Origin of the sequence: Streptomyces sp. HB132, from assembly GCF_016909575.1 — a bacterium.
Lineage (GTDB): Bacteria > Actinomycetota > Actinomycetes > Streptomycetales > Streptomycetaceae > Streptomyces.
In genome coordinates, this window is the sequence record NZ_JAFBGA010000001.1 from 220584 (window position 1) to 277373 (window position 56790).

Annotated in this window: 54 protein-coding genes (2 of these 54 running past the window's edge); 27 read left to right on the forward strand and 27 right to left on the reverse strand. The window is 71.5% G+C overall.

What is annotated here, in order from left to right:
• The 3 genes from pip to JOC24_RS01145 form a co-directional block, all read right to left on the reverse strand.
• Positions 1-871, reverse strand: the 5' portion of a protein-coding gene (gene pip / locus JOC24_RS01135; protein WP_205018186.1) for a prolyl aminopeptidase. The gene continues 104 nt to the left of window position 1, outside the view; only the first 871 of its 975 coding nucleotides appear in the window; it begins with the start codon at positions 869-871; its stop codon lies beyond the left edge, outside the window.
• Positions 872-995: 124 nt separating this feature from the next.
• Positions 996-1826: an ammonia-dependent NAD(+) synthetase gene (nadE, locus tag JOC24_RS01140; protein ID WP_205018187.1), complete on the reverse strand. Its 831-nt coding sequence runs from the start codon at positions 1824-1826 to the stop codon at positions 996-998.
• Between the two features lie 131 nt (positions 1827-1957).
• Positions 1958-2533: a hypothetical protein gene (locus JOC24_RS01145; protein ID WP_239579334.1), complete on the reverse strand. Its 576-nt coding sequence runs from the start codon at positions 2531-2533 to the stop codon at positions 1958-1960.
• A gap of 239 nt (positions 2534-2772) precedes the next feature.
• Here JOC24_RS01145 and JOC24_RS01150 point away from each other — a divergent pair, with 239 nt between their 5' ends.
• On the forward strand, positions 2773-3261 hold the full coding sequence (locus JOC24_RS01150) for a hypothetical protein (RefSeq protein WP_205018189.1): 489 nt from the start codon (positions 2773-2775) through the stop codon (positions 3259-3261).
• A gap of 33 nt (positions 3262-3294) precedes the next feature.
• Here the strand turns inward: JOC24_RS01150 and JOC24_RS01155 are convergent, their stop codons facing one another.
• Both JOC24_RS01155 and JOC24_RS01160 read right to left on the reverse strand, forming a co-directional pair.
• Positions 3295-3948: a response regulator transcription factor gene (locus JOC24_RS01155; protein ID WP_205018190.1), complete on the reverse strand. Its 654-nt coding sequence runs from the start codon at positions 3946-3948 to the stop codon at positions 3295-3297.
• A gap of 94 nt (positions 3949-4042) precedes the next feature.
• A complete protein-coding gene (locus JOC24_RS01160) occupies positions 4043-5830 on the reverse strand; it encodes a sensor histidine kinase (protein ID WP_205018191.1) in 1788 nt (595 codons plus the stop codon).
• Positions 5831-6080: 250 nt separating this feature from the next.
• Between JOC24_RS01160 and JOC24_RS01165 the strand changes: the two genes are divergently transcribed.
• Complete coding sequence (locus JOC24_RS01165; protein WP_205018735.1) at positions 6081-6890, forward strand: ABC transporter ATP-binding protein; 810 nt, start codon at positions 6081-6083, stop codon at positions 6888-6890.
• Between the two features lie 3 nt (positions 6891-6893).
• Positions 6894-8234 carry an FtsX-like permease family protein gene (locus JOC24_RS01170; RefSeq protein ID WP_205018192.1) on the forward strand — a complete coding sequence of 447 codons (1341 nt, stop codon included), beginning with the start codon at positions 6894-6896 and terminating at the stop codon, positions 8232-8234.
• 19 nt (positions 8235-8253) lie between these two features.
• On the opposite strand, the gene JOC24_RS01175 is transcribed toward JOC24_RS01170, so the two are convergent.
• From JOC24_RS01175 to JOC24_RS01190, 4 genes are read right to left on the reverse strand one after another with little or no spacing between them, the layout of a single operon-like run.
• A complete protein-coding gene (locus JOC24_RS01175; RefSeq protein ID WP_307792612.1) occupies positions 8254-8727 on the reverse strand; it encodes a HEAT repeat domain-containing protein in 474 nt (157 codons plus the stop codon).
• The gene (locus JOC24_RS01180) at positions 8724-9467 is read right to left on the reverse strand and encodes a class I SAM-dependent DNA methyltransferase (RefSeq protein ID WP_205018193.1); all 744 of its coding nucleotides are present in this window, start codon (positions 9465-9467) and stop codon (positions 8724-8726) included. The genes JOC24_RS01175 and JOC24_RS01180 overlap by 4 nt, the downstream gene beginning before the upstream one ends.
• A gap of 57 nt (positions 9468-9524) precedes the next feature.
• Positions 9525-9710, reverse strand: a complete 186-nt coding sequence (locus JOC24_RS01185) for a DUF397 domain-containing protein (protein WP_205018194.1) — start codon at positions 9708-9710, stop codon at positions 9525-9527.
• Positions 9710-10480, reverse strand: a complete 771-nt coding sequence (locus JOC24_RS01190) for a helix-turn-helix domain-containing protein (RefSeq protein ID WP_205018195.1) — start codon at positions 10478-10480, stop codon at positions 9710-9712. Before JOC24_RS01190 ends, JOC24_RS01185 begins: the two co-directional genes overlap by 1 nt.
• A 118-nt stretch (positions 10481-10598) precedes the next feature.
• Here JOC24_RS01190 and JOC24_RS01195 point away from each other — a divergent pair, with 118 nt between their 5' ends.
• Positions 10599-11024: a hypothetical protein gene (locus JOC24_RS01195; protein ID WP_205018196.1), complete on the forward strand. Its 426-nt coding sequence runs from the start codon at positions 10599-10601 to the stop codon at positions 11022-11024.
• 159 nt (positions 11025-11183) lie between these two features.
• A complete protein-coding gene (locus JOC24_RS01200; protein ID WP_205018197.1) occupies positions 11184-12161 on the forward strand; it encodes a hypothetical protein in 978 nt (325 codons plus the stop codon).
• A 14-nt stretch (positions 12162-12175) separates the two neighbouring features.
• On the opposite strand, the gene JOC24_RS01205 is transcribed toward JOC24_RS01200, so the two are convergent.
• On the reverse strand, positions 12176-12787 hold the full coding sequence (locus JOC24_RS01205; protein ID WP_307792613.1) for a TetR/AcrR family transcriptional regulator: 612 nt from the start codon (positions 12785-12787) through the stop codon (positions 12176-12178).
• Positions 12788-12896: 109 nt separating this feature from the next.
• Between JOC24_RS01205 and JOC24_RS01210 the strand changes: the two genes are divergently transcribed.
• From JOC24_RS01210 to JOC24_RS01225, 4 genes are all read left to right on the forward strand, one after another.
• Positions 12897-13925, forward strand: a complete 1029-nt coding sequence (locus tag JOC24_RS01210; RefSeq protein WP_205018199.1) for an aldo/keto reductase — start codon at positions 12897-12899, stop codon at positions 13923-13925.
• Positions 13926-13994: 69 nt separating this feature from the next.
• Positions 13995-14873, forward strand: a complete 879-nt coding sequence (locus JOC24_RS01215) for a DUF4429 domain-containing protein (RefSeq protein WP_205018200.1) — start codon at positions 13995-13997, stop codon at positions 14871-14873.
• Positions 14874-15048: 175 nt separating this feature from the next.
• The gene (locus tag JOC24_RS01220; protein ID WP_205018201.1) at positions 15049-15714 is read left to right on the forward strand and encodes a hypothetical protein; all 666 of its coding nucleotides are present in this window, start codon (positions 15049-15051) and stop codon (positions 15712-15714) included.
• Positions 15715-15916: 202 nt separating this feature from the next.
• Positions 15917-16558 carry a TetR/AcrR family transcriptional regulator gene (locus JOC24_RS01225; RefSeq protein ID WP_205018202.1) on the forward strand — a complete coding sequence of 214 codons (642 nt, stop codon included), beginning with the start codon at positions 15917-15919 and terminating at the stop codon, positions 16556-16558.
• Positions 16559-16592: 34 nt separating this feature from the next.
• Here JOC24_RS01225 and JOC24_RS01230 read toward each other — a convergent pair whose 3' ends face one another.
• Complete coding sequence (locus JOC24_RS01230; RefSeq protein WP_205018203.1) at positions 16593-17564, reverse strand: endonuclease/exonuclease/phosphatase family protein; 972 nt, start codon at positions 17562-17564, stop codon at positions 16593-16595.
• A 169-nt stretch (positions 17565-17733) separates the two neighbouring features.
• On the opposite strand from JOC24_RS01230, the gene JOC24_RS01235 reads away from it, so the two are divergent.
• The gene (locus tag JOC24_RS01235) at positions 17734-18948 is read left to right on the forward strand and encodes an SUKH-4 family immunity protein (protein ID WP_205018204.1); all 1215 of its coding nucleotides are present in this window, start codon (positions 17734-17736) and stop codon (positions 18946-18948) included.
• A gap of 19 nt (positions 18949-18967) precedes the next feature.
• Here JOC24_RS01235 and JOC24_RS01240 read toward each other — a convergent pair whose 3' ends face one another.
• On the reverse strand, positions 18968-19726 hold the full coding sequence (locus JOC24_RS01240; RefSeq protein ID WP_239579336.1) for a GDSL-type esterase/lipase family protein: 759 nt from the start codon (positions 19724-19726) through the stop codon (positions 18968-18970).
• Here JOC24_RS01240 and JOC24_RS01245 point away from each other — a divergent pair.
• Positions 19725-20717 carry a WD40 repeat domain-containing protein gene (locus tag JOC24_RS01245; RefSeq protein WP_205018205.1) on the forward strand — a complete coding sequence of 331 codons (993 nt, stop codon included), beginning with the start codon at positions 19725-19727 and terminating at the stop codon, positions 20715-20717. The genes JOC24_RS01240 and JOC24_RS01245 overlap by 2 nt on opposite strands.
• 150 nt (positions 20718-20867) lie before the next feature.
• Here JOC24_RS01245 and JOC24_RS01250 read toward each other — a convergent pair whose 3' ends face one another.
• A complete protein-coding gene (locus JOC24_RS01250; RefSeq protein ID WP_205018206.1) occupies positions 20868-22169 on the reverse strand; it encodes a peptidase in 1302 nt (433 codons plus the stop codon).
• Positions 22170-22310: 141 nt separating this feature from the next.
• Positions 22311-22712 carry a PPOX class F420-dependent oxidoreductase gene (locus JOC24_RS01255; protein ID WP_205018207.1) on the reverse strand — a complete coding sequence of 134 codons (402 nt, stop codon included), beginning with the start codon at positions 22710-22712 and terminating at the stop codon, positions 22311-22313.
• Positions 22713-22920: 208 nt separating this feature from the next.
• Between JOC24_RS01255 and JOC24_RS01260 the strand changes: the two genes are divergently transcribed.
• The gene (locus JOC24_RS01260; protein WP_205018208.1) at positions 22921-23475 is read left to right on the forward strand and encodes a GNAT family N-acetyltransferase; all 555 of its coding nucleotides are present in this window, start codon (positions 22921-22923) and stop codon (positions 23473-23475) included.
• Between the two features lie 90 nt (positions 23476-23565).
• Complete coding sequence (locus tag JOC24_RS01265) at positions 23566-25302, forward strand: GAF domain-containing SpoIIE family protein phosphatase (protein WP_205018209.1); 1737 nt, start codon at positions 23566-23568, stop codon at positions 25300-25302.
• A 315-nt stretch (positions 25303-25617) separates the two neighbouring features.
• Here the strand turns inward: JOC24_RS01265 and serC are convergent, their stop codons facing one another.
• From serC to JOC24_RS01300, 7 genes are all read right to left on the reverse strand, one after another.
• Positions 25618-26736, reverse strand: coding sequence for a phosphoserine transaminase (serC, locus tag JOC24_RS01270; protein ID WP_205018210.1), 1119 nt, complete (start codon positions 26734-26736; stop codon positions 25618-25620).
• A gap of 108 nt (positions 26737-26844) precedes the next feature.
• Positions 26845-28053, reverse strand: coding sequence for a cytochrome P450 family protein (locus JOC24_RS01275; RefSeq protein WP_205018211.1), 1209 nt, complete (start codon positions 28051-28053; stop codon positions 26845-26847).
• Positions 28050-29285 (reverse strand): cytochrome P450, encoded by a 1236-nt coding sequence (locus JOC24_RS01280; RefSeq protein WP_205018212.1) that lies wholly within the window; start codon positions 29283-29285, stop codon positions 28050-28052. Before JOC24_RS01280 ends, JOC24_RS01275 begins: the two co-directional genes overlap by 4 nt.
• On the reverse strand, positions 29282-29941 hold the full coding sequence (locus JOC24_RS01285; protein WP_205018213.1) for a GTP-binding protein: 660 nt from the start codon (positions 29939-29941) through the stop codon (positions 29282-29284). Before JOC24_RS01285 ends, JOC24_RS01280 begins: the two co-directional genes overlap by 4 nt.
• Positions 29922-30293 (reverse strand): DUF742 domain-containing protein, encoded by a 372-nt coding sequence (locus JOC24_RS01290; protein ID WP_205018214.1) that lies wholly within the window; start codon positions 30291-30293, stop codon positions 29922-29924. The genes JOC24_RS01285 and JOC24_RS01290 overlap by 20 nt, the downstream gene beginning before the upstream one ends.
• Entirely contained in the window at positions 30290-30721 is a 432-nt protein-coding gene (locus JOC24_RS01295) for a roadblock/LC7 domain-containing protein (RefSeq protein ID WP_205018215.1), read from the reverse strand. The genes JOC24_RS01290 and JOC24_RS01295 overlap by 4 nt, the downstream gene beginning before the upstream one ends.
• The gene (locus JOC24_RS01300) at positions 30718-32277 is read right to left on the reverse strand and encodes a sensor histidine kinase (RefSeq protein ID WP_205018216.1); all 1560 of its coding nucleotides are present in this window, start codon (positions 32275-32277) and stop codon (positions 30718-30720) included. The genes JOC24_RS01295 and JOC24_RS01300 overlap by 4 nt, the downstream gene beginning before the upstream one ends.
• A gap of 448 nt (positions 32278-32725) precedes the next feature.
• Between JOC24_RS01300 and JOC24_RS01305 the strand changes: the two genes are divergently transcribed.
• Together JOC24_RS01305 and JOC24_RS01310 are read left to right on the forward strand one after the other, a co-directional pair.
• Positions 32726-34486: an LCP family protein gene (locus JOC24_RS01305; RefSeq protein WP_205018217.1), complete on the forward strand. Its 1761-nt coding sequence runs from the start codon at positions 32726-32728 to the stop codon at positions 34484-34486.
• A 200-nt stretch (positions 34487-34686) separates the two neighbouring features.
• On the forward strand, positions 34687-37458 hold the full coding sequence (locus tag JOC24_RS01310) for an FAD-binding and (Fe-S)-binding domain-containing protein (protein WP_205018218.1): 2772 nt from the start codon (positions 34687-34689) through the stop codon (positions 37456-37458).
• A 14-nt stretch (positions 37459-37472) separates the two neighbouring features.
• On the opposite strand, the gene JOC24_RS01315 is transcribed toward JOC24_RS01310, so the two are convergent.
• Positions 37473-37607: a hypothetical protein gene (locus JOC24_RS01315; protein ID WP_374104466.1), complete on the reverse strand. Its 135-nt coding sequence runs from the start codon at positions 37605-37607 to the stop codon at positions 37473-37475.
• Between the two features lie 18 nt (positions 37608-37625).
• Positions 37626-38555, reverse strand: coding sequence for a LysR family transcriptional regulator (locus JOC24_RS01320; RefSeq protein ID WP_205018219.1), 930 nt, complete (start codon positions 38553-38555; stop codon positions 37626-37628).
• A 141-nt stretch (positions 38556-38696) separates the two neighbouring features.
• Between JOC24_RS01320 and JOC24_RS01325 the strand changes: the two genes are divergently transcribed.
• The 4 genes from JOC24_RS01325 to JOC24_RS01345 all read left to right on the forward strand — a co-directional run bounded on the left by JOC24_RS01325 (position 38697) and on the right by JOC24_RS01345 (position 41366).
• Positions 38697-39656, forward strand: coding sequence for an EamA family transporter (locus JOC24_RS01325; protein ID WP_205018220.1), 960 nt, complete (start codon positions 38697-38699; stop codon positions 39654-39656).
• Between the two features lie 88 nt (positions 39657-39744).
• Positions 39745-40263 carry a DinB family protein gene (locus tag JOC24_RS01330; RefSeq protein ID WP_205018738.1) on the forward strand — a complete coding sequence of 173 codons (519 nt, stop codon included), beginning with the start codon at positions 39745-39747 and terminating at the stop codon, positions 40261-40263.
• A 121-nt stretch (positions 40264-40384) separates the two neighbouring features.
• The gene (locus tag JOC24_RS01335; protein WP_205018221.1) at positions 40385-40555 is read left to right on the forward strand and encodes a hypothetical protein; all 171 of its coding nucleotides are present in this window, start codon (positions 40385-40387) and stop codon (positions 40553-40555) included.
• A 445-nt stretch (positions 40556-41000) separates the two neighbouring features.
• A complete protein-coding gene (locus tag JOC24_RS01345) occupies positions 41001-41366 on the forward strand; it encodes a cupin domain-containing protein (protein ID WP_205018222.1) in 366 nt (121 codons plus the stop codon).
• A gap of 21 nt (positions 41367-41387) precedes the next feature.
• On the opposite strand, the gene JOC24_RS01350 is transcribed toward JOC24_RS01345, so the two are convergent.
• Positions 41388-42560, reverse strand: a complete 1173-nt coding sequence (locus tag JOC24_RS01350) for an epoxide hydrolase family protein (RefSeq protein ID WP_205018223.1) — start codon at positions 42558-42560, stop codon at positions 41388-41390.
• Between the two features lie 82 nt (positions 42561-42642).
• On the opposite strand from JOC24_RS01350, the gene JOC24_RS01355 reads away from it, so the two are divergent.
• Positions 42643-43206 carry a CGNR zinc finger domain-containing protein gene (locus JOC24_RS01355; protein WP_205018224.1) on the forward strand — a complete coding sequence of 188 codons (564 nt, stop codon included), beginning with the start codon at positions 42643-42645 and terminating at the stop codon, positions 43204-43206.
• A 309-nt stretch (positions 43207-43515) separates the two neighbouring features.
• On the forward strand, positions 43516-44730 hold the full coding sequence (locus JOC24_RS33755) for a restriction endonuclease (protein WP_205018225.1): 1215 nt from the start codon (positions 43516-43518) through the stop codon (positions 44728-44730).
• 236 nt (positions 44731-44966) lie between these two features.
• On the opposite strand, the gene JOC24_RS01365 is transcribed toward JOC24_RS33755, so the two are convergent.
• The 3 genes from JOC24_RS01365 to JOC24_RS01375 are packed head-to-tail and all read right to left on the reverse strand — an operon-like array spanning position 44967 to position 47707.
• The gene (locus tag JOC24_RS01365) at positions 44967-45446 is read right to left on the reverse strand and encodes a hypothetical protein (RefSeq protein ID WP_239579342.1); all 480 of its coding nucleotides are present in this window, start codon (positions 45444-45446) and stop codon (positions 44967-44969) included.
• Between the two features lie 58 nt (positions 45447-45504).
• Entirely contained in the window at positions 45505-47298 is a 1794-nt protein-coding gene (locus JOC24_RS01370) for an alpha/beta hydrolase (RefSeq protein ID WP_205018227.1), read from the reverse strand.
• A 7-nt stretch (positions 47299-47305) separates the two neighbouring features.
• On the reverse strand, positions 47306-47707 hold the full coding sequence (locus tag JOC24_RS01375; RefSeq protein WP_239579343.1) for a hypothetical protein: 402 nt from the start codon (positions 47705-47707) through the stop codon (positions 47306-47308).
• Between the two features lie 318 nt (positions 47708-48025).
• Here JOC24_RS01375 and JOC24_RS01380 point away from each other — a divergent pair, with 318 nt between their 5' ends.
• The 6 genes from JOC24_RS01380 to JOC24_RS01405 form a co-directional block, all read left to right on the forward strand.
• Positions 48026-48832, forward strand: coding sequence for a TIGR03084 family metal-binding protein (locus JOC24_RS01380; RefSeq protein WP_307792614.1), 807 nt, complete (start codon positions 48026-48028; stop codon positions 48830-48832).
• Positions 48829-50532 carry an acyclic terpene utilization AtuA family protein gene (locus JOC24_RS01385; protein ID WP_205018230.1) on the forward strand — a complete coding sequence of 568 codons (1704 nt, stop codon included), beginning with the start codon at positions 48829-48831 and terminating at the stop codon, positions 50530-50532. The genes JOC24_RS01380 and JOC24_RS01385 overlap by 4 nt, the downstream gene beginning before the upstream one ends.
• On the forward strand, positions 50529-52124 hold the full coding sequence (locus tag JOC24_RS01390; protein ID WP_205018231.1) for an acyl-CoA carboxylase subunit beta: 1596 nt from the start codon (positions 50529-50531) through the stop codon (positions 52122-52124). The genes JOC24_RS01385 and JOC24_RS01390 overlap by 4 nt, the downstream gene beginning before the upstream one ends.
• 8 nt (positions 52125-52132) lie before the next feature.
• Positions 52133-54097 carry an acetyl/propionyl/methylcrotonyl-CoA carboxylase subunit alpha gene (locus JOC24_RS01395; protein ID WP_205018232.1) on the forward strand — a complete coding sequence of 655 codons (1965 nt, stop codon included), beginning with the start codon at positions 52133-52135 and terminating at the stop codon, positions 54095-54097.
• Positions 54098-54261: 164 nt separating this feature from the next.
• The gene (locus JOC24_RS01400; RefSeq protein WP_205018233.1) at positions 54262-55428 is read left to right on the forward strand and encodes an acyl-CoA dehydrogenase family protein; all 1167 of its coding nucleotides are present in this window, start codon (positions 54262-54264) and stop codon (positions 55426-55428) included.
• Positions 55429-55512: 84 nt separating this feature from the next.
• Positions 55513-56790: the 5' portion of a 4-coumarate--CoA ligase family protein gene (locus tag JOC24_RS01405; protein WP_205018234.1), read on the forward strand. Its footprint extends 300 nt past the window's final position; only the first 1278 of its 1578 coding nucleotides appear in the window; it begins with the start codon at positions 55513-55515; its stop codon lies beyond the right edge, outside the window.

Here is a 56790-nt window from a genome sequence, read left to right on the forward strand (position 1 = left end):
GCCAGGCCCTGGCCAGCTCCCACGCGGTGATCAGCGGGCTGTCCAGGTCGAAGCGGCCGTGCACCAGGACGCCGGGGATGCCCGCGAGGCGGCCGGCGTCACGGATCAGCTGCCCCTCCTCCAGCCAGGCGGCGTGCGCGAAGTAGTGCGCGCAGATCCGTACGAACGCCTGCTGGTCGCGGTTGGGCCGTCCGCCGTACGGAGACGGGCCGGTGTACGCCTCCATGGACACCACCACGTCCTCCCAGGCACACCAGTCGGCGGTCGCCCTCGCCCGTACGTCGGGGTCGGGGCTCTCCATCCGCCGGGCGTAGGCGGCGATGACGCCCCCGGGCCCCTCGGCCTCGGGAACTCCGGCCCGGAACAGGTCCCAGGCCTCGGGGAAGAGCTGCCCGGCGCCCCGGTACAGCCAGTCGATCTCGCTGCGCCGGGTCGTCGTGACGGCCTGGATCACGATCTCCGAGACGCGCTCCGGGTGCTGTTCGGCGTACGCGAGGATCAGTGTGGAGCCCCACGAGCCTCCGTGCAGCAGCCAGGTGCCGATGCCGAGGTGGGCGCGCAGGAGCTCCATGTCGGCGATCAGGTGCGCCGTCGTGTTGTGCCGCATGTCGGCGGCGGGGTCGCTCGCGTGCGGGGTGGAGCGGCCGCAGTTGCGCTGGTCGAACTGCACGACGCGGTAGAGGTCCGGGTCGAAGTACTGCCGGCCCCGGTCGTTGCACCCCGAGCCCGGTCCGCCGTGGACGACGACGGCGGGCTTCCCGTCGGGGTTGCCGCAGACCTCCCAGTACACGAGGTTGCCGTCGCCGACGTCCAGCATCCCCTGGTCGTACGGCTCGATGGGCGGGTACTTCTCGTCGGGCTTCCGGTCCACTGCGGCACTCCTCACGGTTCGGGCGGTCCACGGGTGGCCGGCCCCGGGCGCGCACCACCCCCAGGACTACCGGTGCCTCGCTCGTGCAGGGCTCAGCGGGAACCGGGGGCCGGATTCCGGCGATTCAGGGGGCGATCGGCAGCCGGCGCTTGTGATCGGTGAGGCGGTAGCGGCCGACGATCGTGTCGAAGGTCCGCTCGTCCACCGGCTTGCCCTCGAGGAAGTCGTCGATGGCGTCGTAGGTGACCCCGAGCGCGTGCTCGTCCGCCTTGCCCGGGGCGAGCGTCTCGAGGTCGGCCGTCGGCACCTTCCGGACCAGCTCGGTGGGTGCGCCCAGCGCCTCCGCGACGGCGCGCACCCGGCGCTTGGTCAGACCGGTCAGCGGGACGAGGTCGGCGGCGCCGTCACCGAACTTGGTGAAGAAGCCGGAGACCGCCTCGGCCGCGTGGTCCGTGCCGACGACGAGGCCGTTGTGCGCCCCGGCCACCGCGTACTGCGCGATCATGCGCTGGCGGGCCTTGACGTTGCCGAGCACGAAGTCCTGGTGGTGGGGGTCGCGGAAGGTCACGTCGCCGGTGAGCAGGGACCCCTGCGTGGCGTCGCTCGCGGGCTTGATGTCCACGGTGAGCACGTGGTCGGCCCGGATGAAGGAGAGCGCGAGCTGGGCGTCGTGCTCGTCGGCCTGGACGCCGTAGGGGAGCCGCATCGCGTAGAACCGCGCCTCGTGGCCCCCTTCCCTTGCGCGCTCGACGGCGAGCTGGCACAGCCGGCCGGCGGCGGTGGAGTCCACGCCGCCGCTGATGCCGAGCACCAGGGAGCGCAGGCCCGTCGATGTCAGCCGCTCGGCGAGGAAGGCCACGCGGCGCTCGATCTCCTGCGTGGCGGCGAAGGTCTCCGAGACCTCCAGCTCCCGGGCGATCTCCTGCTGCAGGGCGATGTTCGCCGGCTCGCTCACGTGTGCTCCTGGGTCCGGTTCACGATGGTGTGTCGCGCTCAGCCTACTCAGGGCCCCCGACACCTCGGAGGCCGGTGACACCCCGGTGGAACCGGGCCGCCGGACGCCCGGGAAACCGGCGTCCGTGCCCGTCAGCCCTTGACGGCCACGTGGTACGCGGACGCCCACAGGGTGGCCGCGGAGGCCAGTCCGACGACGGCCCGCACGCCCTCGTCCGAGACGCCGGCCGCGATCAGCGCGAGACCGAGGACCGCGGCGGCGCTCAGCAGTGCGGCCGTTCCCTTGTACTGCCACTGGTCGTAGAGGCGCGCGAGCGGAATGAAGTGCAGGCCCACGACCAGTGCGATGGCCGGAGGGATGAACGCGGGGTGGCCCGAGGCGTTGGACGCCGCGATCACCGCGAAGATCGCCGCGAGTTCGATGACGTTGACGACGCCGACCGAACGCGCCCAGTTCTCCGGCAGGTTCACCGCGCGGGGCGAGGGAGCGGCACCCTTGCGGTAGGCGAGGACGATCGCCGCGGCGGTGACCGGTACGGCGAGGATCTCGACGGCCAGGGCCGCACCCGAGGACGCCAGTCCGGACGCCCCGGCGAAGGCCCAGACGAGCGCGAACACCGACAGGACGACGGTGCCCCGGCGGCGCAGCGTCCGCGTGAGCACGGCGCATTCGGCGTCCGTGGGTGTCGAGGTCGTCGGCTGGATCATGGGGCGAGAGTACAGCGGCCGTTTGGGCTGTCCGGGGGTTTTCGGCAGGGAGGGGAATGCCTCCACTTACGGAGGGGTGCCGTCCGGCCCGTGCCGTGCTGACCTGAGGATTTCGCGGCACGGGGACGAAGCCGGGTGCGGTCCGCGCGGCCTCCGGGACGCCGTGGAAAACTGGGGGAGCCTCATCCTGACCGGGTCCGTGAGGCAGAGCGAACAGCGATGCGACAGGAGGCCGCGGCGTGAACGCCACCCCACAGGTGCTGGCGGTGCTGGACGAGGTCCTCGCCGCCGCCGACCCCGGTGAGCGCGGCGCGCTCTGGCGTCTCGCCGAGCAGGGGCGGGAGTTGGACGCCAACGTGATCCGGCTGCCGCCGGGCGAAGGGGTGGGCGTGCATCAGGAGGACGTCCTGGACGTGCTCCTCGTGGTCCTCGCGGGCACGGGCAGCCTGCGCACGGGAGCCGACGGCACCCTGGGCCTCGGCCCGACGACGGTCGTCTGGCTGCCGCGCACCTCGCGCCGCGCTCTGGAGGCGGGGCCGGAGGGGCTGACGTATCTGACGGTGCACCGACGGCGCCCGGGACTCGCGGTCAAGCCGGCCGTGCGCGCTCCCGCGTACGAGGGCGGCGAGGCGCCCTGCATGCTGGACCTGGTGTGCCCGGAGTGCGGGCGGCTGTCGGCGGACCGGGCGCCGAGGTTCTGCAGCGCGTGCGGGGAGCCGTTCCCGTAACGCTGAGGGCGGATGCGGTGCGGTCCGCCGCCGTCAGGTCCCGAGGCCGGCGTCCCGTGCCAGCAGTGCCGCCTGAACCCGGTTCTCGCACTCCAGCTTGGCGAGGATGCGGCTGACGTAGGTCTTGACCGTCGCCTCGCTCATGTGGATCCGCTGACCGGCGTCCGCGTTGGACAGGCCCTCACCCAGCAGGGTCAGGACCTCCCGTTCGCGGGCCGTGAGCTTCTCCAGCATGCGGCGTGCCCGTTCGGCACGGTCCGCCGTCCCCCCGGACGCCAGGGAGTCCACGACGTGGCGGGTGGCGCCGGGCGACAGATACGCGTCCCCCGCCGCTGCCGCCCGTACCGCCCGCATGAGTTCCGCGGGTGCCGAGTCCTTCAGCAGGAAGCCCGCGCTTCCCGTGCCGAGAGCCCGCAGGACGTTGTGCCGTTCGCCGAACGTCGTCAGGATCAGCACCCGCACCTCGGGGACGGACCGGCGCAGTTCGGCCAGGGCCGTCAGGCCGTCCATGACCGGCATCTGGATGTCGAGCAGCGCGACGTCCACGCGCTGCGACCGGGCGATGTCGACCGCCTTGCGGCCGTTGGCCGCCTCTGCGACGACCTCCATGTCGTCGGCCGAGGAGAGGATCATCCTGATGCCCGCCCGGATCAGCGGCTCGTCATCCGTCACTAGAACCCTGATCACGACTCTCCTGCGCGGTGCTGAGCGGTCATACCTGCGGGCATCCGGTCATCATCCCCGATCCGGCCGGTGTTCCGGAGGCCGAAGGGCGGGTCCCTCAGCTCTCGATCTCGAAGGACTTCTTCTCGATCAGTTTGCCGTCCTTGAAGCAGAACCGGAAAACCGGTTCGGTGTCCAGGCTGCTCCCGAACTCCGTGGAGAGGAGGACGAGGCAGGTCGAGCCCTCGGGTTCGGCCGGCGCGTTCGCGAGTGACCCGGGGCGCATCAGGGAGTCCCCGCTCGGGAGTTGTGCGCGGACCTCCGCCTCGGACTGGCCCACCTTCACCGCGTCGTACTGCTTCGGCTCGATCATGCCCTTGTCCGCCTCACGCATGAGGAAGATCCCTCCGACGACCACCGCGGCCACCACCACCACGCCGGCCACGGCCGCGATCCCGCAGCCGATCGCTATGCCGTTGCCCCTCTTGGTCCTGCTCATTGCTCTGGCCAACTCCTTCGGTAGACCGTTCCGGTCGGTGACCGGATCACTCTCACCCGGAGGGCCTGCCGGATTCTGCGCCCGAAAGTCGTCCGTGGCAGCGACGAACGTCGTCATGGCGTCGTCGTGCGGAGGGCTCACCGGGTCGCCGCCCTGCGCGGTGTACGGCAGCACGGCCGCCAGCCGGAAACCGCCGTCCGGCGTGGGTCCCACGTGCACCATGCCGCCCACGAGCCGGGCCCGTTCCTCGAGCCCGGTGAGTCCCTGGCGCCCGCTCGGCACGCCGCTCACGGGCTCCGCCGCCGGGCCGTTGGCGACCTCGACGACGAGCGAGTCCGGTTCGTAGCGCAGCCCGACGACGATCGACCCGCCGGGGGCGTGCTTGTGCGCGTTGGTCAGGCCCTCCTGGACCACGCGGTACGCGGCCTGGCCGGTGGTCGGGGCGAGCTGACGGACGTCCCCCGACCGCCGCAGCTCGACGGCGGCCCCCGCCTTCCGGGACGCGTCCACCAGGCTGTCGACGCCGGCCACCCCGCGTGCCGGGTTGCCGGGGTCCTCGCCGTACGAGGACGGGTCCCGGGGGCCGGCCGGGCCGGGGGCCCCGACGCCGTCCCTCAGCACGCCCACCACGTCACGCAGTTCGTGCATGGCCGCCACCGACGCCTCGCGCAGCACTCCGACGGCCTCCCGCTGCGCCGCCGTCAGTGTGCGGTCCACCTCCAGCGCCCCCGTGTGGACCGCGATCAGCGCGAGTTGGTGCCCCAGACTGTCGTGCATGTCCTGGGCGATGCGCTGGCGTTCCCGGATGCGGGCGTGCCCGGCGATCATCACGCGCTCGCGCAGGAGTTGGGCGTTGTACTCGCCGAGGGTGTCGGTCAGTGTCCGGCGCTGCGACCAGTAGCGGCCCGCGAGTCCCGGCAGCAGGACCGGAATCAGCAGCAGCAGTCCGGCGAAGGCGGCGAGCGACAGCGAGAACTGCGGCATGTCCCACAGGAGCGACAGGCTCAGGACGAGGCCGTAGGCGAGGGTGAAGACGCCGGCCGCCCTCCCGAGCCCGTCGATCCGGCGCCCGGCCGACCAGGACGCGACGACGAGGAGCGGTGTGAAGCCGCTGAGCACGGCACAGCCGACGGCGGTCGCCAGCAGCACCGTCGCGGGCAGCGCCCGGCGCAGTGGCGACAGCAGAGCGGCACCGAGCCCGATGCCGACGGCCCCTGCCGGACCGTAGTCCTCCACGACACCCGCGGCGGCTGCCAGGAGGGCCAGGACGAGGCTCAGCAGCGGTTCGCCGACGACGCGCCGGACCGGCCACATGCCGGCCTCGAACAGAGCCCGCCCGGGCACGGCCCGGAACGCCCGGAGCGGCCTCACCACCGTATTCCGGGGGGCGGGCGCTGGAGAGGTCATGGTTTCCACACGAGTCACGCGGCCACGGTAGGGCCCCCGGGCCGGGCCTCGCTGTGGCCATTGGTCGCGGCCGAGGACGACGAAAGTCGTTGCCCGGTGGGTCGGCCGGCGCACCCCGCCGGGTGTCGCCCCCCGGCGGGGGTGTACCCAGTGCCACCCGCCACTCCGGGGCGTACGCCCAATGTGCTCGCACGCCCCCGTCCGTAGCGTCGTCGGCATGGTGCAGAGCACGTCCGACCAGCAGAAGGTGATGACCATGTCCGATCGCGAACGGCGGCCCACGACGCGGACCGCCGAGGCTCTCCGGCTGGTTTCGGTGAGCAAGGTGTACGGGACCGGGGACAGTGCGGTGACCGCCCTCGACGGGGTGACCCTGAGCTTGCCGGCCGGGAGCTTCACCGCTGTCATGGGCCCCTCGGGTTCCGGGAAGTCCACGCTGCTCCAGTGCGCGGCCGGCCTGGACCGCCCCGACCGGGGCCAGGTCCTGGTGGCCGGGGAGGAGATGAGCGGCGGCAGCGAGGCGGCCCTCACGAGGTTCCGGCGGGACCGGATCGGCTTCGTCTTCCAGCAGTACAACCTGCTGCCCACCCTGACCGTCGAGGAGAACACCTCGCTGCCGCTGCGGCTGGCCGGCCGGAAGAAGGACCGGGAGCGTGTCCGCGCGATCCTCACGCAGGTGGGGCTCGGCGAGCGTCTCGGTCATCTCCCCGACGAACTCTCCGGCGGGCAGCGCCAACGGGTCGCCATCGCCCGCGCCCTGGTCACCCGGCCGGCCGTGATCTTCGCCGACGAGCCGACCGGCGCCCTCGACACCCGCAGCGCGCGCGATGTGCTGGGCCTGCTGAAGGAGACCGTCCGTCTGCACGGCACCACCGTCGTGCTCGTCACCCACGACCCGGTGGCCGCCTCCTACGCCGACTCGGTGCTCTTCCTCGCGGACGGGCGGCTGGCGGGACATCTCTTCGCACCCACCGCCGAGGCGGTCGCCGAACGCATGACCCGCCTCGGGGACCGCGCAGCCGAACGGCGCGTAAACGCCAACCCGTTGATGGAGGTGTGAGCGATGCTGTTCCTCGCCGTGCGCTCGGTCCGTGAACGCCCGGGGCGCTTCCTCGCCACCCTGCTCTCCGGGTTTCTCGGTGCCGTGATCATCATGACGTTCGGTTCCCTGCACGACACGGCAGCGGCTCCCGGAGTCGACCGGGTCAGCTCGGATTCCATGACCGTCTCCGCGAGTGTCGTCGGCGGATACGGGTCCCTCCTCGTCTTCTTCGCCATCGCCTCCACCCTCACCGTCAGCGTCCGGCAGCGTGCCGAGGAGATCCATCTGCTGCGCTGCACCGGAGCCACTCCCGCCCAGATCTCGCGCATGGTCGTCGGGGAGTCCGCCGTGGTGGCACTGGCCGGCGCGGTGCTCGCCGTCGGGCCCGCCGTGCTCGGCGGCCGGCTCCTGCTCGACCTGTTCAAGGACAGCGGCCAGGTCGCCGCGCACGTCGAGCCGGTCTTCGGCGCCATGGCGCTCGGGTCGGGCTTCGGAGTCGCGGTCCTGACGTCCGTCGGTGCCGCGTTCCTCGCCGTGCGCCGCGCCACGAGGACCGCCGCCGGAGCCCACCGCCCGGGCCGCGGCCGGGCCCGGACGGTCGCGGGCTGCGCCGCGCTGGTGGCCGGGGCCGGGGCAGCCCTGAGCACGTACGCCGTCGACAGCACGGAGGAGAGCCTGATGGCGTTCCCCGCCTACGGGGCCATCCTGCTCTCCGTCGGCCTCGCGGTCCTCGCCCCGTCCCTGCTGGGCCGGGTGCTGGCACTCCTGGGCGGGCCGCTCGCGGCGGTGGGCGGGGCCGGTGGCTATCTGAGCGTCCGTAACCTGCGGCGGCGGGGGGTGCAACTGGCCGGGGTGCTCATGCCGATGACCATTTTCACCGGCGTGGCCACCGCCACCCTCTACATCCAGGCCGTCGAGAGCGACTGGGTCACCGGATCGGGCCTGGCGAAGACCGTCGAGGACAAGAACGTCGAGACCCTCAACCTGGTCGTCGTCGGCATCGTCGTCGTCTTCTCCTGCATCATGCTCGTCAACAGCCTGTACGCGGCCACCTCCTACCGCAGGGGCGAGTTCGGCCGACAGCGTCTCGCCGGGGCGACCCCAGGCCAGGTCCTGGGCGTGGTCGGCTGGGAGGCGGTGATCCTCACCCTGACCGGGCTGGTCCTGGGCACCGTCGCGGGGATCGCGGGGATCATCCCCTTCACGATGGTCCGCACCGACCGGGTCCTGCCCGGCCAGGGGCCCGGCACCTGGCTGGCCGTCATCGCCGTCGCCGCCGTGGTCACGCTCGGGACGAGCCTGGGCACCGCGCGCAGGACGCTCCGCACGCCTGCCGTCGACGCGGTCGCGGTGGCCGCGTGACGCGGCGACCGGGTGAAGCTCATGCCGAGGGCGGGGGCGGACTCGCGGCGGTGATCTCGTCCATTGCCAGGCGGGTCTCCGCGCGCACCTCCGGGTCGGGGTGCCGGAGGAACGGCTCGAGGAGCGGCCGGGCCCGCTCGTCGTGCGTGGCACCGAGGACGAAGAGGCTGTGCAGGAGGAGCTCGGGCGTCATCGTCCGCATCGCGGGGCCCAGCGGGCCGACGAGGCCGAAGGGCAGCCGGTGGTGCCGGAGGGCCCCGCCGATCGCGTTCAGAGCTGACTCCCGGACCCCGGTCACGGGGTCCTCGACCGCCAGGCGGACCAGGTGTCCGACGAGCAGCCGGGCGGTGTCCGTGTCGAGCGCCGAGCCTCGCAGGACGTCGTCGAGGGTCTCGGCGGCGAGGTCCCGGCGCCGCGGATCGTGGTCGGTCAGCGCTTCGATCACATCGGGGAAGACGGTCGTCAGGCCGACGGGTCCGTCGGCAGTACTCACCGGGGCTTCTCCCAGACCGAGACGTGGCGTCCGCTCTCGCCGGTGAAAGGCCTCCGGTCCCAGTCCTCCCACCGATCGCGCGGCCGTAACCCCGCGAGCCGTGCCATCAGGTCGAGTTCGGCCGGCCACACGTACCGGAAGGGGATCGACCGGAACGCTCCGCGGCCCTCCTCCACCTCGATGTAGTTCGAGTTCACCGACTGAGTGGCGACATCGTACGAGTCGTACGCCCATCGCGTCGGAGTCGTCCGGAACGGCACGGCGTTCTGGCCGGCCGGGAGCTTCCGCAGCTCCGGCACCATCACCTCGATGACGAAGCAGCCGCCGGGGGAGAGGTGCTCCGCGACGTTGCGGAAGCAGTCGACCTGCGCGTCCTGGGTCGTGAGGTTCATGATCGTGTTGAAGACCAGGTAGGCGAGGGAGAACTCGCCGTCGACCTGCGTCGTGGTGAAGTCGCCGATGCTCACACCGATCTCGTCGTCGCCCCCGCCCGGCTTGGCGCGCAGCCGGTCCACCATCGCCCGGGACAGGTCGATCCCGTGGACCGGGACGCCGCGCGCCGCCAGCGGGAGCGCGATGCGCCCCGTCCCGATGCCGAGCTCCAGCGCCCTTCCGCCACCCGCGAGTTCGGCCAGCAGGCCGACGGCGGGGTCCACGGCCACCGGCTGGAACATCTCGCTGTCCGGGTCGTCGTACGTCGCGGCGACCTGTTCCCCGAAGTGGCCGTCCTCATCAGTCATGGGCAGGACCGTACTGCCGACGGGGTCCGCGCCGCCCCCCGTTTTCCCGGGAGCGGGTCAGGGGCGCCGGTCGTGGCCGAGGAAGGCGGTCCAGGCGGCGGGGGAGAGGGCGAGGGGCGGGACGGTGAGGTCCTTGGAGTCGCGGACGTGGACGGTGTGGGGGCAGAAGGCGACCTCGACGCAGTCGCCGCCCTGGTTGCCGCTGTGACTGCTCTTGAACCAGTAGAGGCCGGTGGCCGTCATCACTGAGCCATCCTTTCGATCATCTCCAGAGAATCCTCCGGAGAGTATGCCTGGGCTCGCAGCAGGCCATATTTTCCGAAAAGGTCGCTCAGGCCCGGCTGTTGTGTCACGAAGGCGCCGCCGCCCTGGCCCTCGATGTACGCGAGCGGGCGGTGCTCCGCGGTTTCGAGCAGCACGAAGGGGCCATCGAGAGCCGGATGGCTTTCCCTTTCCTGTGGCATCAGTTGGATTTTCACGTGTCGCATTCGGGCCACGTCGACGAGATGGCGCAACTGTTCCTTTCGTACCCGCTGACCTCCGATGGGGCGGATGAGCGGGACCATTTCGAGGACGAAGCTGATGTCCGGGACGGGTCTCCGTGACAGCAGGGCCTGTCGTGCCAGCCGGGCCGCGACCTTGGCCTCCACCTCGGCGTCCTCGAAGGTCGGGTACTGGCCCGTCAGTACGGCTCGTGCGTAGGCCTCGGTCTGGAGGAGCCCCGGCATCACGTGGGTCTCGTAGGCGTGGCGGGCCATGGCCCGCGCCTCCTCGTCCGCGAAACCGGCGAACCAATGCGGCAACGCCTCCGTACGCAGCTTCGCCGCCGCCGCGAGCAGTGCACCTTGTGCACCCAGGGACTCGTCCGAGCGCGGGACGAAATCCCCTTTCGGAGGCCTCGCGCCCCGTTCCACCATCGCCACCTGGGACTTGGAGAAGCCGATTCTCGCGCCCAACGCCTCCTGTGACAGCCCCGATCGCGCACGGTGGAAGCGCAGCAGCGCGCCGAACATCTCCGCGTTACCACTTCCAGGTTCACCGGAGTGCACAACTCCACCTCCTAAGTACACAACAGTGCACAGTCGGCCTGTGACGCTGGTCACGTTAGGTGTTCGTCGTCACGATTGGCTCATGGATCAGAGAAGTTCACCGGACCCGGTCCCCAGTTGGGTTCCCGCGAGCGGCCATGCGCTCCGGCACGTCGGCGTCCACTTCGACGCCGTGCGCGTCCTCGGATTCGCGGGCGACGAAGTGGCCTACGAGCTGATGCAGTTCACCGACTTCCGGGCCGGCCCGATCGTGCGGTCGGGGGTCGGCGACAGGAGCACGTACTTCCTGCTGCCGCCGCGGAGCGCGGCCGCGTACCGGTGGCCGGCCGGGGCGCGGCTGATAGGGCGGGACCTGCCGTGCGACGCGTTCGTCGGGATTCCGGCGCTGGAGGGCAGGACGTGGCCCCTGGACTGGCGCTCGCGGCCCACCGGGGAGGCGCCGTTCGTGGGTGCGAAGCTGCTGCACGAGGTGGCGGTGGCCGTGCTGACGGGCCGAGTTGGTGGGTGAGCGACGCTTCGGGGCATATGCGAAACGGCAGTCGCGGCGTGCGGTACCGTAATCGCGTCATCACGTTCCGTGCACATGCAGTGTGCGGGCGGCCCCCGGGAGTGCTACCAACACTCGACCGGAGGCCTTCACCCACGAGTGGATCAGGAGTCCACCGAGATGCTTAGGCATGCTATCGCGCCCTCCCGGCGCTTCACGAAGGCTTCGCACGACGTCGTACGCCATGCGCGGCTGACCAGCGACGCGAAGATCCTGCTCCTCGCCGTGCAGGGGCTCCCCGACGAACAGGCCGCCCAGCCGCTCAGCGAACACGCACGGAAGCTCGGCATCACGGGGCGCGCGTACCAGAAGTCCAAGGAGCTGCTGGTCGCGCACGGTTATGTCCACGAGTGGCGCGACCAGGGTGAGCGGGGGCGCTGGGCGACGGAGCAGATGCTGTCCAACGTGCCCCTCACGCCCGAGGAGGCCGCCGCGCTGCGCCGGGGCCGGGTCGAGGGGGCTCCGGGTGTCCCGGAACCGACGGTCGGTGAACCAGCCGGTCGGGTGGTCGGTCATCAACTACCGGTGGACGAAGAACGGGAGAAGAACTGTTCCCGCCCACCCTCCGAAGCCGCGCCCGGAGTCGATCCGGAGCCCGACGCGGGACGGAGCCCGGAAGTGGCGGAGGGGGAGCGCGTCCTGCTGTCGCTGCGTCATGTGCGGCGGGAGCTGTACCTCGGGGTGAAGGAGGCGCGGGGGCTGGCGGAGCTCGCCGCGCGCTGGCTGCTGCGCGGGGTGACGGCGGGCGAGCTGCGGCGCGTTCTGACCAGTGAACTGCCCGGCGACGGGGTGCGGTCGGCGGTGGGATTCCTGCGGTTCAGACTGCTGCACAAGATGCCGCCGGAGCTTCCCGTCGCGGCTTTCCCGCAACCTGCCACGGCACCACCCCCCGTTCCGGAGCTGATGACCTGCGCGGCGGTCGGCCCTGATGAGGAGGTGCACGTCTTCCGGCCGCTCGCCGACGAGACCGAGTGCGGGCCGTGCCGTCGGCGGGCCGCGTGGGAGCACTGGGAGAGGCGGAGGGTCCAGGTCGAGGCCGAGCCCGATCCTCTGCCGTGGCGGGAGCGTTTCGCGCGGCTCGAAGTGCCCGACGCCTAGGAAGGGGCGGCGGCTCACCGAGCCTGGTAGCGCAGCCCGTCGACGAGCAGGGCGATCATCCGCCGCGTGTGGCCGTTGTCGTCCTCGCCCGCGGGTACGGTCAGATTGCGCGTGGCGATCAGCAGGTCCTCGGGGCCGGTGCCGGAGCGGATCTCGCCGACCTCCACCGCCGCGTCGATGAGCGTGGTGAGCGCGGGCATGAAGCGCTGCTCGAAGTAGGCGGGCAGGCTGTCGTAGGTCGAGTCCCCCGAGTGCAGGGCTGCGCTGAGTCCGCGCTTCGTGGCGAAGAAGAGCGCCAGGCGCTGCAGCCACCTGGTGAGCGCCTCGGCCGGTCCGTACTCCGCCGCGAGGGCGGGTGCGGCGTCGGCGCAGGCGTCGACCTCGTGCCGGAAGACGGCGGCGATGAGGTCGGAGCGCTGCGGGAAGTGGCGGTAGAGGGTGCCCGCTCCCACACCCGCCTTCGCGGTGATCTGGCGTACGGGCGCGTCGACTCCCGAGGTGAGGAACACCTCCGCCGCCGCTGTGAGCAGGGCGTCGGTATTGCGCCGTACGTCGGCACGTACTCGCTTCGGGGGCTGCTCCGCGGCGGGGCCCGCAGCGGCTCGCGGCGTCGTGTCCTCGCGCACGGCACTCCTCTTGCTAAACGGAACACTGTTCCGTATTGTCATTGCTGAACGTTGTTCCGTTTTCAGTCTAACGTCCGTACCCGGGCGCCGATGAGGGGCGAGGAGCTTCATGAAGTACCGCACGCTGGGCCGGACCGGCATCAAGGTCAGCCCGTACTGCCTGGGCGCGATGATGTTCGGCGCCATGGGGAACCCCGACCACGACGAGTCCGTCAGGATCATCCACAAGGCGCTCGACGCGGGCATCAACTTCGTCGACACCGCCGACGTCTACTCGGGAGGGGAGTCCGAGGAGATCGTCGGGAAGGCGCTCAAGGGCCGACGGGACGACGTCGTGCTGGCCGCCAAGGCTCATCTCCCGATGGGGGACGACCCCAACCGGCGGGGCAGTTCGCGGCGCTGGCTGGTCCGCGCCCTGGAGGACTCGCTGCGCCGCCTGGGGACCGACCACGTCGACCTGTTCCAGGTCCACCGGCCCGCGCCGGACACCGACGTCGAGGAGACGCTCTCCGCGCTCACCGACCTCGTGCGCGCGGGCAAGGTGCGGAGCATCGGCAGTTCCACCTTCCCCGCCTCGGACATCGTCGAGGCGCAGTGGGTCTCCGAGCGGCGGGGGCTGGAGCGGTTCCGCACCGAGCAGCCGCCGTACTCGATCCTCAACCGGGGGATCGAGCGCGAGGTGCTGCCCGTGTGCGAGCGCTACGGCATGGGCGCCCTGGTCTGGAGCCCCCTCGCGGGCGGCCTGCTCACCGGCCGCTACCGCAAGGACCGGACGGCCGACACCCACCGGGCCGCGTACGGCTTCAAGCACCTGAGCGACGGGCGCCGGCTCGACGCGGTCGAGCAGCTGATCCCCGTCGCCCGGGACGCCGGGATGTCGCTGACGCACATGGCGACGGCCTTCGCGATCGCCCACCCGGGCGTCACCTCCGCGATCATCGGGCCGCGCACCATGGGACACCTCGACGACCTCATCGCGGGCGCGGAGACCGAACTGGGCGACGAGACCCTCGACCGGATCGACGCCGTCGTGCCTCCCGGCACCGACATCGGGACGCTCGACATGGCCTACAACCCCCCGGCCGTCGAACAGGCCCGCCTGCGCCGGCGTCTGCCCGAGGAGCGTTCGGCCGCCTGACCTCGGGGGACACGTCGCGACCGGTTCGGGCGCCCGCGCACCGCGGGTGCGCCTGGCAGAATCCGCCCCATGGCGGACATCATCTCGCGCGACGGAACGTGGAGCTTCGACGGGGACACGGTGCGCATCGTCCCCGGCAGCAAGGTGCACCCGGTGCGTCAGGACCTCGGCGAACTCGCCGTGCCGCTGGCGGCGGTGGCGGGGGTCGCGTTCGAGCCGGACCGCAAGGGCGGCCGACTGCGTCTGCGCCTGCGCACCGGTGCCTGCCCCGTCCTGCGGGCCGCGGACGGCCGGCTGAAGGACGCCGCGGACCCCTATCAGCTCACGGTGGAGAAGGACCGCACGGGCGTGGCGGAGTACCTCGTCGACGAGATACGCAACGCCCTGCTGATCGAGCAGGTACCCGACGGGCCGGTGGACCGCTTCCTGCTGCCGGGGCCTTCCGTGCCGGTGTCGGGTGGCGGCGGGGACGGTACGGCGTCCTTCGACGGGGAGACGGTCCGCCTCACCTGGAACTGGAAGGCCGAGGAGTCGAAGACCGGGAGCGGCGCGGTCACCCTTCCGCTGGCCGAGGTCACCGGGGTGCGCTGGATGCCCGCGATCGGTCTGGAGAACGGCTCCCTGCGCTTCGACCGGGGAGGCACGGCCTCGGCCGCGCCCCCCAAGTTCGACCCGTACTCCCTCGACCTGTGGGGGCTCTCGAAGCGGGAGTACACCGCGGTCCTGGTCGCCGCCGCCGTACTCGTACGCATGCCGGTGCCCGCCGCCCCGCCCGAAGCCGCCCCGCCCGAGGACGCCCCGGCGCTCGGGCGGGCTTCCGCCCCGCCCGGCGACGACCACGACGTCCTGTTGCGGCGGCTCCGCGAACTCGGCGATCTGTACGAGGCCGGCATCCTCACCGACGAGGAGTTCGCCACGGCGAAAGGAGCCGTACTGAAGCGCCTCTGAGGACGGGCACCGATCCCTTGCGAGTCGGTGAACCCTGCGTGGCCGGACTGTCCTTCGGCGGGTCCGAGCGTCTGCCACGGCCCGGGCAGCGCATCGTCGCACCCTATGAAGGAGCCCCAGGCAGTGCATCGTCGCGCCCCCGGAACGAGTCCTCAGCAGTGCATCATCACGTCCCATGAACGAGCCCCACCCGCTTCTCACCCTCTTCCTCGATGCCGCCGACGGGCGCTTCCCGCCCCCGGACGGTCAGGTGACCGTCCTCCCTCCGCTGCCGCGGGGGCTCGAGTGCTCGGTCGCCTTCACCGCACACGCCGTCATCGCCACCGCCTCGGCCGCCTCGGACGTCCGCGCCGCAGGAGCTGATGCCTACGGAGGCTCACTCGCCCCCGACTTCCTGCGCCACCTCGCCGGTCCCGACGGGCACATGGAGACGCTGGACGCCGTGCTCGTCGCACGTGGCGCACCGGCTCCGCACCGCCTGCGCGAGCGACTGGACGCCGACGACCACCCGCGCGTGCGCTACGCCCGGAGCCTGCGCGGCGACGTCCGCGTGTACGGAGACGAACGCGGCCTGGTCACCCTGGCCGACGGGACGGCGGGCCGCCGCGAACTGAGCATCGAACTCGACGACGTCGACGCCGGCGGCGCGGGGAGGGGCCGCTCACTCCTGAAGGACGCCCTCACCCTGGTCCCCACGGGTGAGGCGGTGTTCGCCGCCGTCTCCCCGGGAAACGCCCGTTCCCTCAGGGCGTTCCTCGCCGCCGGTTTCGAACCCCTGGGAAGTGAAGTCGTCCTCCGTCCGGTGCGGTCCGGTGGAGGGGGGCCGATGACCGACCGTTGACCGGGCGGTTCGGCACAACTGTGCGAGGTGTCACCGGTCCTGGCGCACTGTGCGGCCGACGGCGCGGCGCGGGGTCGGTGCAGCTGGACGTACCAGGACAATGGCGCACGCGCCATCCAGAGGCGCCCGAGCCCTTCCGGCCCTCGTGACCCGCTCGAACACGGGCACGTGCACCGGACATGGGGCATACCAAGGAGGACCCGTGGTGGATGTCCCGGTGGACCGGTCGGCCGGCGCAGTCGACGGTGTGCGTGCGCTGGCCCGTGGGAAGCTCCTCGAAGCCGGCCTGGAGCTCTTCGGGGTGTACGGCTACGCGCAGACGTCGGAGCAGGCCCTGTGCGAGAACGCGGGGGTGCCGGAGGAAGTCCTCCGGGAGGAGTTCGGCTCCCGGGAGGGCCTGTTGATGGCCCTGCACAACCAGATCACGACCAGCGGACTGCGGGCGTCCGAAGTGGCCCTGCTCTCCGAGGGGATGGACGACTGTCCGCTGGAGCAGCGCTTCCGGCGACTCTTCGACGCCTACGTGTCGGCGGTGACCCGGGACCTGCGCGAGGCGCGGGTGACGTTCGTCGAGGTGCTGGGGGTGAGCCCGGCGGTGGACGCGCACTGCAAGCGGTGGCGTGAACTGTGGACCGACTTCCTCACCGGTGAGGCCGAACGCGCGGCGGTGCGTGGCGAGGTGGAGGAGCGGGACCACCGGGTCGTGGTGATGGTGATGGTGGGCACGGTCCACGAACTCATGGCCCACCACGCCCGCCGCCCGCGCCGGGCCAGGCCGGACGAGGTGTCGGAGGAGCTGACCAAGCTGGGACTCGCGATGCTCGGGGTCGAACTCGTGGTCTGAGCAGGGCCGGACCGCGTACTCGCGGTCCGGCCGCTCACTCCGCCTCCAGCACGATGTCCGCCGCCACGGGCAGGTGGTCGCTGCCGGTGGCGGGCAGTGACCGGACCTCGGTGACCGTCGCCGAGCGGGTCAGGATCTGGTCGATGCGGGCCACCGGGAGCTTCGCCGGCCAGCTGAACGCGAAGCCCGGTCCCGGCGCGCTCATCCGCGAAGTGACCGGCTCCAGACCGCGGTCGTCCAGCGTGCTGTTGAGGTCCCCGAGGAGGATCACCCGGTCCAGGGGCTCCTCGGCGATCGCCTCGCCGAGGAGGGCGGCACTCTCGTCCCTCCGTCCGGACGTGAGCCCGGTCGTCGGTCCGATCCGTACCGACGGCAGGTGCGCGACGTACACGGCGACCTCACCCCGCGGGGTACGGGCCGTCGCACGCAGGCCCCGGTCCCAGCCGTCCCCGACTCCCTCCGGCCTGATGTCCACCAGGCGTACGGAGGTGAGGGGGTACTTCGACCAGAGCCCGACCGTGCCCCTCGTCGCGTGGTGGGGGTAGTCCGCGGCCAGCGCCTCCTCGAAGGCGGGCAGCGCCGGTGCCGTCAGCTCCTCCAGGGCGATGAGGCCCGCGTCCGTCCCGGCCAGCGCCCGTGCGGTGGCGGCCGGGTCGGCGTTCACATCACTGACGTTGTGCTGGACCACCGTGAACGCTCCCTCGCCGGGGGCCCGGCTCCCGGCGGACAACAGCCCCCCGAAGAGGGCGGACCAGGCGACGGCGGGCAGCAGCAGGGCGGTCGCCGCCAGGAACGAGCGGCGCAGGACCGCCGGCACCAGCAGGACGGGGACGGCCAGACCGAGCCAGGGGAGGAAGGTCTCCAGCAGACTGCCCAGGTGACCCGGGGAGTTGGGGACCACACGGGGGAAGACGAGCAGGACGGCCACCAGGACGCAGAGGACGGTGACCCGACGCCCTCGCCTCCAGCTCCAGCCAGATGTCCGCCCGTCCCGCTTCTCCGCCATTCGCCCCTGCTCCCGTCCGGGCTCCTCCCTGCGAGGCCCCGCACCTCGGACGAACGCGGGGCCGCCCGATCCGGTTCCGGCGCCGGGGCCACGGCGGATGTCAGTGGTCGTCCCTAGTGTGGACGTCGTCGGCAGGGCCACGACGGACCGAGCACTCTGGGGTTGTGTCATGACGGGGACTGGTATCGCGGTGCCGGAGGAGTCCATCCATCCGGGCATCACGCACACGGGGACACGACGGTCTCTCGCCGCAGGCGTGCTGCCGGGCGGGCAGGGGATCATGCGGTTTCCCCAGCTGTCCGAGGCACGCATGGTGAGGGCGGTCGCCCTGGTCGAGGAGGGGGACGATCCGGGTGCCCTCGATCCGCGCACAGCGGACACCGTGGTCGTCGGCCATCTGGTGACCGACGGGTACGAGGCACAGGCGGTCGTCGTCGACGGGGAGACGGGCCGGGTCTTCAGCCTGAGCATGTCCGCCCCGCAGTATGCCGAGCTGCATCCGCTCGCCCCCTCGCTCGACGCGCTCGGGCGCTTCCTGACGGCAGTCGGGGAACTCGGCACGCTGAGCGGCCGGTTCGCGCATCTGCGGGGCCGCTTCGGTGCCTCCGTCGTCGAGGAGGCCTCGGTGCTCCTGCGCTCCGTCTTCACCGACGAGAGCTGGGGCGTGGACGGCTGGGGAGACGTGGAGTGGGAGGGCGAGGTGCCGTCCTTCTGGCGCATAGCCGCGTTGATCCGGCCCATGGCCCTGATCGCGGCTCCGGGCAGGGGCCTTCTCCTCGATCTGCCGCCGGACTTCATCGAGGAGGAGTTCGGGACGGAGGAGGTCGTCCGGCTCGACCCCGCGGACCTGCCCGCGGCCCTGGAACACGAGCCGACCCGGCGGTTCCTGTCGGAGGTCGGGCTGCCCAAGGACGGGCTGATGTTCTGGCTGGACGCCCGCGAGGACATCCTGAGGTCGATGGCGGTCGTCAGTGCTCAGAGGCAGGCGGATCCCGCTCTGCGACACCTCGGTATCACCGGGAAACTGCCCGAGGACCCGGATCGGTTCCTGGTCATCGGCGGCCTGGTGCACGATTTCGACACCGTCGTCGACGGCCGTACGGGCCTGGTCCACTACGCGCTCATCGACGACGACACGCCGACTCCGGTCAACGCCGACGTGTCGACCCTGGCCTTCACGGTCTGGATGCACAGCCGACAGCAGAAGTTGGAGGAGGAGTACGAGCTGGCGGGCAGCACGGGGGAGTTCTACCACCAGGTCGCCGACACCATGATCGCCGTGCTTGCCGCTGCCGACCCCGTCGCCTGCCTGCCCGCGACCGGCCCCGACGACTACCGCTACTGGCCGGAGGTCTTCCACGACGAGGCGGGCGGCGTGCTGTGACGGCGGGGCCCACGACGGGTCAGGCGGCCGCCAGCGCTCCGGCGTACGGGCCGCCCACGCCCCAGGCCTGGTGCATCGCGTCGGCGAAGGCCCCGGCCAGCCGGTGTTCGCCGGTGGGACCGGGGTGGGTGCCGTCGTAGGTGTCCGTGTGGATGTCGTAGCCCGTGGGGCGGGAGGCCAGCAGGACCGGGGACGCGGGGGAGTCCAAATCGGCCACCGCCTTCGCGAGCAGCGTGTTGAAGCGGTCGCATTCGGCGGCGAAGGGGGCGTCGGACTCCGCCCGGACGTTCGGTATGACGGGGAGCAGCACCAGCCTGATCCGGGGGTTCGCGGTGCGGGCCGCGGCGATGAACGCCCGTGCGTTCGCGGCCGTCTGCGTGCTGTCCGTGTAGAAGCCGAGGTCTATCAGGCCGAGCGAGACCAGCAGGACGTCGGCGTGGGTCGCCGTGACGGTGTCCGCGATGACGGGGGCCATGTGGAGCCAGCCCTCACCCCAGCCGGCCAGATGCCGGCGCGCGGGTGCGGGGAAGGCCGCGTCGCCGTACGCGTGGGAGAGCGGGGCGTTCGCCTCGGTGTCGTACAACTCGGTGCGTGGGCCCGTGATCGCGTACCCGCCGTCGCCGAGGGTCGCTTCGAGGTGCTGCCACATGCGGTAGCGCCAGGTGAAGTCGCCGGCCTTGCCCACGGTCATGCTGTCGCCGACGAAGAGAAAACGCATGGCGACATCATGGCGGATCACGCCTCCGGCCTGCGACGTGACGGTGGACACTTGTGCCATGAGATCGCTGCTGACCGTCTCCGCCGCCGCCGTCCTCCTGCTCCTGACGGGGACGGCCCCCGCCGTCGCGGACGACGGGGGCGGAGCGGACCGCACCTTCACGATCGAGGACTCCCGGATCACCGAGTCCAGCGGTCTCGCCGCCAGCCGGAAGCACCCGGGGGTCTACTGGACGCACAACGACAGCGATGACGGGCCGTACGTCTACGCCGTGGACTCCAGGACCGGGAAGACCGTGGCGACGATCACGATGAAGGGGGTCGGTGAACCCCGTGACGTGGAGGCGATCTCGCTCGGGCCCGACGGGAATCTGTACGTCGGTGACATCGGCGACAACCTCGACGGCACCTGGGACCACGTCTGGATCTACCGCTTCCCCGAGCCGGAGAAGCTGGCGGACGCCACCGTGCGGGCGACGCAGTTCGACGTGACGTACGCGGACGGGGCGCGCAACGCCGAGGCGATGATGGTCCACCCCGAGACGGGGCGGGTCTACATCGCCTCGAAGAACGAGGACGGCGGCGGGCTCTACGAAGGACCGGAGAAGCTGACGGCCGGCGGGAACAACGTCTTCCGGCGGGTGGGCGAGGTGCCGTGGGTGACGGACGGGGCGTTCTCGCCGGACGGCGGGAACCTGGTGCTGCGCTCCTACTTCAGCGCCCGTGGTTACGCCTTCGAGAACGGCCGGCTCGGTGCCGACCACGCCGTGAGCGTGCCGTTCCAGGGGCAGTCCGAGTCGGTGACGTACACGGCTGACGGCTCGGCGATGATGTTCGGCTCCGAGGGGAAGCGCGGCGAGGTGGTGCGCGTGGAGGTGCCGGGCGGCGGGGACGGCGGCAAGGACCCCTCTCCGAACGGAGGGGGAGGGGGCACGTCATCCGGGGACGACGGGGAGGACGGTGTAGGCACGAAGGGCACCGCGACGGGGGGTGCCGTCGCCGTCGTCGTCATCGTGCTGGCCCTGATCGCGGCCAGGCGCCGCCGCGGTTGACCAGGGGTGGCGCCTGGCCGCGGGCCGCTGAGCGCCGCCGTGCGGGCGGGCGGCCCCGCAGGCCTTCGGTCGTGTCGTCCGGGTGGGGGCCCCGAACCCCCGGGGGCGCCCCACCCGTCACGTGGACCGTCCCCGGGGGTGTTCGGACCGTTACTCGCCGACCGGGGCGGCAGCCGCCCGCCTCCGGACGGCGTAGAAGATCCCGCCGCCCGCGAGCAGTGCCGCCGCCGACGCCCCCACCATCGGGAGCGTGGAGTCGGAGCCGGTCGCCGCCAGGCCGCCGCCCACCGTCTGCGCGTCGGAGCCACCGGACGTGGAGCCACCGGACGTGGAGCCACCGGAGGTGGAGGCCGAGCCGCCGGAGGACGTGTCCTGACCGCCGGTCGAGGAGCCGCCGGAGGTGGTCGTTCCGCCCGTGGACGAGCCCTCGGTCGAGGAGCCGCCCGTCGAGGAGCCGCCCGTCGTGCCGGTACCGGCGTTGACCACGATCTCGGCGGTGTCGTTGTCCGCGTTCGTGTCGAACGGCCGGTCCTTCCCCTCGAAGGAGATCTTCCCGGTGGCGCCCTCGACCACCTTGTCGATCTTGAGGACGAAGGGGTAGGTCTCACCTCCCGCCGGGTTCACCCACGACTGCGAGGTCCCGCAGCTGTAGTGGGTCTTGGTGACCGGGCTGCAGAAGCCGTGCGCCTTCACGACCGAGGTCCCCGGCGGAATGCGTACGTCCACGGCCACGGCACCGTGACCGGGTTCGCGGTAGACCCAGGCCGGGCCTTCGTTGGCGAACTTCACCGAAGCGGTGACCTTGTCGCCCACCTTGCCCTCGAGCTGGGCGCCGGTCAGCGAGAAGTCGGCCGTGTTGTCGGCGGTGACGTCGGTGTAGGTGTAGCCCTCGGCGTGGCGCGCCAGGTCGTCCTCGGTCGCCGGCGCCTTCTCCACCAGCTTCAGCGGGGCGCCCGTGCCCGGCACGGGATCGGGCACGGTCCCGTCGAAGCCCGACGGCTCCGTGGCCCCGACGGTCATGAGTACGTTGTCGTACAGCGCGTCGTCCTGCGCCTCGAGCCCGATCGGCTGCTCCGGCTCGTAGACGACGCCGGGCTCGATCCGCTGGTCGACGGCGCACACCGCGACATCACGCTCGGGTTCCTCGTCGTGCGAGGGGTACGTCGTGTACGAGCAGTTCCCGTAGGAGTCGGCCGCCGCGAGACCCGAGGTGACGGAATACGTCACCCACACCTTCCCTATCGCCTCGGTGCCCTTGTTCAGCACCGAGAACGGCACGTCGACACCGCCTCCGGGCTGCACACCCGTGATCGGCTTCTGCGTCCCGATTCCGAGGTCCGGCTCCGCTGCGAAAGCGACGGACGGCATGGACGCGAGCCCGGTCAGTGCGGCGGCGGCTAGTACACCGACCGCGGTGCGTGAGAGTCGACGGCCGGGAAGGGGGTGAGTCATATAGCTTCCTCGTCATGGCGGGCGGTGGGGGAAGTGCCGTCTCCGGCGCGACAGTTACACCAAGTACAGACGCCGCCCGCCGCCAAATGGTTGTGCGACTCACGCAATTCGGCCGGGTCCGCACCGCCCCACCCGGTCCACTCAGACGTCGTCGGTGAACGGCCGCAGTTCGTAGTGGAGCGTGCGGTCACGCTTCAGCCGGTGGGCGAGCGGGACGGCCACTCCCTGGAGCGCCGGGTACTTCCGGGAGAGCGTCCGGGCGGCGTGGGTGTTCTCCTTCGAGTCCTGCTGAAGGAGCCGCGCCCAGGCCTTCACGGGCGGGCCGGTCGGCGCGCCCCGCACGGTGCACGGGGCGATCTCCACCACCGGGTGGTTGCGCATGCGGTCGACCTTCCAGGCCGAGGAGAACGTACGGATGAAGGCGTGGTCGCCCTCGACGGCGATGCTGACAGGCGTATGGGCAGCTGATCCGTCCGGCCTGCGGCTGCTGAGCAGGACGGTGTACTGCTTCACAAAAGGCTCTAGTTCACGGATCGTCTCCATACATTCCATGGTATTAAATGCTGGCAATCGGGGCTTTTCGGGTGGACCTGCCGAGCGGGCGGACGCCGGCGTCGACCGGAACGGGGGTGCGCGTCTCTGCTCCGGCGGCCGTGGTCCTGTCCCCGGGGATCACGACGGTTCTTCTGCCGCTCGCGGTGCGCGGATTCCAGCGGCTGCCCCCGCTGATCCCCGGCGTAGGCTCCGCCCCATGCAGGTCGACGGTGCTCCCGAACCCTTCTCCACCCCCCGCCTCGACGCGCTGCCGCTCGACGTCGCACACGCGCAGGAGATGGCCGTGGTCCTCTTCGACCCGGCCCTGCACGCGTTCACGGGAGGCGCCCCGGAGAGCGCCGGAGCCCTGCGCGCCCGCTACGAGCGCCAGAGCGCCGGCTCGCCCGATCCCGCCGAACTCTGGTGGAACTGGGTGCTCCGGGTGCGTGCCGACGGACGTCTGGCCGGTTACGTGCAGGCCACGGTGCGGGGGTCCCGGGCGGAGGTGGCCTGGGTGGTCGGGACGGCGTGGCAGGGCAGGGGCTACGCGAAGGAGGCGGCGACGGGCCTGGTCCGGCACCTGCGGGAGCGGAGCGCCGTCCGTACCGTCGTCGCCCACATCCACCCGGACCACGCGGCCTCCTCCGCCGTGGCCTCCGCCGCGGGGCTGCGACCCACGGATGAGTGGGAGGACGGTGAGGTGCGGTGGCTGGTGGACGTGTCCCGGGAGGCCGTGCCGGGGCGGGCGGCGGACTTCCGAAATCGCCCCTGATCATGACATCGGGGGAATTGTCTTATACCTTCGTAGTGCACGATGTGCGGACTCCGCGCATCGGGCCAGGCGACCGACGGAGGCCCCGGGGTGGGCGAACTGAGGAGGTTGGAGGCCCTGCGGCTCGCAGGGCTGTCAGCGGTGGCCGATCCCGGTATGGACCGCTTCGCCAGGCTGGTCGCCCGGCTCCTCCACGTCCCGGTCTCGATGGTCTCACTGCTGGAGGCCGACCGTCAGGTCTTCCCCGGGATGGTCGGACTCGCCGAGCCCTGGGCCGCGCGCCGCGAGACCCCCCTGAGCCACTCCTTCTGCCAGCACGTCGTCGTCGACGGCGAACCGCTGATCCTCAGTGACACGCGGACACACCCGCGCACCTGCGCCAGCCTCGCCATTCCCGACCTCAGGGTCATCGCGTACGCCGGAATGCCGCTGACCGACGCCGACGGACTGGTCCTGGGCTCGCTCTGTGCCATCGACCACGTGCCCCGGGACTGGACCGCGGACGAGATGCAGGACCTCGAGGACCTCGCCGCCGCCTGCTCGGTGGAGCTGAGACTGAGGATCGCCACCCAGCTGATGCGGCAGGACCGCGACCACGCCGGCCTGCTGCTGCGCGCCTCCGTCGAACTCGGGCACTCCCGCGACCTGGCGGATCTCATCCGTCGTCTTCGCAGCCTGTTCCAGGGACCGGCCGAGCCGTCCTTCGTGGGCCTGCTCCTCGCGGACGGCCAGGGGCTGTGGCGGGTGGTGGACCCCGACAACGTGCGGCCGGCGGAGGCCGCCATCGAGCGCCTGGACCTGGAGGCCGGTTTCCCCAGCGCCCGGGCCATGCGCGAACAGCGCACCGTGTTCGTCCCCGACCACGAGGCACTCGTGGCCGACTACAGCACCGAGGCGGTCGCGGGATACGACTCGCTGGGACTCAGGTCCGCGCTGTGCGTCCCGCTGCTCGGCGGCCGCGGCGTGCTGGCGTGGTGCTGGTCCCGCCCGCACGTCCTGGCGCTGACGGAGGAGGCGGTCCTCACCGCGGTGGCCGGGTTCGTGGGCCAGGCGGTGGAGCGCACCAGGTTCGTGGCGAACCGGCTCAGCTCCGCCGAGCAGCTCCAGGCCGCCATGCTGACCGATCTGCCGACCGTTCCGGGCCTCGAGATGGCCGCCCTGTACCTGCCGGCCACCGACCAGGACATGGTGGGCGGCGACTGGTACGACGCCTACCAGCTGCCCCCGCTCCCGCCCTCCACCCAGCCCGCCCTGATGCTGTCCGTCGGTGACATCATCGGACACGACATCCAGGCCGCCGCCGTGATGGGCCAGGTGCGCAGCATGCTGCGCCAGGCCAGCCTCGACCACGCCACCCACTCACCCGCCGCCGCGCTGGACGCGGTCGACAGGGCCTTCGACGTACTGCCCCTGGGGCCCGGCGCCACCGCGGTGCACGCCCGCCTCGACCCGGACGGCGGCAGGTGGCGTCTGACCTGGTCCAACGCCGGACACCCACCGCCGCTGCTGCGCACACCCGACGGCCGTGTCTCGGCCCTGGGTGAGCACGACCTCCTCCTCCTCGGTGCGTCGAGCGGCCTCGCGCGCCACGACCACACCCACGATCTTCCCCGGGACAGCGTGCTGCTGCTGTACACCGACGGGCTGGTCGAGCGGCGTGACAACGACATCGACGAGAGCATCCGGGAGAAGGCGTCCATCCTGGCCACACACGGCGACAAGTCCCTCTCGCTGCTCCTGGACGCGCTGTCCCACGGACTGAGGGACGTCCCGCAACGCGACGACGTGGCGGTACTCGCCGTCCGTGTCACGCAGGGCGAGAGGTGAGGCGGAAGCCCGTCAACCGCGCCGAGGGCCTGCGCGCGGGGGCGGCCCGCCTCGACCGGTTCGGCGACGGCGAGGGTCAGGTCGCCACCGGTCGACGCGGGAGGCGCGGCCCACCGACCGGAGGCGTGGACCGTGGCCTGCCGTCACGGGGCTGCTCGTCCGCTGGTGCGGACATCGCGGGGACGTCTGGTGTCGTGAGCGTCGTCCTGGGACGGCGGGCCCACGGGGGCGCCCGATGCATGCGCCACCCGGTCGGGTGAAGCGGGAACGGCCCCGCACACCGGGGTGTGCGGGGCCGTTCCGGACGGGTGGCCGTCAGAGCTTGTCGATCACGTAGTCGATGCAGGCGGTGAGCGCCTGGACGTCCGCCGGGTCGATCGCCGGGAACATCGCCACGCGCAGCTGGTTGCGGCCCAGCTTGCGGTACGGCTCCGTGTCGACGATGCCGTTGGCGCGGAGCACCTTGGCGACGGCCGCCGCGTCGATGCCGTCCTCGAAGTCGATCGTGCCGATGACCTGCGAGCGCTTCGCCGGGTCGGTGACGAACGGGGTGGCGTACTTGGACTCCTCGGCCCAGCCGTACAGGTGCTGCGAGGAGGCGGCGGTGCGGCCGGTCGTGAAGTCCAGGCCGCCCTGCGTGTTCATCCACTTCAGCTGCTCGTTCAGCAGGAAGAGGGTGGCCAGCGCCGGGGTGTTGTACGTCTGGTTCTTCAGGGAGTTGTCGATCGCCGTGGGCAGCGAGAAGAACTCCGGGACGTGCCGGCCCGAGGCGTGGACGCGCGCGGCGCGCTCCAGGGCCGCCGGGGAGAACACACCGATCCACAGGCCGCCGTCGGAGGCGAAGGACTTCTGCGGGGCGAAGTAGTAGACGTCCGTCTCGGTGATGTCGACCGGCAGGCCGCCCGCACCGGAGGTGGCGTCCACCAGGACGAGGGAGCCCTCGTCGGCGCCCGCGACCCGCTTGACCGGAGCCGCGACACCGGTGGAGGTCTCGTTGTGGGTGAAGGCGTAGACGTCGACACCCGCCTCGGCCTCCGGGTCCGGGTGGGTGCCCGGGTCCGAGGCGATGACGGTCGGGTCGGCCAGCCACGGAGCGAGCTTGGCGGCCTTCGCGAACTTGGACGAGAACTCGCCGAAGTTCAGGTGCTGGGACTTGTTCTCGATCAGACCGTGCGTCGCGACGTCCCAGAAGGCGGTGGAGCCACCGTTGCTTAGGACGACCTCGTATCCCTCGGGGAGGGAGAAGAGGCTGCGTACGCCGTCACGTACCTCGCCGACCAGGTTCTTCACCGGAGCCTGGCGGTGGGACGTACCGAGGAGAGAGGTGCCGGTCGCGGCCAGCGCGTCGACCGCCTCCGTCCGCACCTTGGAGGGCCCGGCGCCGAAACGTCCGTCGGCGGGCTTGAGGTCAGCGGGAATCTGGATGTCAGCCACGGTCCGGAGCGTAGTCCCTCCAGGAAGCGGTCGAGGACCGTGTCCGTCGGATGAGACACCCGCTCCGGATCGCGGGCGACCCGTGCTGCCGGAGGAAGAGGTGCGGGATCAGCCCAGATCGACGGGCAGCTCGTGCAGGTCGTTCTGGGTCACGATCGGCTTGTTCCGCAGCTCGGAGGCCGGTACCGCGAGCTCCAGATCCGGGAAGCGCTCGTACAGCGCGGGCAGCGCGACCCCGGCCTCCAGCCGCGACAGCGCGGCGCCCGGGCAGACGTGCGGGCCGTGACCGAAGGCGATGTGGCGGTTGGGGGAGCGGGTGATGTCGAACTCACCGGCGGTCGGCCCGTACTGCTGCTCGTCGCGTCCCAGTGCGCCGAAGGAGACGATCAGGGCCTCGCCCTTCGGCAGGACCCTGTCGCCGACCTCGATGTCCTCGGTCGCGAAGCGGATCAGGACATGCGAGGTCGGGGTGTTCCAGCGCAGGGTCTCCTCGATCACGTTCTCCCACGGCACCTCGCCGCTCAGCACGCGCCGGCGCTGCTCGGGATGCGTCTGGAGCGCCTCGACGACATTGACGACCAGGCTGATCGTGGTCTCGTGACCGGCCGCGATGATCAGCTGCAGCGTGTTGACGATCTCCTCGTCGGTGAGGTGGTCACCGTCCTCGGAGGCCGCGATCAGCGCGCTGGTCAGGTCGTCGCCCGGGTTCGCCCGCTTGCCGTCGACGATCTTCGTGAAGAGGGTGCCGAGGTCCGCCATCATCTGCGGGACCTCCTCCGGCGGGGTCTGTGTCGAGAAGAACTTCTCGAACAGCTCCTTGAGCCGGGGGTGGTCGGACGCGTCCACGCCCATCAGCTCGCTGATGACGTTCATCGGCAGCGGGTAGGCGAACTCCGCCTTCAGGTCGACCGGCTCGCCCTTCGGGTGCGCCGCGAGCCGGTCCAGGGAGGCGTTCGTCAGCGCCTCGATACCGGCACGCAGCCGCTCCACCCGCTTGACCGTCAGCGCCTGTGCGACCAGGCCGCGCAGCCTGCGGTGGTCGGAGCCGTCGACCGTCAGCATGGAGCGGCCCGGGTTGACCAGACCGATCAGCGGCCAGTCCATCGGGATCTCGCCCCGCTGCCAGGCGTTCCAGACGTCGATGTCCTTGACCACCCGGCTGTCGGTGAGCAGCCGGCGGGCCTCGGCGTGGTGCGTCACCGCGTAGCAGTGCACTCCGCCGGGGAGCTCCACCTCGGCCAGCGGGCCGGCGGCGCGCAGCGCTGCACTCTCGGCGTCGAGGTCGGCGACGAGAGGGTCGAGCGCGATCCGGGTCATTTCTGGCCTCCAAGTGCAGGGGTGGGCGTGAAGCGCACCGGCAGTTCCGTCAGGCCGCGCAGCCACGGGGACGGGCGCCGGGTCAGCTGGTCCTCGGAGATGTCGAGGTCGATGTCCGGGAGCCGGTCCAGGAGCACCTCGATACCCGTGCGGGCGACGACCTCGGCGGTCTCCTGGGCGGGGAACGGGCAGCGGTGCTCGCCGTGGCCGAAGGAGAGGAAGGCGCTGTTGCCGCCGGTCAGGGTGGAGCCGTCGGTGCGTACCTGCGGGTCGCCGTTGGCGGCGGCGATACCGAGGAGCAGCATGTCGCCGGCGCGGATGTGGCGCCCGCCGAGGTGGGTGTCGCGGGAGGCCCAGCGGCCCGCCACGTTCTGGGTGGGGGTGTCCTCCCAGAGGACCTCGTTCATGGCCTCGGCGACGCTGTGCCGGCCGCCGGAGAGCGAGGCGGCGAAGCGGTCGTCGATCAGCATCAGCCGCAGCGAGTTGCCGATCCAGTCGGCGGTGGGCTGGTGGCCGGCCGCCATCATGACCATGAGGTCCTCGGCGACCTCCTCGTCGGTGAAGCCGCCGGGATCCTCCAGCATCCTGGTCGCGACGTCGTCGCCCGGCTCGGCGTGCTTGTCGGCCAGGAGCTGGTACATGGCCCCGCCGAGGTGCTGCTGGCCGGCCAGGGCCCGCTCACCGCCGTCGATCATGTCGTTGAGCGCCACCACGAGTGGGCCGCCGACCTCGTCGCTGAACCCGTAGAGCTTCGCCAGCACCCGGGCCGGGAGCCGCATCGCGTACTCGGCGATGATGTCGGTCCGCCCGGTCGCGCAGAACTGGTCGATGAGGCTGTCGGCGAACTCCTCCGCGTACCCCTTCAGCGTGAAGGGGTCGACGGCCTCCAGCGCGTTGCTGATCATGGCCGCGCGGACGGTGTGCCGCTCACCGACGGTGTAGAGGATCGACGGCTGCTTGCGGCCGATCATCGGGCGCAGCGGCCAGCCCTCCGGGATGTTGTCCCACTGGTTCCACAGATCGGAGTCCCGGGTGAAGAGCACCGGGTCGTTGGTGACCTGGTGCAGCTCGCGGTAGCCGACGATCAGCCAGGCGGGTATGTCGCCGTCGAGCACGACCGGGGCCACGGCACCGTGGTCGCGGCGCATGTCCCGGTACAGCTGCACGGGGTCGGTCTGGAACCGTGGCCCGGACAGGGGAACGGCACCGTGGGACACGGGGCACTGGGTCACAGCGTGGGCTCCGGGGTCTTGGCCGTCTCCGGGGCAGGGCTTCCTGCCGGGGCCGCGTCCGCGGCCTTCGCGCGGGCGACGGAGAGTGCGTGGAGGTGCTCGACCAGCGTGATCAGGACGTACTTGCTGGAGGAGCGGTCGCGGGCGTCGCACTCGACGAGCGGGACGTCGGGTGAGAGGTCGAGGGCCTCACGGATCTGCTGCTCGGTGTGGAACGAGCCGCCGAAGTCGTTGCACGCGACGATGAACGGCGTGCCGTGGTGCTCCAGCCGGTCGATCGCGTACCAGGAGTCGGCGAGCCGCCGGGTGTCGACGAGGACGACGGCGCCCAGCGTTCCGGAGAAGAGCCGGTCCCAGAGGAACCAGAAGCGTTCCTGTCCGGGCGCGCCGAAGAGGTAGAGGACCGAGCGTGCGTCCAGCGTGATGCGGCCGAAGTCGAAGGCGACCGTGGTCGACGTCTTGGAGTGCACGCCGTCGAGGTCGTCGACGGCCTCGCCCGCGCGGGTCATGGTCTCCTCCGTGTTGAGCGGACGGATCTCGCTCACGGATCGGACCATGGTGGTCTTGCCGACCCCGAAGCCGCCGACGACGACGATCTTCAGTCCGTTGTCGGCCGTCGCCTGCAGGGCGGCACGGTCAGAGGTTGCGGAGTCCAACGAGCACCTGTTCCAGGGTGTCGGTGTCGGGGAGCCGGTCCTCGACACGTGCAGTACGGGGGTGGCGGGCGCTGATCCGGCCGGTGTCGAGCAGGTCGCACAGCATGATGCGGACGATGCTGACGGGCAGATTCAGGGTGGCCGAGATCTCGACGACCGCGGTGGGGCTGTGGCACATCCGCAGGATCGCGACGTGCTCCGACTGCATCCCGGGGTTCGGTTCGCACTCGGCGACGACGAGCGTCACCAGGTCGAACGCGGCCGAGTCGGACCGGCTGCGGCCACCCGTCAGGGTGTACAGCCGGTCCGGGTCGTCATCGCGTCCGGGGCGGGGGCGCGGGACGGAGGTCATACGTCCGCTGTTTCCGAGGTGGTGGCCGCGGCGCCGCGCGGCGGGGCGACGAGGTATTCGCCGAGCTGCTCGACGAGTTCACTCATGTTGTGGCCGACGAGGCCGACGTCGGAGTCCTCCGCCGCCACGACCGCGAGGTGTGCGCCCGCGCCGGCCTCGACGATGAACAGCACGCCGCCGTAGAACTCGGTCATCGCGGATCGCACGCCGCCGGAGCCGTCACCGAACTCGATCGACGCGCCGTGCGACAGGCTCTGGATGCCGGCGGAGATCGCCGCCAGCTGGTCGGCCTGGTCGACGGAGAGTTCGGGGGTGCGGCACAGCTTCAGGCCGTCCCGGGACAGGACGAGGGCGTGCCGGGCGCCGGGCGTGCGGTCGAGCAGCCCCTCCAGCAGCCAGTTCAGCTTCTCGTCGGTGGTCGCGCTCATCGGGTGTTGCCTTCCGGGTGCGGGGAATTGGCTCGTACCGCCTGGCTGAAGGTGTTGAAGCGGGCAGCCTGGACCTTCGGGTCGGTGGTACGCGGCCGGGGGGATTCGGCGCCGCCGGGAGCGGCATTGCCTGTACGGGCCTCTGCGGCGGCCAGGGTGCGGCCGCGGCGGCGCTTGGGAAGACCGCTCTCGCCGAACTGCGGTACGGCGCCGGTGGACTCGGACGCGGACTCGGTGCTCCGGGCGTCGTCCGTCCGTGCCGTGCCGTCAGTCCGTGCCGTGCCGTCCGCGCGTGCCGCGTCGTCCGTCCGTACCGCGGACCCGGGGGAGCCCGCCGGTGCCGGTGCCGGGGTCCGGTGCTCCGTGTCCGGCGTCGCGTGGTCCGGCTCGGGCTCGGGGCGCCGGGCGGGCGCCGGGAGGGCCGCGGGCATGGGCGTACGGGAGATGAGCTCCTGCGGAAGCATCATCAGCGCGCCCGTGCCGCCGCGTGCCGAGGGACGGAAGGAGACGGTGAGGCCGTGCTTCCTGGCCAGCCGGCCGACGACGGCGAGGCCGAGCCGGGTGCCGGAGATGCCGGTGAGGTCCTGGCTCTCCGCCGACACCGCACGCTCGGCGCGGCGCAGCTGCACGTCGCTCATCACCAGACCGCTGTCCTCGACGGTGATGACGATGCCCGCCGGGACCTCCTCGACGTAGACGTGCACCTCGGCGGTGGGCGGGGAGAAGTTGGCAGCGTTGTCGAGGAGTTCCGCCAGGGCGTGCATGACACCCTCGGCGGCGTGGCCCGCGATCGCCACATCGCTGGTCGAGTGGAGGCGGATGCGCTGGTAGCCGCCGATGCGGCCCATCGCGCCGCGCAGGATGGACTCCATCACGATCGGCTTGGCCCAACGGCGCCCGGAGCGCGCGCCGGTCAGGACGGCGATGGAGTCGGCCAGCCGTCCTGCCTGGGCGGTGCGGTGGTCCAGGTGCAGCAGGTCATGGAGCACGTCCTCGCCGGTGTGCCGGTGCTCCATCTCCCGCAGGTCGGCCAGCATGCTCGTGGAGAGGGCCTGCATCCGGCCCGCGGCGTTGGCGCAGGCGGCGATCGCGGCGGCGCGCTCCGTCTCGCTGCGCCGGGCGCGGGCGGTGAGCCGCGCGGTCTCGGTGGTGAGCCGCTCGTGCTGCTCGGCTGCCTCGGCGGTGACCTGGGCGACCCGGTCCTCCGCCTCGATGGTGACCCGGGCCGTCTCCGTGGAGGCTGCCGCTCTGATCCGGGCGGTCTCGGCGGTGAAGCGCTGCGCCTCGGCGGCGGAGCTCGAGACGAGGCGGGAGGTCTCGGCGGTGAAGCGTTCGGAGTCGGCGGCCCGCATGGCCCGCAGGCCGCGGGAGGCGGCGAGCGTGTGGGTCGTGACGGTCACCGAGACGCACAGGAGCACGGCCGCGGCGCCCGCCCCCCACGCGAGCGGGATCCGTACCGAGGCGGGAGCGGCGGCGACCGCCCACAGGCACAGAGCACCGGTAACGGCTGCCGAGATCAGCAGGGCGAGTGCGGTCGGCCGGAGTGAAGGGCGCAATCGGAGTCCTCGGGGCGGACGGTACGAAGTGACGGACGGGAGCGGTGGAGGGACAATCGGGGCATTCCGGTGTGTGACGGTGAAACAGTCACAACTGGAGCTGATTGTTCCTGATCAAGTCACGGCAACTATAGGAGAATTGGCGACCTGTTTGGGGATTCCTTGTGGCCACTTTTGTTTGAAATCTGGCTTGAATCGATTCCTGTCGCGCCCTGTGACGGGTGTTCCCCGCGTCAATCGACGGGTTGCGCGGGTGAGTAGTGATGATTGTGGTGGTATGTCTCCTGTGTGAGGCTTGATTTGTCACGATCGTCGCTCGTGGGCCGGTGGCCAGCTAGTGTGAGCGCTCCGGTGCAGTCGGCCCTCCCAGGCCGGCACCGCCGAAAGACACACCGCGCGCCTTGAAGGGGGAGGCGCCGCGTGGCCCCGACGGAGGACGCAGGCAACCGTGGACGCGCAAGGCCGTGGGCGGGACGAGGGCATCGACCCCGCAGACCAGTGGGTACTCAACCCGGACACCGGTGATTACGAACTGCGACTGACCCCCTCCTCAGGGCGATCAGCCGCGTCGGCCGGTACGACCGATGCCAGAACTCCCGGAACACGCCGCAGGCCGGAGCGGGCGAAGCCGCCGGCCGACAAGGCATCCGTGCCCGGTCAGCGTGGCGGGCGCCGGGGTGCCGGCGCCGGACGCGGGGGCCGGGACGAGCCGCGCAAGCAGGGTGGCAGGGCGGCGCCGCCGGCCACCGGGCGCCGCAAGGCCAAGCCCAGGAAGTCCGGCAAGAAGAAGGCGCTGGTGTGGACGGGCGGCGTGCTCGCCTTCCTGATCGTGGGCGTCGGCACCACGGGCTACTTCGTCTACGAGCACTTCAACGGCAACATCACCGCCATCTCGACCGACGGGGCCGGAACCGGCGGATTCAGCAAGGACCGGGCGATCAACGTCCTGGTGATCGGTACGGACAAGCGGACCGGCGAGGGCAACGAGGGCTACGGGGACGCGGGCAGTGTCGGCCACGCCGACACCAACATCCTCTTCCACGTCTCCAAGGACCGTACGAACGCGACCGCGCTGAGCATCCCGCGTGACCTGATAGCCGATATCCCGAACTGTCCGACGACGCTGGAGAACGGCGAGGAGAAGGACATCCCGGGGACGGCCGGCGGGCGCTTCAACACCAGCCTCGGGCAGTCCGACCGCACCCCCAGCTGCACCATGCGGACCGTCACCGAGCTCACCGGCATCACACCCGACCACTTCATGGTGGCCGACTTCAACGCGGTCAAGTCCCTGACGACCGCCGTCGGCGGCGTGGACGTCTGCCTCGCCAAGGACATCAACGACAAGGACTCCCACCTCAAGCTGTCCCAGGGCGAGCACACCCTCCAGGGCGAGCAGGCCCTGTCCTTCCTGCGCACCCGGCACTCGGTCGGCTTCGGCAGCGACCTGAGCCGCATCGAGATCCAGCAGCAGTTCCTGGGCTCGCTGATGCGCAAGCTGAAGTCCAGCGACACCCTGACCAGCCCCACGAAGATGTGGTCCCTCGCGGAGGCGGCCACCAAGGCGCTCACCGTCGACGACCAGATCGACGACATCAACAAGCTCCGCAAGCTGGGCATGGAGCTGGCTTCGGTCGACCCCAAGAACATCACGTTCACGACGGTCCCGGTGCTGGACAACCCGAACGACAAGGCCACCGTCATACTCGACGAGTCCAAGGCGCCGCAGGTCTTCTCGATGATGCGCGAGGACGTCTCCTTCACCGCCGTGGAGAAGCAGGAGAAGGCCGCGGCGAAGGCCAAGGCGGACGCCAAACTCAAGGGCGAGAAGGCCGACGCGGCGGACGTGCGGGTCGACGTCTACAACGGTGGCGCCCCCGCCGGCTCCGCGCAGAACGCCCTCGACTGGCTGCAGAACGAAGAGAGCGTGCTGAAGTCCACGAACCAGGCGAACGCGCCGGAGGACGTGAAGAAGACGCAGCTCGTCTACGGCCCCAACCAGGCGGACCAGGCACGCCGACTGGCCGACATGATGGGCCTGTCGGCCTCGGCCCTCAAGCCGACGACGACGGACGCAGGCGAGATGGACCCGATGAAGCTGACGCTGGGACCGGACTTCAAGAAGGCGGGAAGCCCGCTCTCGGCCCCGCAGAAGGCTCCGGACGACATCCAGCGCGTGGAGGCCGACAAGGCGGTCTGCGCGAAGTAGCGCGAAGCCGGCCCCGCCCACTCTCGGAGGGGCCGGCAGCACGCCTCCGGCCGGGTGCCACACACCTCCGGCCGGGGTGCCCCCTCGCCCCTGTCGTCCCCCTCCGCGCGTACCGCCCGACTCCGGCAGAGTGTTGTCCGCCCCGGGCCGTCCGGCGCCGGACGGCCCTCCTTCGCGTCCGGGACCGGCATGCTGGGCCCATGCCCGCCACCGACCTCACCCGAGCCCTGGCCCAGGCCATCCGCGGCGACGTGGAGTCCGACGCGACCGCCCGCGCCCTGACGACCATGGACGCCTCCAACTACCGCCGTGTCCCGCAGGCGGTCGTGGCCCCCCGGGACGCCGAGGACGTCGCCGAGACCCTCCGCATCTGCCGGGAACACGCCACGCCCGTCGTGCCCCGGGGCGCCGGCACCTCCATCGCCGGTCAGGCCACCGGCACCGGCGTCGTCCTGGACTTCACCCGTCACATGCGGCGCATCACCGAGCTGGACCCCGCCTCCCGCACCGCCGTCGTCCAGCCCGGTGTCGTCCTGGACGACCTGCGTGCCGCGGCCGCCCCGCACGGGCTGACGTTCGGCCCCGATCCGTCCACCCACAGCCGCTGCACCCTCGGCGGCATGATCGGCAACAACTCCTGCGGCTCCCACTCCGTCGCCTGGGGCACCACCGCCGACAACCTCCGCAGTCTGCGCGTCGTGCGCTACGGCGGCGGCGAGGCCCTGCACATCGGCCGTGACCTGCCCGACGCACCGCCCGGCCTCCACGAGTTCGCCGCCGCCCACCTCGCCTCCCTGCGCACCGGCTTCCCCGAACTCCCGCGTCGCATCTCCGGATACGCCCTCGACGCGCTGCTCCCCGAGCGCGGCCCGGACCCCGCCCGTGCCCTCTGCGGCAGCGAGGGAACCCTCGCCGTGGTCACCGAGGCGACCCTGAGCCTCGTCGCACCGCCCGCCACCCGTGCGCTCGCCGTCCTCGGTTACGCCGACGAGCAGGCCGCCGCCGAAGCCGCCCCCGGCCTGCTCCCGTACGGCCCGCTCACCGTCGAGGGCATGGCCGCCGACCTCGTACGTGAACCGGCGGGCCTGCCGCGTGGCGCTGCCTGGCTGTTCGTGGAGACGGGCGGCGCGACCCCCGCCGAGGCCCGCGCCCACGCGACCCGGATCCTGCGAGCCTCCGACGCCCTGGACGGCACCGTCGTCACCGACCCCGCCGCCGCGCGCACCCTGTGGCGCATCCGCGAGGACGCCGCCGGTACGGCGACCCGGATGCCGGACGGCACGGAGGCCTGGCCCGGCTGGGAGGACTGCGCCGTACCGCCCGCCCGCCTCGGCCCGTACCTCCGCGACTTCCGGGCCCTGCTCGCCGAACACGGCCTGCACGGCACCCCGTACGGGCACTTCGGCGACGGCTGCATCCACGTACGCGTCGACTTCGACCTGCTGACGGAACAGGGCGTGGCCCGCTTCCGCCGCTTCTCCGAGGACCAGGCCGACCTCGTCGTCGCCCACGGTGGATCACTCAGCGGAGAACACGGCGACGGGCAGGCGAGGGCCGAGCTCCTGCACCGGATGTACGGGGACGACATGGTGCGCCTGTTCACGCGCTTCAAGGACCTCTGGGACCCCGACGGTGGCCTGAACCCGGGCATCCTCGCCCGTCCCGCCCGCCTGGACGAGAACCTCCGGTTCGCGGTGCTCCCCGGGCGTCCCGTGGACGTGGCCTTCGGCTATCCGCACGACGCCGGCGACTTCACCGCAGCCGTACGCCGCTGCGTCGGCGTCGCCAAGTGCCGCACGGCGAAGGCGGGTCCGGACGTCATGTGCCCCTCCTTCCGGGCGACCGGCGAGGAGGCGCACTCCACCCGGGGCCGCGCCAGACTGCTTCACGAGATGCTCGCGGGCGAGGTGATCACGGACGGCTGGCGGTCCACCGAGGTACGGGACGCACTCGATCTGTGCCTGTCCTGCAAGGGCTGCCGGACCGACTGCCCGGCGGGCGTCGACATGGCCACGTACAAGGCGGAGTTCCTCCACCACCACTACAGGGGCCGGCCGCGCCCCGCCGCGCACTACGCGATGGGCGGCCTCCCCAGGTGGCTGCGGATGGCGGCCCCCTTCGCGGGCGTGCTCAACGCCCTCGCGCGGACCGGGCCGCTCGCCGGCCTGGCGCGACGGATCGGCGGCATCGATCCGCGCCGGGCGCTCCCGGTCCTGGCCCGGCAGACCTTCCGCGCCTGGGTGCGTGCCCGCCGGACTCCGGGGGCCGGGGAGGCCGTCGTCCTCTGGCCGGACACCTTCACCGACCACCTCTCGCCGGAGGTGGGCCGCGCGGCGGTCCGGGTCCTGGAGTCGGCCGGCCGGACGCCGGTGCTGCCCGGCCGGGGCGTCTGCTGCGGCCTCACCTACGTGTCGACGGGCCGGCTCGACGCGGCCCGCGCGGTCATGCGCCGCACCCTTGACCGGCTGGGCCCGGCCCTCGGCGCCCCAATCGTCGTCCTGGAACCGAGCTGCGCCGCCACCCTCCGCACGGATCTGCCGGAGCTCCTGCCCGACGACCCGCGCGCCGCCGCACTCGCCGCCTCCGTGCGCACCCTGGCCCAGTACCTGGAGGAGTACGCCCCCGACTGGGTGCCGCCACGGCTGGACCGCCGCGTCGCCGGCCAGACCCACTGCCACCAGCACGCGGTGTTCGGCGACGCGGCCGAGCGCAGGCTCCGCGAGAGGGCGGGCCTGACCGGTGAGCTGAGCGGCGGCTGCTGCGGGCTGGCCGGCAACTTCGGCTTCGAGAAGGGCCACTGGGACGTCTCGGTGGCCTGCGCCGAGGACCAACTGCTGCCCTCCGTAAGGGAGTCGGAACCCGGCACGGAACTGCTGGCCGACGGCTTCTCCTGCCGCACCCAGCTGGACCAGCTGGCGGGGCGGCGGGCCCGCCACCTCGCCGAGGTGCTGGCGGACGGGCTGGACGCGTAGAGGAAGGGCGTGTCTCAGAGCTTCGCGACGGCCTCGCTCACCGTCGCGGAGGGCCGCTCGTTCTCCGGGGCCGCACCGCCGGGCAGGGTGCAGCGGTGCCGGGTGTCGCCGTTGACGGGATCGGCGTACGCCTGTGAGCCCGCCCTCAACTCCTCGCCTGCAGAGCTTCATTCCCCGCCGGTGACGGAATCTCCGGGCGGCGTCCGCCGTTCGCGCGCCACGATCTCCCGGGCCAGTTCCGCCAGTCGGGGCAGTGCGGGATGGCCGGGACCGTCGCGGCGGGCCAGCAGGACGGGAAGCGGAGGAGCGTCGTCCAGCGGTACGTAGGTGACCCCGGCGTGCGGATGCATCTGGGCGGTCGACGCACCCGAGACACCGCTGCCCCGCCCTGCCGCGATGGCGGTGAGCCAGTCGTCGGTGTTGGCGACGGTGAGCGTGGCGGCCGGCCGCGCGTGCGGGGGCCACAGATCGAGCGTGGTGGCACCCGAGACGGTGTTCAGGACCACCGCGTCGCCGGTCAGATCGGCCAGGGACAACGAGCCATGGGCGGCGAGCGGGCCGTCGGCCGCCACGGCCGCCAACCGCTCCTCGCTGAACAGCACCTCGGTGACGAGCCCCGGAGTGGCCACCGGCCCCCGGAGCAGCGCCGCGTCCACCTCGCCGCGGGTGAGGCCGGCCGTCCGGTCGTCGATGCGCAGCAGCTCGAGCGGGGTCTCCGGATGGCGCTGCTGCCAGGTCCGCAGGAGCGGTGTGGTGTACGGGCCGAACGCGGACCAGGCGTGCCCGAGCCGCAGCGGCCAGTGGCGCAGCCGGCCGGGATCGAGTGCCTCGTCGAAGGCGCCCACCGCTGCGGCGGCCTTGTCGCGGAAGGCGACGCCCTCGGAGGTGAGGGCGAGGTGGTGGGTGGACCGGTCGACGAGCCGGACGCCCAGGTGTCTTTCGAGGGCCGCGAGCGTCCGGGAGACGACGGGCTGCGTGATGCGCAGCCGTGCGGCGGCACGGGTGACGCTGCCCTCGTCGGCGATGGCGAGGAAGGCCCGCAGGTGCCGGACCTCGATGCCGCGACCGCTGTTCCCCGTGGCCTGCCCAGTGCTCATGCGTCCGGAGCATAACGGGAGCGCAATCGGCATTTCACGCGAGCCGTGCCGGTCTCTACGGTGAGAGCGTGAGCGGCTTCCTCTCGGTGCCGTATCATGAACTGTCTGGTGCACTCCATTGGACTTGATGAAAGGTTTCCGGTGAACGACCCGCACGCTGCCGTAGAGCCGGCCGCTGCCGTATCCGTACCCGAGGCGGTGTCCGCGCTCGATGAGCCGGGACGCGGCAGGCTGGGCCGCCCCGGCGGCCGCGGGGCGGCGCTCGGGCCGGTCGCGCTGGTCGTCGCGGGTGGGCTCTCCGTCCAGTTCGGCGCGGCCGTCGCCGTCCTGCTGATGCCCAGGGCGGGTGCGCTCGGCGTCGTCACCCTGCGCCTCGCCGCCGCCGCGCTCGTCCTGCTCGTCGTGTGCCGGCCGAAGCTGCGGGGGCACTCCCGTGCCGACTGGGGCACCGTGCTCGCGTTCGGTGTCGCGATGGGCGCCATGAACACGCTCTTCTACCAGGCCGTCGACCGCATCCCGCTGGGCGCGGCCGTCACCCTGGAGGTCCTCGGCCCACTGGTGCTGTCCGTCGTCGCCTCCCGCCGGCTGGCCAACCTCGTGTGGGCGGCACTGGCGCTGGGCGGTGTCGTCCTGCTGAGCGGTGGCGGCTTCGACCGCCTGGACCCGGTCGGGGCGGCCTACGCCCTGGGCGCGGGCGTCATGTGGGCGACGTACATCGTCTTCAGCGCCCGCACCGGCCGCCGCTTCCCGCAGGCGGACGGACTGGCCCTGGCCATGGTGGTGGCGGCGGTGCTCTCACTGCCCCTCGGCATCATGGAGGCCGGCTCGAAGCTCGTGGTCCCCACCACGCTGGGCCTGGGCATCGCCGTGGCCCTGCTGAGCTCGGTCCTGCCGTACACCCTCGAACTCATGGCCCTGCGCCGGCTGCCCGCGCCGACCTTCGCGATCCTGATGAGCCTCGAACCGGCCATCGCTGCCACGGCGGGCTTCCTCATACTCGACCAGGCCCTCTCCTCGACGGACGCCCTGGCCATCGCCCTGGTCATCGGGGCGAGCATGGGCGCGGTGCGCAGCCAGTCGCGGGGGCCCCGGAAGCAGTGAGCCGGTCGCTCCGGGTGACCTGCTCGTTCCGCTGCGCGGCCGGGCGTCCGATCCTAGGGTGGTCGCGATGGCCGACCTGGAGGAACACATGCCGGAACGCGACGATCTGCTCGCCCTCGTGACCGATCAGCGCACCAACTTTCTGTACACCGTCGCCGAACTCGACGACGCGGGGGCCCGGGCCCGGACGACGGTCAGCGAGCTGACCCTCGGCGGACTCCTCAAGCACCTCGGACTCGTGCAGCGCAGCTGGCTCGACGTCGTCGAGGGCACCGCTCCCGCCAAGGTCGACTGGGCGGACCTCGACCCCGACGGCAACCGGATGACCGACGCCGAGACGGTGCCCGGGCTGCTGGAGGCCTTCCACGCGGCGTCGGCCGCGTTCGACCGTACGGTGCGCGAGGAGGCCGACCTCGACCGCGAGGTCACGCTGCCCGCCTACCCCTGGTCACCCCCGGAGCCGGTCGTCTGGACCGTCCGTCGCGTCCTGTGGCACATCTTCCGGGAGATCGCCCACCACAGCGGCCACGCCGACATCATCCGCGAGGCGCTGGACGGTGCCAGCACCACGGCGAGGATGGCCGAGGCGGCGTCGGAGGGGCAGTAGCGCGCACGGCGGGGGCCGGCGCGGACGCCGAGTCGCGGCCGTCCCGGCCCTTGCCGCGTCACCGCGCCGGGAGCGGGCGCGGGAGGCACGATGGAAGGGAGCGGAGGAAGGAGGCGCGCGCATGGGATCCGCAAAGGGAACCGACGAGTACGACGGGCTGTATTCGCACACCCCCTCGCAGGCCGAGGGTGAACGCGACGACGAGCCGGCCGTGCGCGGCAAGGCCGCGGAGACGCACCCCGACGTCCCCCGGACCGAGCCCTCACAGGCCGAGGGCGACCGCACGGAGTGACCCGGACGGCGGCTCAGCCGTCGACGGGCAGGATGCGGAACGCGGTGAGGCCGGGCGTCAGGGGGGTGACGGCCCTGAAACCCCGCTGGTCGAGGGTGAAGATGCGGGTCGGTCCGGTACCGGTCGGCAAGCACGACGCCGACCGCGCCCGCGAGGTCCAGCCTCAGCCCCGCGTAGGTGCGGCGCACCTCGTGGGCCGCACCCAGGTCGGCCGGCTTCAGGTCCGCGAGCCTGTACTGACCGTCCGCCATGCGAGAGTTGAGCGCCTCCATCACCTGAATGGAGGCCGGGAAGCCGAGCTCCCGCGTCTCGTTCTCGAGGATCTTCGCGGCGTCGGAATGATCATGCCGATAAGGTGCCACCCTGCCCTACGCAGGGCAGGGTGGTACAGGCCCAGCCGCCGCCCTGGCCGTAACAGCCCGGCCCGGCTGTTACGTTCCTGGCCATGGGCGACGACGGCGTGTACGTGGGGCACGCGGAGAAGGACGCGGCACTCGACCACGGATGGCTGCTGGGCCACTTCAGGGAGCCGTCCGACCCGCGCCACAGCGAGGCCCTGGAGATCAAGTGGGGCGTCCACCCCCGGGGCGACGAGCGCGCGCGGTGGGTGAGGGGCGAGGAGCGTACGGCGCTGCTCGTGCTCATCAGCGGTCGCTTCCGGATGCGGTTCCCCGGGCGGGACGTCCTTCTGGAACGCCAGGGCGACTACGTCGTATGGGGCCGGGGCACCGACCACTCCTGGTGTGCGGAGGAGGAGTCCGTGGTCCTGACCGTGCGCTGGCCCTCCGTCCCGGGCTACCGGGCCGGCTGATCCACCGGCCGCCCGACCGCGTCACCGCCCGGCTGCCAGCACTGCCGCCAGGCCTTCTTGCAGGTCCCTGACGAAATACTCGGGAACCTCCAGCGAGGGGAAGTGCCCCCCGCTCTCGGCTGACCTCCAGCGGACGATGTTGCGGTACCGCTCCTGTGCCCAGGGGCGCGGACACTTCTCGATGTCACGGGGATACATGCTGATCGCCGACGGGACGTCGACCCGCAGTTCCGGGTCCAGCGAGTTGTGGCTCTCGTAGTAGATGCGGGCCGCCGATGCGCCGGTCCGCGTCAGCCAGTACAGGGTGACGTCGTCAAGGATCCTGTCTCTGGAAATCGTCTCGAACGGACTGTCCTCGGTGTCCGACCACTCGGCGAACTTGTCGAGGATCCAGGCGAGAAGCCCCACCGGTGAGTCGACGAGCGAGTAACCGATGGTCTGCGGTCGGGTCGCCTGCTGCTTCGCGTAAGCCGCGCGGTGGCGCCAGAAGTCACGGGTCTCCTCGGTCCACCTGCGCTCGACCGCTGTCAGCCCGTCCGTCGTCAGCCCGGGTGGCGCCTCCGCGAACAACGTGTGGATGCCGAGGACGTGCGCGGGGAACCTGCCGGCGAGAACCGTGGTGATATTGCCTCCCCAGTCGCCGCCGTGGGCCAGGAACGTGCCGTATCCGAGCCGTCCCATCAATTCCACCCACGCGGCCGCGATCTTCTCGGTTCCCCATCCGGTCGTGGCCGGCTTGTCGCTGTAACCGAAGCCAGGCAGCGACGGAACCACCACGTGGAACGCCGGCGCGTCGGCGTCCTTGGGATCTGCCAGCTCGTCCACCACGTCGATGAACTCGGCAATGCTGCCTGGCCAGCCGTGCGTCAAGACCAGTGGAGTGGCGTCCGCGCGCGCGGATCGACGGTGCAGGAAGTGGATCGCCAGACCGTCGACAGTCGTGCGGAACTGGCCGATCCGGTTGAGACGCTCCTCGAACGAACGCCAGTTGTACCCGGTGCGCCAGTAGTCCACGACATCGACGAGGTCGGCGAGGGGGACGCCCTGTTCCCATCGGCGGGGGCCGGGTGCGGCGCGATGGACCGTCTCGGCCTCCGGTAGCCGCGCCGCGGCCAGTCGGGCCCGCAGATCGTCGAGATCGGCGTCCGTCGCGTGGGCTTCAAATGCTTGCACGTCGCTGCTCGGGCGGGGCATGAGACCTCCTGGCCATAGCGGAACCGGCTTAGCCGGTTCTAACATGCCGTCAGGTCGTCCCGCAACCGGCTAAGGTGGTTCCATGCATGCCGGGTTTCCTGAGTTCCGCCTCGGTAGTGTGCTGGCGACCAGCTTCACGGCGACTCTGACGGAGCGTCGTGGCAACGCTGTGGAGCGCATTCCCACGCCACACCGACTCGTCGACTGGCTGGCTGTGAACGGCCTTGCCGTGGACTCCTGCACCACTGCCCAACTCGACCTCGCCCGGGACCTGAGGGAGTCGATCCACGTCGTCGCGACAGCGGCCGCGATCCAGGACGCTCTCCCGGTGTCCGCTGTCCGAGTCATCAACGCCCGCAGCGCCGAGGGCCGGGCCGCCGCGATCCTGACGCCCGAGGGTGAGCGGGAATGGATGCTCAGCTCGGCTTCCGGCGTGGAAGACGCCCTCAGCGTGATCGCCGCCGATGCGATCAGCGTCATCGCAGGTGAACGAGACGGAAGATTGGCCTTGTGTGCATCACCGACCTGCCGAGCCGCCTTCTTCGACACCAGCCGAAGCCGGACACGTAAGTGGTGTGACATGAACACGTGTGGGAATCGCCAGAAGAAGGCGCGCTTCAACGCCAACCAGCGCAAGCGCCCCTGATCGGCGGAGTGGGCGTTGCGCTCGCTACATCCGAATGGGCCCCGGACCTGCACCGGCGGTGGCAGGAGTTCAGCGTTCGACGCGTGCAGGTGCGTCTCGGCCACGCAACGCGATGACAAACCGGTGATCGGTGGACCCGAGTCCGCCGCAGGCCATACCGAGGCCGACGGCTGCCGGGCAAGGGGTACGGGGGAAAGCAGTGCAACTCGGTACATGCTCGATCTGTCGGCTGCAGTTGCCTGTGGGCAGAGGACTCATCGCCGCCCACAAGGTGGGAGGCGAGCCCTGCCGGGAACCGGCCGGGCGGCTGTGGGCCCGCAGCCCCCGGACGACGCCCGGGCCGCCGACGACGACGCGAAGGCGACGCGGCGCCCACCGGTGGACACCTGGGTGGAGACGATCCAGCTGCTGCTCGTGGTCCTGGGCGTCGTCGCTTTCCTCGTCGGGTTCATCGGGGCGCTGTTCTCCGAAACGGTTCCGCTGGTCGCGCTGCCCGCCACCGCTGTCGCGGGAATCATCGCCTGGATACTCAACGTCACCCCGGCGGGCCGACGTAACACCGCCAGGAGCCAGGCCGAAGTGGCCCGGTTGGCCGGAATCCGCGAGAGGAAGGCCGCGCGCGCCGAGCGGGAGCAGCAGAAGTCCCGTGCCCGTGAGGCCGCCGAAGCGGCCCAGGCGCAGCGGCGCGCGGTACGTGAGCTGCTCGACGGTGTGCCCGAGCGCGGAGCGCCACAGGATGAGGCGATCACCTACTGCCTCTCTCGAACCAGCGCGGCACGCGACCCACGCGTCCAGGCCGAGGCGGAGCGGCTGGCGCGACGGCACGTCGCCGTCGACGAGCGCATCCTCTGCGTCGCCCTGTCGGTGGCCGGCGAGTCCCGGAGGCGCCCGGCGCTGTTGATCCTCACCGACCGCGGGGCGGCCGTGTCGGACAGAGGCACGTCCTACCGGTACGACCCCGATCCCGGTGACGTGACCGAGGGCTGGGGAGTCCAGGTCGGAGACCTGCTCTTCTCCTTCTCCGGCAACCCTCGACTGTGGACCGCCCTCGCCGCCCGAGCGGAGGCAGCCGCCCTGTCCGCACGAGCCGTACCCCTGACGGGCCGCCCTGAGCCACGGCTGATCCGCACGCCGCGGGAGGCCGAACTCGTTGCCGTCGACTGGATGCGCTACCTGGGCTTCACCGACGCGGTGGCCACGCCCGTCGGCGCCGACGAGGGGATCGACGTCATCGCCGAGCGGGGCCTGGCCCAGGTGAAGATGGAGGGCAGACCCACGAGCCGCCCGACCGTCCAGCAACTCCACGGCGTGGCCACCGCCAAGGAGAGGGAGGCCGTGTTCTTCTCACTGGGCGGCTACACCCTGCCGGCCGCTTCTTGGGCCTCGCAGCACGGGATCGCCCTCTTCCGGTACGACCACCAGGGGACGCCAGAAGCCGTCAACCCGCCCGCGTTGCGACTGATGGAGGCAGCCGACGCACGGGCGTCCGAGCCGGCCGACGCCGAGCCCGGCGGCGACGCGTAGACCGGTCCGCCGCCGTCTGCTTTCCCGCGGGCCGCAGCGGGGCACACACCGCCGGGCCACGAGGGCGGCACACCGGGCCCGACGCGACGGCCGTGACCGGCGCCCTGGTGGAAGCCATGCGAGCGGCCGCCCTTCTCAGGCCCTCGGCGGTCGCCCCGCCCCTGTTCCTGGCGGGGCGACCCGTTCGCTGTGCCGACCCCGCCGAAAGCGGTAGCGACCGCTACCCGGCTGTGGTGTCAGTAGCGGTCGACCTCTTCGCCCTCCGGCACCTGGTAGCAGGCGGACACCACGTTGACGACCAGGGTGGGCGCGTTGGTGTCTCCACCGCTGTCCTTCTCCCAGAATTCGACATTGACGGCGAATTTCTTCTCCGTGTGATCCGCCGTCAGTTCCAGGCTTTTGGCCTTGCTGCTGTTCCGGTCGAACTCGGTGATCTTCCAGCCGTGCTTCGGGAGATTTTCCTTGAGGCGCGTCATGGCCTTCATGAGTTCAGCGTCGGAGGGCCCGGTGAGGCTCCACGGGTGACGCATGAGGAAGAGCTTTCCACGCTCCGCGCCCTCACAGGTGCTCACGCCCGGGCCTGACTTGGACGTGTCTCCCTTCAGGGCGATGACGTCGAGGATCTGGCTGGAGATCGCCTTCGTCTCGGCATCGACGTCGTCGACGCTGCGTGTTCCGACCGGTTTCGGCGTGCTGGATTCCGTCTGGTCATTCATGGTGCATCCTGTAAGTGCGGTAAGTGTTACGGCGGTCAGAAGTGCGCTGGCATAGATTTTATTCTTCAAGGGTTACCTTTCCGTACTGGCCCGTCACGACCGCCGCCTGGTTCTTCAGACTGTCCGTGCCCGGGTCCCAGTATTCGCTGTGTCCCTCCGAGGTGCCTGTGGCCATCTGGTTCGCTCCGAACAGCTCGTCGCTGGGGATGATGGCCACGCCGCCGCCCAATCGCCACTGGTTGCCGCCGTGACCGAAGCGGCCGAGGTCGGGCACCGGGTCGTCCTCGGCCTCCTCGTTCCAGACATGCCCCTCGGGTACGTCCATCTGTGACGCCTCGCCGACCTGCACGCCGGGGCTCCCCGCGAACACCACGTCATCCGCGTTCAGGTCGCCCTGGCGGGCCGCGGAGCCGATGAGCGTCGTGCCGTAGGAGTGGCCGACCGCCGTGTGGTGGCCGCCGGACTCCGTGGTGTTGGTCGTATTGAGGCCTTCCATGAAACGGTTGAACGCAGGAGCCCCGTCGTCGGCGTAGTGCCGGAAGGGCGCATCCTTGACAACGCTCTGCGGAGCGTCGTATCCGAGCCAGGTGACGGTGGAAACCTCTTTCCCTCCGGCCATCGCATCGGATTCCCGCCAGAGGTTGGTCATTCGTTCCACGTCCCCGCCTATTCCTCCGAGGTTCGACGTGGTGCCCGGAACGTACACGGCGGTGTGATCGGCGGTGTCGGGGTTTCCGTTGGCGACGATCGCCCGGCCGTTCTTCTCGGTGTCGAAACCCAGGAGGTAGGCGGGCGGCAACCCGTTCTCACCGGTGGCGGCGAAGCGGTCCTCGATCGCCTGCATTCCCTTCAGGGAATTGTCGGCGCGTTCCTTCCGGTCGCCGTACTTCTCGTTCCACTTGCTCCAGCTGTCGTTCTGGATGACGGCCGGATAGGAGCCGTTGGGATTGGGGGAGTACTTCGTGGGCTCGGGAGGGATCTTGTCGAGTTCGAGCTGCACCTGGGCCTTGGCCGCTGCCAGCACCGTGCGGTTGGCCTCGTCGCGGTCCTCGGCCGGCAGCCCGTCCAGCGCTCCGACCGAGGCGGCCTGCGTGGAGAGGTAGGCGGCCTGTTCCTCGGGGCTGAGCCCCTTCCACCAGGCCGCGTTGTCCTTCGGGCTGCCGTCCTTCGGGGGCTCCGGCAGGGACTCGATGTAGCTCTTGCCCGCCTCGCGGACGCCGTGCATGTCCGACTGCGTGTCGGCCCAGTCGTGCTTGGAGACCGTCAGGTCGTCATCGGCCTTCAGCGCGCGCAGCTTCGGTGCCCACTTGGTGTCCGCGTCGGTGGCTTCCTTCAACGCGTCGGCGATCCGGTTGGCATACCCGACGGCCCTGCCGTAGTTCGGGTTCGGGTGCATGTTCACCGCCTGGCGCTCCAGGGCGTCGGACGTCGGGCTGCCTCCGGCGCTCCCGGTCACCGTGCCGCCCTCGGTGGTCTTTTCGTCACCGGGCTTCTTCCCTGCCGGGTAACCGACGGAGCCGTCCGGGTTCACGGTGCAGTTGCCGGCCCGGGCGTCCTCGATCGCCGTGTCCAGCTTCCGCTTGGCCACGGCCATGTCGAACGCGAATCCGTTGAGCGCGGTGCTCACCAGGGCGCACTCGGTCTGCGCGTAGTGGAAGTTCTTCGACAGGTTCTGGAGCTCCCGCAGGGCGGCCGTCGCCGCTTTCCCCTCCAGCTGATTGCGTACGCCCGCGCTGATCTGGTTGTCGATCGTGTCCTTGGCCGCACTGGCCATGTCGCCTGTCGTCCGGTAGCCGTCAGCGGCGTCCTCGTACTCCGAGGGCCTGAAGGACTGCAGCGTGGCAAGTTCCATGACGGAATCACTTCTCCTTGGCCCGGCCGCCGACGGCCTCGGTGTCCTCGTACTTCACCTTGAGCTTGTCCAGCTCATCCGTGACCGACTGGTCGGACGTCGACAGATCGTGACCGGCCCTCTCCAGCAGCCCGCCCAGCTCGCCACAACGGCTCTTCACGTCTCCGACGTACTTCTTCCAGGATTCGTAGAGGTCCTTCTGGGCCGCCGCACTCAGGCATCCGGCGGTGTCCCCCAGTCCCGCCTGCCCGGCGTCCAGCTTCGTCAGCGCCGTGCCGATGCCGTCCTTCAGGCCCGTGACTCCCTCACCGGCCTTCACCCATGCCTTCTTGTCCGACTTCAAATCCTCCGAAGCCGCACCCGCCGGGGCCCCACCCCCCTGGTCGGCCGGATACTGGTTCAACTGCATCTGTGCGGAACCACGCGCTGCCGCATCGCCTTTGAGCTGTTCCCATTCGTCCCAGGCCACCTGCGAAACCCTCCCCGTTTCCCCGTTCCCGGGCTCCCCCGGGCCGAGCCGACATGATCCCCGGCTCCTGAGGGCAAATCAAACGCTCGTGCCGGCGTCCGGTCGGCGGCCCGTGCGGGGCTCGGACGCCGGTGTGTCCGCATACTTGCCGGAACCGTCGCGAACCGTGGTGAACCAAATCATGCAAGCATGCTTGCTTGTTTTGCGGGCCACTGGCATGCTCCGGGGCACACCGCCACGCCCCGAGGGGAGCGCACCGTGCCCGACGCATCGGACGTGACCGCCGCCGTACTCGACGACATGCGTGAGGAGGGCGACGAACTCGACCTGCTCGTAGCCGGGTTGAGTGCGCAAGAGTGGGCCGCGCCGACCCCCGCGGAGGGATGGACCGTCGCCCACCAGATCGCCCACCTCAACTGGACCGACGAGGTCGCCCTGGTGGCCGCCACGGAGCCCGACGCCTTCGCCGCCGAGGTGGAGAAGGCGTTGGCCGCCCCCGAGACCTTCGTCGGCGAAGCGGCCCAGGAAGCCGTCACCGCACTCACTCCCGAAGCCCTGCTCGTGGAGTGGCGGGAGGGGCGGGCCCGGCTCCAGGAAGCTCTCCGAGCGGCCCCCGCCGGGGCGAAGCTGCCCTGGTACGGCCCGCCCATGAGTGTCGCCTCGATGGGGACCGCGCGGCTCATGGAGACCTGGGCGCACGGCCAGGACATCGCCGACGCGCTCGGGGTGACCAGGAAGCCGACCGCACGGCTGCGGCACGTCGCCAGGATCGGTGTCCGGGCGCGGGACTACGCCTACCTCGTGCGCGGACTGCGGCCCCCCGGCGAGCAGTTCCGGGTGGAACTCCGGTCGGAGGACGGCGAGTCCGTGGTGTACGGACCCGAAGACGCCGTCCAGCGGGTCACCGGGCCCCTCCTCGACTTCTGTCTGCTCGTCACCCAGCGCGCCCACCGGGACGATCTCGCCGTCGAGGCGGTGGGCGCGGACGCCGGGCGGTGGCTGGACATCGCGCAGGCCTTCGCCGGACCTGCCGGGCCCGGGCGGCCGCGGAAGGACGACCGGTGACGCGCCCGCTCCGCATCGGCAACGCGTCCGGTTTCTACGGCGACCGTTTCGACGCCGTGCGCGACATGCTCACCGGCGGACCGCTGGACGTCCTCACCGGGGACTACCTCGCCGAACTCACCATGCTCATCCTGGGCCGCAGCCGCATCAAGGACCCGAAGCGCGGATACGCCTCGACCTTCCTGCGGCAGCTGGAGGAGAGCCTCGGGCTCGCCCACGAGCGCGGCGTGAAGATCGTCGCCAACGCCGGCGGGCTCAATCCGGCCGGACTCGCCGATGCCGTACGGGAGCTGGCGGACCGGGCCGGCGTACCCGTGCGGGTGGCGCACGTCGAGGGTGACAGCCGCCCCGTGCCCGACGGGTACCTCACCGCCAACGCCTACCTCGGAGGCACCGGCATCACTGCGTGCCTGCGGGCCGGGGCCGACATCGTCATCACCGGCCGGGTCACCGACGCGGCCCTCGTCACCGGACCCGCCGCCGCCCACTTCGGCTGGGGGCGCGACGACCACGACGCCCTCGCCGGGGCCGTCGTCGCCGGGCACGTCCTGGAATGCGGAACCCAGGCCACCGGAGGGAACTACGCCTTCTTCGGCGACCACGACGTCCGACGGCCCGGCTTCCCGCTCGCCGAGGTCCACGCGGACGGATCCTGCGTCATCACCAAGCACGACGGCACCGGCGGCGTCGTCGACGTCGGCACCGTCACCGCGCAACTGCTGTACGAGACCGGCGGCGCCCGCTACGCCGGGCCCGACGTCACCGCCCGCCTCGACACCGCCAGGCTGTCGCAGGAAGGGCCGGACCGGGTACGGATCAGTGGCGTACGCGGCGAGGCCCCGCCGCCCACGCTCAAGGTCGGGCTCAACCGGCTCGGCGGGTGGCGCAACGAGGTCGTCTTCGTGCTGACGGGGCTCGACATCGAGGCGAAGGCCCGACTCGTGCGGGAGCAGTTCGCCGACGCCCTCGACCGCGCCGGTTCCAAGCCCGCCGAGGTGCGGTGGGAGCTAGCCCGCACCGACCGGGCCGACGCGACGAGCGAGGAGACGGCCAGCGCGCTGCTGCGCCTCGTCGTCCGCGACCAGGATGCCGAGGCGGTCGGCCGCGCGGTGTCCGGGGCGGCCGTCGAGCTGGCCCTCGGCAGCTACCCCGGCTTCCATGTGACCGCCCCGCCCGGCAAGGGCGCACCGTACGGGGTGTTCGAGGCCGCGTACGTACCGGCCGACGAGGTCGAGCACGTCGCCGTGCTGCCCGACGGCACCCGGGAGACCGTCCCGGCGGCCGGACCGTACGGGGAACTCCAGGAGGTGCCGGAACCGGAGCTCCCCGAGCCGCCCCCGCCCGGGCCCACCCGCACCGCACCCCTCGGACACGTCGCCGGTGCCCGCAGCGGTGACAAGGGGGGCGACGCCAACGTCGGGGTGTGGGTCCGCTCCGACGACGCCTGGCGGTGGCTGGCGCACGAGCTGACCGTCGCCCGCTTCCGGGAGCTGCTGCCGGAGACCGCCGGGCTCACCGTCGTACGCCATGTCCTGCCGCGCCTGCGGGCGTTGAACTTCGTCGTCCATGGCCTCCTGGGCGAGGGCGTCGCCTCGCAGGCCCGCTTCGATCCGCAGGGCAAGGCGGTGGGGGAGTGGCTGCGGTCCCGGCATCTCCCCGTGCCCGTAGCGCTCCTCGACGTACCGGAGGTGAACGCATGACCGTCCTGCCCACCGCGCTCGACACCGCGGGGCCCGAATACGCCGCCCACCGCGAGGCCATGCTCGCGAAGCTCGCCGAGCTCGGCACCGAGCACGCCAAGGCACTCGCGGGCGGCGGTGAGAAGTACGTGGCGCGCCACCGCGAGCGGGGCAGACTCCTCGCCCGCGAGCGGATCGAGCTGCTGGTCGACCCGGACACCCCGTTCCTGGAGCTGTCCCCGCTGGCCGCCTGGGGAAGCGACTACGCGACCGGCGCCTCGCTCGTCACCGGGATCGGGATCGTGTCCGGCGTGGAGTGCCTCATCACCGCCAACGACCCGACCGTACGGGGCGGCGCCTCGAACCCCTGGACTCTGAAGAAGGCCCTGCGCGCCAACGAGATCGCCTTCGCCAACCGGCTGCCCTGCGTCTCCCTGGTGGAGTCCGGTGGCGCCGACCTGCCCTCGCAGAAGGAGATCTTCATCCCCGGTGGGGCGCTGTTCCGCGACCTCACGCGGCTGTCCGCCGCCGGGATCCCCACCGTCGCCGTGGTGTTCGGCAACTCCACCGCCGGTGGCGCGTACGTCCCCGGGATGTCCGACCACACCGTGATGATCAAGGAGCGGTCCAAGGTCTTCCTCGGCGGACCTCCCCTGGTCAAGATGGCCACCGGCGAGGAGAGCGACGACGAGTCGCTCGGCGGCGCCGAGATGCACGCCCGCACCTCCGGCCTCGCCGACCACTTCGCCATCGACGAGCACGACGCGCTGCGCCAGGCCCGCCGGATCGTCGCCCGGCTCAACTGGCGCAAGGCACACCCGGATCCGGGCCCCGCCGAGCCGCCGAAGTACGACGAGGACGAGCTGATCGGGATCGTGCCCGGCGACCTCAAGGTCCCCTTCGACCCGCGTGAGGTCATCGCCCGGCTCGTCGACGGCTCGGACTTCGACGCCTTCAAGCCGCTCTACGGCACCAGCCTGGTCACCGGCTGGGCGCGCCTGCACGGCTATCCGGTCGGCATCCTCGCCAACGCCCAGGGCGTGCTGTTCAGCGAGGAGTCGCAGAAGGCCGCGCAGTTCATCCAGCTCGCCAACCAGCGCGACATCCCGCTGCTCTTCCTGCACAACACCACCGGCTACATGGTCGGCAAGGAGTACGAACAGGGCGGCATCATCAAGCACGGCGCGATGATGATCAACGCGGTGTCCAACTCCCGCGTCCCGCACCTCTCCGTCCTGCTGGGCGCGTCCTACGGCGCCGGTCACTACGGCATGTGCGGCCGGGCCTACGACCCCCGCTTCCTCTTCGCCTGGCCCAGCAGCAAGTCCGCCGTCATGGGACCCCAGCAGCTGGCCGGCGTCCTCTCGATCGTCGCCCGCGCCTCCTCCGCCGCGAAGGGGCTGCCCTACGACGACGAGGCCGACGCCGGCCTCCGGGCCATGGTGGAACAGCAGATCGAGTCCGAGTCGCTGCCGATGTTCCTCTCGGGGCGGCTGTACGACGACGGGGTCATCGACCCACGCGACACCAGGACCGTCCTCGGGATGTGCCTGTCAGCGATCCACACGGCCCCGGTCGAAGGCGCGCGCGGCTTCGGCGTCTTCCGGATGTGAGGCAACGGATGATCACCCAACTGCTGGTCGCCAACCGGGGCGAGATCGCCTGCCGGATCTTCCGCACCTGCCGGGAGCTGGGCATCTCCACCGTCGCCGTGTACTCGGACGCCGATGCCGACGCCCTGCACGTACGGGAGGCCGACACCGCCGTACGCCTGCCGGGGGCCGCGCCGGGGGACACGTATCTGCGCGGCGACCTCGTCGTCGCCGCCGCGCTCGCCGCGGGCGCCGACGCCGTGCACCCGGGGTACGGCTTCCTCTCGGAGAACGCCGGGTTCGCCCGGGCCGTGCAGGACGCGGGGCTCGTATGGGTGGGGCCGCCGGTCAAGGCCATCGAGCTGATGGCGTCCAAGACCCGGGCGAAGGAGCTGATGGCCGCTGCCGATGTGCCGCTGCTCGCCCCGGTCGATCCGGGGAGCGCCACGGCCGCGGATCTGCCCCTGCTGCTCAAGGCGGCGGCGGGTGGGGGCGGACGCGGGATGCGGGTCGTGCGGGAACTGGGCTCGCTCCGGCAGGAGATGACCGCAGCCTCCGCCGAGGCAGCCGGTGCCTTCGGGGACGGCGAGGTGTTCGCCGAGCCGTACGTCGAGCGGGGCCGGCACGTCGAGGTCCAGGTCATGGCGGACGGGCAGGGCACGGTGTGGGCGCTCGGCACCCGCGACTGCTCGCTCCAGCGCCGCCACCAGAAGGTCATCGAGGAGGCCCCCGCACCTGGTCTCGACGACGCAGTGCGCGGGCAGCTGCGCGACGCGGCCGTCGCCGCCGCGCACGCGGTGGGCTACCGGGGCGCGGGGACCGTCGAGTTCCTCGTGTCGAGCGAAGGGAAGCCGTACTTCCTGGAGATGAACACCCGGCTCCAGGTGGAACACCCCGTGACGGAAGCGGTGTTCGGCCTCGACCTGGTGGCCCTCCAACTGCGGATCGCGGAGGGCGGGCCCCTGCCCGCCGCCGCACCCCCCGAGCCCTCGGGCCACGCCGTGGAGGCCCGCCTCTACGCCGAGGACCCGGCGCGTGACTGGCAGCCGCAGACCGGAGCACTGCTCACCTTCGACGTGCCCGACGAACCCGGCATCCGCGTCGACACCGGATACACCGGCGGCGACACCATCGGCGTGCACTACGACCCGATGCTCGCCAAGGTCATCGCCCACGCACCCACCCGCGGCGAAGCGGTCCGTCTCCTGGCCCGCGCCCTGGAACGCGCCCGCGTCCACGGCCCGGTCACCAACCGGGAGCTGCTCGTACGCTCCCTGCGCCACCCGGACTTCACCGCCGGGCACCTCGACACCGGTTTCTACGACCGGCACCTGGCCGCCCTGACGGCGACCGGTACCGCCGGCGAGGACTCCGCCCGCCGTCTCGCCGCCACCGCCGCCGCGCTCGCCTCGGCGGCCGGCACGGCCGCGGGCGCGGCGGGCACACCCGGCCCCGCGCGGTTCGGCGCCTGGCGGAACCTGGCCTCCGCACCGCAGACCAGGTGTTACCGCGCCGAGCCCGACGGCACCGGGTACGAGGTCGCCTACCGCACCGGCCGGGACGGCGCCCCGGCCCCCGAAACCGGTGAGCGGGTCCTCGCCGTCCGCCCCGGTGCGGTCACCCTCGAAACCGGCGGCGTGACCCGGCACTTCACCGTCACCCCGCACGGCGACCGGACCTACGTGGACACCACGTCCGGCTCGTACGCCTTCACCGCCCTGCCCCGTTTCACCGACCCCGCCGAACGCACCGAACCCGGCTCCCTGCTCGCCCCCATGCCCGGCACCGTCGTGCGTCTCGCCGACGGGCTCGCGCCGGGAGCGGCCGTCCGGGCGGGGCAGCCCCTGATCTGGCTGGAGGCGATGAAGATGGAGCACCGCATCCTCGCCCCCGCCTCCGGCACGCTCACCGCGCTCCATGCCGCCCCCGGACTCCAGGTCGAGGTCGGCGTCCTGCTCGCGGTCGTACAGGACGCATCCGCCCAGCCGGCGTAGCACGCACACGCACCCCGTACTCCGCACCTGCTCCGAACGCTCCCCGGCACCCGGCACGCCCACCCACCGGCACCGCACCCGGCACGCTCCCGCACCCGCACCCGGCACGCTGCGCACCCGTCGTGCCCCGCGCCCGCATCCGCGCACCAGGAGGAGACGACCTCATGAGCACCGTCCTCGAAACCGAAGAGCACAAGGCCCTGCGCGCAGCCGTCGCCGCACTCGGCAAGCGCTTCGGCCGCGACTACACCACCGCCCTGGCCCGCAAGGGCGAGCACCCCCGCGAGCTCTGGTCCGAGGCGGGCAAGCTCGGCTATCTCGGCGTCAACCTCCCCGAGGAGTACGGTGGCGGAGGCGGCGGCATGGCAGAGCTCTCCATCGTCCTGGAGGAGCTCGGCGCCGCCGGAAGCCCCCTCCTCATGCTGGTCGTCTCCCCGGCGATCTGCGGCACCGTCATCGCCCGTTTCGGCACCGAGGCCCAGAAGCGGACCTGGCTCCCCGGCCTCTCCGACGGCAGCCTGACCATGTCGTTCGGCATCACCGAGCCCGACGCCGGCTCCAACTCGCACCGCATCACCACCACCGCCCGCCGCGACGGCGGGGAGTGGATCCTGAGCGGCCGCAAGGTCTTCATCTCCGGCGTCGACATCTCCGACGCCACACTGATCGTCGGCCGCTCCGAGGACGCGAGGTCCGGCAGCCTCAAACCCTGCCTCTTCATCGTGCCCCGCGACGCGCCCGGCTTCACGCGTACGCCGATCGACATGGAACTACAGGCGGCCGAGAAGCAGTTCGAGCTGGCCCTCGACGACGTACGGCTGCCCGCCGACGCACTCGTCGGTGAGGGGGAGGACGCGGGCCTGCTCCAGCTCTTCGCCGGTCTGAACCCGGAGCGCATCATGGGAGCGGCCTTCGCCATCGGCATGGGCCGCTACGCCGTCGAACGGGCCGTCGACTACGCGAAGAGCCGCACCGTCTGGAAGGGCGTGCCCATCGGCGCGCACCAGGCCATCGCGCACCCGCTCGCCCAGGCGCACATCGAGCTGGAACTCGCCCGCCTGATGATGCAGAAGGCCGCGAAGCTCTGCGACGACGGCGACGACATCGGCGCGGGCGAGGCCGCGAACATGGCGAAGTACGCCGCGGCCGAAGCGTGCGTCAGGGCCGTCGACCAGGCCGTCCACACCCTCGGCGGCAACGGTCTCACCCGTGAATACGGGCTCGCCTCCCTGGTCACGGCCGCACGTGTCTCCCGTATCGCACCCGTGAGCCGCGAAATGATCCTCAACTACGTCTCCCATCAGACCCTGGGCCTGCCGAAGTCGTACTGACGGCTCTCGGCCACGTCCCGGGTCTCCCCATCCGCCCCCGGCAGGGGCGATTCCGGCTCTCCACCCGCGTCGAAGGGGACCACCGTGGTGTTCCACAGCGAGTACGTAGACGTCCAGCCCCTCGAAAGACCCATCCACGAAGCCGTCCTCCAGAACGCGGCGGACTTCGGTGACACACCCGCCCTGATCGACGGCATCAACGGGATGACCGTCACGTACGGCCATCTCGACGCCTTCCACCGGCGCATCGCCGCGTTCCTCGCGGCCGCGGGCCTGCGCAAGGGCGACGTGCTGGCCCTGCACAGCCCGAACACGATCGCCTACCCGCCCGTCTTCTACGGGGCGACCCGAGCCGGCGCCACCGTCACGACGATCCACCCGCTGGCCACCCCCGAGGAGTTCGCCAAGCAGCTCAGGGACTCCGAGGCCCGGTGGATCGTCACCGTCTCCCCGCTCCTCGACGTCGCCCGCCGGGCGGCCGAACTGGCGGGCGGCATCGAGCAGATCTACGTCTGCGACCAGGCCGAGGGCCACACCTCCGTACTCGACATGCTGGGCTCCACCGCCCCCGAACCGGACATCTCCTTCGACCCGGCCGAGGACGTCGCCGTACTCCCGTACTCCTCGGGCACCACCGGCATGCCCAAGGGCGTCATGCTCACCCACCGCTCCATCGCCACCAACCTGGAGCAGCTGCGGCCCTTCGTCCCCCTCGGCGAGCGCGACCGCATCCTGGCCGTGCTGCCCTTCTTCCACATCTACGGGCTGACCGCCCTCATGAACGGGCCGCTGCGCTACGGCGCCACGGTCGTCGTCCTGCCACGCTTCGACCTCGCCCAGTTCCTGGAGACGATCCAGACCCACCGCATCACCGGCCTGTACGTCGCCCCGCCCATCGTCCTGGCCCTCGCCAAGCACCCGCTCGTCGGCGACTACGACCTCTCGTCGCTGGAGTACATCGTCAGCGCCGCCGCACCCCTGGACTCACAACTCGCCGCCGCGTGCAGCACCCGTCTCGGTCTCCCCGCCGTACGGCAGGCGTACGGCATGACGGAGCTCTCGCCCGGCACCCACGTGGTGCCCCTCGGCGAGGAGAACCCGCCGCCCGGCACCGTCGGCAAGCTGCTGCCCGGAACCGAGATGCGGATCGTCTCGCTCACCGACCCCGGCATCGACGTCGGCACAGGCTCCGACGGCGAGATCCTCATCCGCGGCCCGCAGGTGATGAAGGGCTACCTGGGCCGCCCCGAGGCGACCGACGCCATGATCGACGTCGACGGCTGGCTGCACACCGGGGACGTGGGCCGGGTCGACGCGGAGGGCTGGCTGTACGTCGTCGACCGGGTCAAGGAACTGATCAAG

Coding starts and splice junctions, on each gene's coding strand:
- JOC24_RS01145 (WP_239579334.1), bottom strand. CDS start 2,533: ATGATCCAGCCGACGACCTCGACACCCACGGACGCCGAATGCGCCGTG.
- JOC24_RS01160 (WP_205018191.1), bottom strand. CDS start 5,830: ATGACCTCTCCAGCGCCCGCCCCCCGGAATACGGTGGTGAGGCCGCTC.
- JOC24_RS01165 (WP_205018735.1), top strand. CDS start 6,081: ATGACCATGTCCGATCGCGAACGGCGGCCCACGACGCGGACCGCCGAG.
- JOC24_RS01170 (WP_205018192.1), top strand. CDS start 6,894: ATGCTGTTCCTCGCCGTGCGCTCGGTCCGTGAACGCCCGGGGCGCTTC.
- JOC24_RS01180 (WP_205018193.1), bottom strand. CDS start 9,467: ATGACTGATGAGGACGGCCACTTCGGGGAACAGGTCGCCGCGACGTAC.
- JOC24_RS01185 (WP_205018194.1), bottom strand. CDS start 9,710: ATGACGGCCACCGGCCTCTACTGGTTCAAGAGCAGTCACAGCGGCAAC.
- JOC24_RS01190 (WP_205018195.1), bottom strand. CDS start 10,480: ATGTTCGGCGCGCTGCTGCGCTTCCACCGTGCGCGATCGGGGCTGTCA.
- JOC24_RS01195 (WP_205018196.1), top strand. CDS start 10,599: ATGGATCAGAGAAGTTCACCGGACCCGGTCCCCAGTTGGGTTCCCGCG.
- JOC24_RS01200 (WP_205018197.1), top strand. CDS start 11,184: ATGCTTAGGCATGCTATCGCGCCCTCCCGGCGCTTCACGAAGGCTTCG.
- JOC24_RS01210 (WP_205018199.1), top strand. CDS start 12,897: ATGAAGTACCGCACGCTGGGCCGGACCGGCATCAAGGTCAGCCCGTAC.
- JOC24_RS01215 (WP_205018200.1), top strand. CDS start 13,995: ATGGCGGACATCATCTCGCGCGACGGAACGTGGAGCTTCGACGGGGAC.
- JOC24_RS01220 (WP_205018201.1), top strand. CDS start 15,049: ATGAACGAGCCCCACCCGCTTCTCACCCTCTTCCTCGATGCCGCCGAC.
- JOC24_RS01230 (WP_205018203.1), bottom strand. CDS start 17,564: ATGGCGGAGAAGCGGGACGGGCGGACATCTGGCTGGAGCTGGAGGCGA.
- JOC24_RS01235 (WP_205018204.1), top strand. CDS start 17,734: ATGACGGGGACTGGTATCGCGGTGCCGGAGGAGTCCATCCATCCGGGC.
- JOC24_RS01245 (WP_205018205.1), top strand. CDS start 19,725: ATGAGATCGCTGCTGACCGTCTCCGCCGCCGCCGTCCTCCTGCTCCTG.
- JOC24_RS01240 (WP_239579336.1), bottom strand. CDS start 19,726: ATGGCACAAGTGTCCACCGTCACGTCGCAGGCCGGAGGCGTGATCCGC.
- JOC24_RS01250 (WP_205018206.1), bottom strand. CDS start 22,169: ATGACTCACCCCCTTCCCGGCCGTCGACTCTCACGCACCGCGGTCGGT.
- JOC24_RS01255 (WP_205018207.1), bottom strand. CDS start 22,712: ATGGAGACGATCCGTGAACTAGAGCCTTTTGTGAAGCAGTACACCGTC.
- JOC24_RS01260 (WP_205018208.1), top strand. CDS start 22,921: ATGCAGGTCGACGGTGCTCCCGAACCCTTCTCCACCCCCCGCCTCGAC.
- JOC24_RS01275 (WP_205018211.1), bottom strand. CDS start 28,053: ATGACCCGGATCGCGCTCGACCCTCTCGTCGCCGACCTCGACGCCGAG.
- JOC24_RS01290 (WP_205018214.1), bottom strand. CDS start 30,293: ATGACCTCCGTCCCGCGCCCCCGCCCCGGACGCGATGACGACCCGGAC.
- JOC24_RS01295 (WP_205018215.1), bottom strand. CDS start 30,721: ATGAGCGCGACCACCGACGAGAAGCTGAACTGGCTGCTGGAGGGGCTG.
- JOC24_RS01310 (WP_205018218.1), top strand. CDS start 34,687: ATGCCCGCCACCGACCTCACCCGAGCCCTGGCCCAGGCCATCCGCGGC.
- JOC24_RS01320 (WP_205018219.1), bottom strand. CDS start 38,555: ATGAGCACTGGGCAGGCCACGGGGAACAGCGGTCGCGGCATCGAGGTC.
- JOC24_RS01330 (WP_205018738.1), top strand. CDS start 39,745: ATGCCGGAACGCGACGATCTGCTCGCCCTCGTGACCGATCAGCGCACC.
- JOC24_RS01335 (WP_205018221.1), top strand. CDS start 40,385: ATGGGATCCGCAAAGGGAACCGACGAGTACGACGGGCTGTATTCGCAC.
- JOC24_RS01345 (WP_205018222.1), top strand. CDS start 41,001: ATGGGCGACGACGGCGTGTACGTGGGGCACGCGGAGAAGGACGCGGCA.
- JOC24_RS01350 (WP_205018223.1), bottom strand. CDS start 42,560: ATGCCCCGCCCGAGCAGCGACGTGCAAGCATTTGAAGCCCACGCGACG.
- JOC24_RS01355 (WP_205018224.1), top strand. CDS start 42,643: ATGCATGCCGGGTTTCCTGAGTTCCGCCTCGGTAGTGTGCTGGCGACC.
- JOC24_RS01365 (WP_239579342.1), bottom strand. CDS start 45,446: ATGAATGACCAGACGGAATCCAGCACGCCGAAACCGGTCGGAACACGC.
- JOC24_RS01370 (WP_205018227.1), bottom strand. CDS start 47,298: ATGGAACTTGCCACGCTGCAGTCCTTCAGGCCCTCGGAGTACGAGGAC.
- JOC24_RS01375 (WP_239579343.1), bottom strand. CDS start 47,707: ATGCAGTTGAACCAGTATCCGGCCGACCAGGGGGGTGGGGCCCCGGCG.
- JOC24_RS01390 (WP_205018231.1), top strand. CDS start 50,529: ATGACCGTCCTGCCCACCGCGCTCGACACCGCGGGGCCCGAATACGCC.
- JOC24_RS01395 (WP_205018232.1), top strand. CDS start 52,133: ATGATCACCCAACTGCTGGTCGCCAACCGGGGCGAGATCGCCTGCCGG.
- JOC24_RS01400 (WP_205018233.1), top strand. CDS start 54,262: ATGAGCACCGTCCTCGAAACCGAAGAGCACAAGGCCCTGCGCGCAGCC.